Below are 55,756 nucleotides of genomic sequence, written 5' to 3'. Positions count from 1 at the left end.
AAGACGCGCAGGGGCGAGCGCATGCTGTGTTCGGTGTAGCCGCCGATCGCCAGACCCGCGCCGCGCTCGAACCGGTTGCGTGACCAGTGATCGCCGGTGAGCAGCTTCGACCACGCGCACGCCGCGAGGTACAGCGGGATGAACGGCAGGCCGCCGCACCGCTGGTACTGGAACGAGTGCCACTCCTCATGGCGCAGCAACCATTCGCGGTGCTCGAGGATCTCCGGCCACTCCTGGCGGGTGATCGCGACGCTACCCACGGTGAACGCGCCCGCGGCAGGGAATCCGAAGCGGTACCGGTCGGCGAGCCACATCCCGCGCGGCCCCCGAGTGATCCGACACCGGCCGATCCGGGCGACGAGGAGCCCGAAGGCAGTGGATCCGTTCCGCTTGTTCGCGCGGTTCTTCGCATCAATGCGACCCTGCTCGAACTCCTGCACGAAGGGGTCCGACATCAACGGATGGGTCACTGCTGCGCCTGGAACATCTGCGGGACGACGTCGATGAACTGCACCAACCACCCGCGTTGCTGGGCTGCCCAGTTGTCGGCGATCGGGTCGACCGGGAACAGGATGGATGCCTCGTCCGCGCTCACCAACGCCAGGTCACGGCCCTGGTCGTCGGTGACGATGCGCCAGTCGGCATCGGTGGTGCGGCGCAGGTGCTCGCCGAGTGCCATCCCGATCGCGGTGAGCGTCGCAGTGGGGTCGGTACGAGCATCCTCGTCGGTCGCGAGCACCTCGTCGAAGTACTTCTCGTACGCGGCCTCGATGCTGTCGGCCGACTCGACGTCGATCCCGAGACGCGCGGCGTCACCGAGCCAACCGCGCAGCACGATGCGGGACTGGGTGTCGAGTTGTTCGATCGTCGGGGCGGGCGAATCGGCGGTCATGAGGCGGTGGCGCCGTACCTCGCCTGCGCGCGGGCGCGAGCCTTGGCAGCTTCGACCTCACGGTCCTTGGGCGGCGCGGTCGTCACCAGGGCGTCCAGCAGGTGCCGGCTGGCGTGTGCGATCTGTTCCACCGCTTCGTCGAACGCTGCCTGGTTGGCGGCGGACGGCTTGGTGGTGCCGGCGATCTTGCGCACGTACTGCAGTGCAGCAGCCTGCACCTCGTCGTCGGTCGCCGGCGGCTCGAAGTTGTTCAGCGGACGGATGTTGCGGCACATGTGCCCAGGTTCCCATACCACCCGATGGTGCGAGCCCGGTCGAGCCCGCCTGCGCTCTACGCTCGTGTCATGAACCGCAGGAACCGCCCGCTCGTCAGCGTCGAACGCCTGAAGCAGGTCATGGACGAAGGATCCCTGGATCCGGTGCTGCTCGACGTCCGTTGGCAGTTGAACGCGCCGTCGCAGCGCGCGGCGTACGACGAGGCGCATCTGCCCGGCGCGCAGTGGATCGAGTTCGAGGAAGTGCTCAGTGGTGAGCCCGGCGACGACGGCCGCCACCCGATGCCCGATCACGAAACCTTCGAACGGGCGATGCGCGCGGCCGGCGTGACCGACGACCGTCCGGTCATTGCCTACGACCAGGCGAATTCGCTTGCCGCAAGCCGCGCCTGGTGGCTGCTTCAACACTTCGGCCACACCGACGTATACGTGCTGGACGGCGGTTTCGAGGCGTGGGTCGCAGCCGGTCATCCGGTGACCTCGCAGGTCGACCCGGTGGTGCCCGGCGAGTTCGTCGCCACCCCGGGCTGCACGCCGGTCCTCGACGCGGACGAGGCGGCCGACCTGGCCTACCGTTCGGTGCTGCTGGACGCTCGTCCGGCCGACCGGTTCCGCGGTGAGAACGAGACGATCGACCCGGTCGCCGGCCACATCCCGGGTGCTGTGTCGATGCCCGCGTTGGCCAACGTGGGTCACGACGGACGCTTCCTGCCCCCGGACGATCTGGCCATGCGCTTCACGGCGGCCGGGGTGCGACCCGACAGCGAGGTCGGCGTCTACTGCGGGTCCGGCGTGCAGGCGTCCCACCTGGCGCTGGCGCTGCAGGCGAGTGGTATCAATCCCCGCACCGGCGTCTACGTGGGGTCGTGGTCGCACTGGATCACCGACCCGGACCGTCCGGTCGAGACGGACTGATCCTCAGCCGCCGCTGGCGTCGATCTCGGCGGCCGCGATCGTAGCGCGCTGTTGCGGCGAGAGTTCCTGGCTGTCGAGCCAGCCGTCCGGCAGGATCACGCGCCGCTCGGACCCGGCGCGTCCACGCTGGCCCTCTGCGGCCTCGCCCGGCCACGGCTGGTCGAGGTCCATGGTTGCGATGAGGTCGTCCAGCGCGGCCAGACTGTCGACGAGCGCCAGGCTGCTGCGGATGTGCGAACCGGCCCGGAATCCCTTGAGGTACCAGGCGATGTGCTTGCGGATGTCGCGGCACGCCTTCTGCTCGGACTCGTAGAACTCGACGAGGTACTCGGTGTGCAGGCGCAGCGTCTGCGCGACCTCGCGCATGGTGGGCTCCACCCGGTGCGACGAACCGGAGAATGCGGCGGCGAGATCGGTGAACAGCCACGGCCGGCCCAGGCACCCGCGGCCGACGACGACTCCGTCGCAGCCGGTCTCGGCAACCATCCGGACCGCGTCCTCGGCCGACCATATGTCGCCGTTGCCGAGGACAGGGACCGAGGTGACCGTCTTCTTGAGTGTTCGGATCGCCGACCAGTCGGCGGTGCCGGAGTAGGCCTGTGCGGCCGTGCGCGCGTGCAGGGCCACCGCGGCGGCACCCTCGCCTTCGGCGATCCGTCCGGCTTCGAGGTAGGTGAGGTGGTCGTCGTCGATGCCCTTGCGCATCTTGACCGTCACCGGAATGTCGGCCTTGGCGGCTTCACGAACGGCGTTGCTGACGATGCCGCGGAACAGTTCGGTCTTCCACGGCAGCGCTGAGCCACCGCCCTTGCGGGTGACCTTGGGCACCGGGCAACCGAAGTTGAGATCGATGTGGTCGCAGCGGTCCTCCTCGACGAGCATCCTTACCGCAGCTGCCGTCGTGGCCGGGTCAACGCTGTACAGCTGGATCGAGCGTGGCGACTCGTCCGGGTCGTGCTCGATCAATCGCATCGTGATCGGGGTTCGCTCGACCAGTGCGCGGGAGGTGATCATCTCGCTGACGTACAGGCTGCTCGCACCACTGGCACCCGCCGCGTCCGAGCCGGCATTGCCGTATTGACGGCACAAGCGACGGAACGCGCGGTTGGTGATGCCGGCCATCGGGGCGAGCACCACCGGCGTCTCGATGCGCTGGTTGCCGATCTGCAGGGCAGGCAGCACGGGAGCGGGAACGGTCGTAGTCATGGCGTCCACCATCGTCTCAGGCCGGTGCAAATCGGCGGGTTCGTCGCACGGACAGGTCGCCGTTAGGCTCGTCGGGTGCAGGATCAGACCCCTTCCGTTTCCGTGTCGCCGTTGCGCGCGAAGATCGAACACCGCAGCAACCCGATGGTCGAGACGCTCAGCCGGACGCCGCGAGCGCTGCCGATCGTGCTGTTCGCCGTTCTGGTCGCCGCGGGCGTGCTGTTGCGGGGAGCGCTCGGCGGGATCCTCCTGGTGGTCGCGGCCGCATTCGTCGGTTGGCTGGCCTATCTCGTCTGGCCGCGGTTGTCGCTGCCCGAACGGGTGATGCGGTGCGCCGTGCTGCTCCTGGTCGCTGCGCTGGCCGTCGTCTGCTTCGCCGCCGAAGGCCTGCTGATTTGACAACGATTCTCAACTGATTGAGAATCGTTCTCATGCTTCGTCTCGCCGTCCCTCTCGTCGCCGCCGCTCTCGCCACGTCCCTCGCCGCCTGCGGCTCCGACTCGAGCACTGCGGACGGCGCCGCGAAGAAGGACGGCGCGACCCTGAACGTGGTGACGACGTTCTACCCGTTGCAGCACGCGGCCGAACGGGTCGGCGGCTCCACGGTGTCGGTGACCAATCTGACCAAGCCGGGCGCCGACGCGCACGACCTGGAACTGAAGCCGAAGGACGCCGCGTCCATCCAGCAGTCGTCGCTGCTGATCTACCTCAAGGGCTTCCAGCCGTCCGTCGACGCGAGCGCGTCCTCGGCGCCCGAGTCGTTCGACGTGTCGTCGACGGCGAACCTGTCCCTGCACGCGGACGACGTGACGAAGGTCGGCGTCGATGCTCACGACCACGGTGACGAACAGGGTGACGAACAGGGTGACGAACAGGGTGATCACGAGGGCCACGACCACGGCATCTACGACCCGCACTTCTGGCTCGACCCCGTGCGGTACGCGTCCGTGGTCGCTGCGATCGGTGAGCGCTTCTCGAAGCAGGACCCGAAGAACGCGTCCCGATACCGTTCGTCCGCAGCGACTTTCGTCAAGGAGCTCACGTCGCTCGACGGGTCGTTCTCCTCGACGCTGGCGACCTGCACCAGTCGCGAGTTGGTGACCGCACACACGGCGTTCGGCTACCTCGCCGATCGTTACAAGCTGCACCAGGTCGGGGTCACGGCGATCTCACCTGAGCAGGAGCCGACCCCCGGACGTCTCAAGGCAGTCGCCGATTACGTCCGCAAGCACAAGGTCACCACGATCTACACCGAGGTGTTGACGTCGCCGGCCGTCGCTGAAACCGTCGCCAAGCAGACCGGGGCGAAGGTCGCACTGCTCGACCCGCTGGAAGGACTCACCGACAAGTCCCCCGCCAAGGACTATGTCTCGGTGATGAAGGCCAACCTTCAGGTGCTGAAGAAGGGACAATCGTGCCGATGAGTCCCTCAGCGCTACGACTGAACGATGCGGCCTTCGGATACGGGGGCCGCGTCGTCGTCGACGGACTGACCTTCGACGTGCCGACCGGACAGGTGATGGCCGTCGTCGGGCCGAACGGATCCGGGAAGTCCACCTTCGTCAAGGGCCTGCTCGGCCTGGCCGACCAACTCGGTGGTGACGCCGCCGTTTTCGGTGATCCGCCGCGCACCCGCGAGGTGCGACGCCGCATCGGTTACGTCCCGCAGCGGCACACCCTGTCTGCGTCCGTACGCGCCACGGTCCGCGAGATCGTCGAGACCGGGCGCCTCGCCCACCGGCCCTGGTACCGACCGGCCGGCGCCGACGACCGGGCCGCCGTGGACGCAGCACTCGCTCAGGTCGGGTTGGGCGATCGGGTCGACGCCGAGGTGTCCGACCTGTCCGGCGGACAGCAACGCCGGGTACTCATCGCCCGTGCGTTGGCGGGGCGCCCGGACCTGCTGATCATGGACGAACCCACGGCGGGCGTCGACACCGCCAGCCAGACCGTGCTCGCGGAGGTGCTGCACCGGCTCGCCGACGAGGGCACCACCATGTTGATCGTCACCCATGAACTGGTCGCACTGCGCGGCATCGTCGACCGGATCGTCGAGATCACCCAAGGCGGACTGGCCTTCGACGGGACTCCCGTGGAGTGGGCGGAGCACGAGCGCGGACGCATCCTGGCGACCGCGTCCCACGACGGTCACTGCGGCCCCGGCGATCCCGAGCGGTCCACGTACGCAATCGGCCCGTGGGACGGCATCACTCCCCCGCCCGCAGTGTCACGCCGCGTAGGAGGCCGTCGTGCTTGAGATGTTCGAACTCGACTTCATGCGCCAGGCGTTCATCGCTGCTGTGCTCGTCGGCGCCGCGGCGCCCGCCGTGGGTGTCTTTCTGGTGCAACGACGGCTGTCGTTGATCGGGGACGGACTCGGTCACGTCGCACTGGCCGGCGTCGCGATCGGCGTGCTCACCGGCGCCGCGCCGACCTGGACCGCGCTGGTCGCGGCGATACTTGCTGCCTGCGTGATCGAGGCAATTCGCTTGCGCGGCAACACGAATGCGGACGTCGCTCTCGCAGTGATGTTCTACGGCGGCATCGCGCTCGGTGTCGTGCTGCTGGCAAAGGCGCCGGCCGACCAGGGTGCATCGATGACGACGTACCTGTTCGGTTCGATCCTGACCACGCAGGCGGACGAGCTCTGGCAGTTCGCGGTGTTGGCCGTGATCGCGATCGGTGCCACGACCGTCCTGCGCAAGCGGTTGTTCGCGGTGGCGAACGACGAGGAGTTCGCCCGGGCGGTCGGCCTGCCGGTCATGCGGACCAACCTGTTGCTGTCGGTGCTCACGTCGGTGACCGTCGTGTTGTCGATGCGCGTGATCGGTCTGTTGCTGATCAGTGCACTGATGATTCTGCCCAACGCCACCGGCCAGTTGCTCGGCCGAAGCTTCCGGGCGTCCACCACCTGGGCTGTCGTCGTCGGGGTGCTGTGCGGCGCTGTAGGAGTCGCGGCGTCGTACCAACTCGACACCCCGTCCGGGGGCACCGTCGTCCTCACCGCCGTCCTGATCTTCATCGTGGTGTCGCTCGTCGCCGCGGCGCGCCGAGCGATCATCCTGCGCCGTGCGCGCGCCGGCACGCACCCACACCGGCACTACGACGGCTGCGGACATGACGCAGTGCTGCACGCCGACCATGTCGATTACCTCCACGACGGGCACCACCACGCTGCGCACGACGACCACTGGGATGAACACGCGCCGACGCGTGAGACGTCCGGCAGAACCACCCACGAGGAGCACGTCTGATGAGCCGCAAACCGACCCGCCAGCAGACCGCCGTCGCCGAGCAACTCGCCTCCCGCGGCGACTTCGTATCGGCGCAGCAGTTGCATGCCGCGCTCACCGCCAGCGGCGCATCGGTCGGTCTCGCGACGGTGTACCGGACACTGCAGACGATGGCCGGCGACGGCACCGTCGACGCGCTGATCACCCCCGAGGGCGAGACCATCTACCGGCGGTGCGAGACCACCGGCCACCACCACCACCTGGTCTGCCGCCAGTGCGGCCGCACCGTCGAGGTGGAGGGCCCCGCCGTCGAGCAGTGGGCCGACCGGGTCAGCTCCGAGAACGGTTTCCGCGACGTCGAGCACACCCTCGAGATCTTCGGGGTCTGCGCCGAGCACTGAGCCTCTCTGTTTACAGCGAGGTCATGCAGGGCGCGCGCTGCCAAGCATGTGTGTCATACGGAGCGCGCCATATTCGACGCGCTCTGCATGACACTGTCGCTTGGACCAGGTCAGTTGGACGCAGCGTCGACGGCGCCACCGAAGCGGCGGTCGCGGTCGGCGTAAATCTGCACCGCTCGCCAGAGGTCCTGGCGGGTGAAGTCGGGCCACAGCGTGTCGAGGAAGACCATCTCGGCATACGCCGACTGCCACAGCAGGAAGTTGCTGGTGCGCTGCTCGCCGGAGGAGCGGACGAACAGGTCGACGTCGGGCATGTCGGGCCAGGTGAGGTTGCGGGCGATCATCTTCTCGTCGATGGACGAGGGCTTGATCCGTCCCGCCTCCACTTGCTCGGCGATGCGCTGACAGGCCTGCGCGATCTCCGCGCGTCCGCCGTAGTTGACGCACATCTGCAGCGTCATGCCGGTGTTGTTCGCGGTGAGTTCCTCGGCACGCTTGAGTTCCTTGAGCACCGACAGCCACAATCGCGGACGCTGCCCGGACCACCGGCAGCGCACGTTCCACGAGTGCAGCAGGTCGACCCTGCGGCGGATGACGTCGCGGTTGAAGCCCATCAGGAAACGCACCTCGTCCGGCGATCGCCGCCAGTTCTCGGTGGAGAACATGTACGCCGACAGGTTCGGAATGCCGAGTTCGATACACCCGGCGATCACGTCGATGAGTTGCGCCTCGCCGGCCTCGTGCCCCTTGGTGCGCGGCAGTCCCCGCTGGTTGGCCCAGCGCCCGTTGCCGTCCATGACCATTGCGACGTGCTGCGGGACGAGTTCGGCCGGGATCTTCGGCGGGTCGATCCCGGCGATGTGCAGCGGCGGGACGTCCGGGACGGTCACTGGCGAACTCCTTCGGGTACCACGGTCGGGGTGCGATCGACCAGCCGCAACGATCTCACGCCGCGCTCGAGGTGCCATTGCACGTACGCCGCGACCAGGCCGGTCGCCTCGTTGCGCACCTCGGGTGCGCTGGCGTCGGCGACGTCCCAATCGGCTGCCAGCAGCGCACCGAGCAGCAGGAAGGTGTCCGGACGCGGGGCGCCGGATCCCGGGGTACGGCACGAGGAGCACACCGCTCCCCCACTGGCGAGATTGAACGCACGGTGCGGCCCGGGGTCGCCGCAACCGGCGCACCGGTCGAAGGTCGGCGCCCAGCCGGCGATCGCAACGGCCCGCAAGAGGTAGCTGTCGAGCACAAGCCCGGACTCGTGGGCCGAACTCGCCAGTGCCGCAAGGCCGCCCGTCAGCAGGTTGAACTGCTGAATCTGCTGCTCACCGTCCTCGCACAACCGCTCGGCCGTCTCCAACATCGCGGCAGCGGCGGTGTATGCACCGTAGTCCTGCGCGATGTGATGGCCGTACGCCGCGACCAGTTCGGCCTGTGTCACGGTGTCCAGATTGCGTCCTTCGTAGCACTGCACCTGGACGATCATCGCCGGCTCGAGCCGCGACCCGAACTTCGACTTCGTGCGGCGAATCCCCTTCGCCACCGCACGCACCTTGCCGCGTCCGCGGGTCAACAGCGTGACGATCCGATCGTGCTCGCCCAGCTTGTGGGTGCGCAGCACGATCGCGACGTCGTTGTAGGTGGGCATGGTGTCGTCCATTGTCCCCCAACCCGAGCAGCCGACACCGCACCGACACCTAGGATCGGGCACATGCACAACACCACGTCGCACGACGTCGTCATCGTCGGTGGAGGGCACAACGGCCTCACTGCCGCCGCCTACCTCGCGAAGGCAGGCAAGTCGGTCCTGCTGCTGGAGCGGCAGTCCGATCTCGGCGGCGCGACTGTCTCGACGGACGCGTTCGACGGCATGGGTGCTCGGCTGTCGCGGTACTCCTACCTGGTCAGTCTGATGCCACGCCGGATCATCGACGATCTCGGCCTGAATCTGCGACTGGCCCGCCGCCGCTACTCCTCCTACACACCCGTACCCGGAGCCGCCCGCGGGCTGCTCGTCGACAACGGCGACGCGGACGCGACCAAGGCATCCTTCGACGCGATCGGCGCCGCCGCGGACTTCGAGCGGTGGAATGAGTTCTACGGCCGCACAACGGAACTCGCCCGGAAGTTGTGGCCGACGATGACCGAACCGCTGATGCGCCGGTCGCAGATGGAACAGCTGGTCGGGGACCCGACGTCGGTGCGGGACTTCATCGATCGTCCGCTCGGCGAGGTCATCGAGAACACTTTCACCGACGACCTGGTACGCGGGGTCGCGCTGACCGACGGTCTGATCTCCACGTACGCGTCCGCGCACCAGGCAGACCTGCGCCACAACATCTGCTTCCTCTACCACGTGGTCGGTGGCGGCACCGGCGACTGGGACGTGCCCATCGGCGGAATGGGCCAGGTGGCAACGCAATTGGCCGAGGTTGCACGCGCCGCAGGCGCGACGTTGACGACGGACGCAACGGTCACGGGCGTCGGGCACGGCGCCGTCAGCTGGACCGAGGCCGCCGGGGACGAACACCGTGCCACCGCAGGGACCGTCCTCTGGGCTGCCGCACCCGCCGTCCTCGATGACCTGGTCGGGGCCCGCGGCGACCGGGTCGAGGGTGCGCAGGTGAAGGTGAATCTGCTGCTGTCCCGGCTGCCGCGGCTGAAGGAGACGGACGTTGCACCGCAGGCGGCGTTCGGCGGCACCTTCCACATCAACGAGCTGTATTCACAGCTCGAATCCGCCTACAGCACAGCAGAATCCGGATCGATTCCCGACCCGATGCCCGCGGAGATCTACTGTCACTCGATCACCGATCCGAGCATCCTGTCCCCCGAGCTGCAGGCGTCCGGGGCCCAGACACTCACGGTCTTCACGCTCCAGACGCCCGACCGCCTACTGGACGACGCGGACGCCGACGTGCGGGACGACCTGCAGCGTCGGGTGCTCGATTCGCTCAGCTCGGTACTCGCCGAGCCGATCGACGACGTCGTCATGCGCGATCGTGGCGGCAACCTCTGCATCGAGACGAAGACCACGCGCGATCTGCAGGACGTACTCGCGATGCCGGGCGGCAACATCTTCCATGCACCGCTGACCTGGCCATGGGCCGAGGACGACGCCTGCCTCGAGACTGCTGCGCAGCGCTGGGGAGTCGCGACGGCGTACGACGGCATCCTGCTGGCCGGCGCCGGTTCGCAGCGCGGTGGTGGAGTCAGCGGACTCGGCGGCTACGCGGCTGCGATGGCGGTGCTCGGACGCTGATCAACGTTCGTACATATGTTCTAGACATCGGCGGTCCGATCGCCTAGCGTCGGACTATGTCCTACGCACTTCAGGGTTCGCTGCTCGACCAGGAGGAGCAGATCGGGCTGCGCAGCCTGGGTGTCGCCGTCCGACGTACTCCTTTGACTCGCGGAGCATGGGTCGACCTGCGTCCGGGCTGGCTCACCGGGGCCGACGAGTTGTTCAGCAGGCTGATGCCGGGTGGCAGCGGCGGCGTCGACTGGCGCGGCGAACGACGGATGATGTACGACCGCGAGGTGGCCACTCCCCGCCTGTTGCGGTTCTATTCCGAAGCCGAGAACTGGCCGGATCCCGTCCTGCAGCAAGCTCGTTCGGCACTCTCGTCGCACTATGCCGACGAGCTCGGAGAGCCTTTCACCACCGCGGGCATGTGCCTGTACCGCGACGGACGCGACTCGGTGGCGTGGCACGGGGACCGGGAGGGACGCGCATCTACACAGGACACGATGGTTGCGATCGTCTCCGTCGGTTCACCGAGAGCGTTGTTGATGCGACCCGCCGGCGGCGGCGAGTCGGTGCGCTTCGTCCTCGGCCACGGTGATCTCGTCGTGATGGGTGGTTCACATCAGCGCACCTGGGAACACGCCATTCCGAAAACCAGCAAGCCGGTCGGCCCGCGCATCAGCATCCAGTTCCGGCCACACGGAATCCGCTGAGGCTCGCGCCTTTCGCGACCGCAATCCCGTCACGGCCAAGACGACGATGAACAACGCGATCGCCGCCGAGACCCATCCCAGCTGGGTTGTAGCCCATCCGATCGACGATGACACCGGTGACCCCCCGCCTGCCGGAGATGTCCTCGGCCAGCAGCGCACCGACCGCCATGCCGGCGGCCATGCCGACACCGCCGAGCACCTGCGCACCCATCAGAGTGCGGACGATGCGCGGTTGGATGTCGGCGTGCGCCGCGGTGGTCGTCATCAAGCGAGCAGCGCGGCGATCACGATCACCAGGATCACCAGCACCGCGAACCCGAGTGCACCGAACATGCAACCCTTGCCCTTCGCCTTCTGCGGCTCGTGGCCGATGCTCCCGGTGGTGAACTGGTGCAACGGTCCACGGTAGAACACCGGAACCTGTTGCCCCGGAACCATGTTCAGCGGCATTTCGGCCTGCCCGTAGCGACGCAGCCATTGGCAGTAGATCGATAGGTGGTGCTGGCCGGGCGGGAGCGGGAAGGTGAAGGACCCGTAACCCGACGGCACCTGCCGCCCGTCGATCAGCACGACCGGCGGCACCATGTTCGAGGTCATCGCGCTGCCCTGAACGGTCAGGTGCAGGTATCCCGGGGGCGGTCCCTGATACGGGCTTTGCTGCGGCGGATGCTGCCCCTGCTGAGGCCCGGGGCCACCCCAGCCGGGCGGAGGCGGACCGGTAGGGCCCGGAGAGTGCCCGGGCGGCTGTCCGCTCACAGCGCGACGTCCAGCGCCTGTCGGGTGACCTGGGCCAGCTGGTTCACCTGCTCGTCGGTCATCACGAACGCCGGCGAGTACTGGACGCCGCCCGCACCGACGGCACGCGTGGCGACACCGAGTTCACGCATCTTGGCCACCACCGGGGCGGCCTTGGCGATGTCGTGCAGTTGAACTGCAGCGACGGCGGCCGTCCCGCAACGCACCTCGGCGACCGCCTCGTGCTGCTCGAGCGGCTTCAAGGCTGCGGCCAGCGAACCCTCGAGGCGAGCGGCCTCGTCCAGCAGGCCCTCGGCCTCGATGAGGTCGAGGTTGGCGTTCGCGACGGCGGCCGCGACTGCGTGCCCGGAGTAGGTGTATCCGTGGCGCAGCCAGCGTCCGGCGCCCTGTTCGAAGAACGGCTCGGCGATCTTCGGTGCGACGAACACGGCACCCATCGGGATGTAACCGGACGTCAGGCCCTTCGCCGTGGTGACGAAGTCGGGTTCGAGCCCGAACTTCGCCGAAGCGAACCATGCGCCGCCGATGCGTCCGAACCCGGTGACGACCTCGTCTGCGACGAACAGGATGTCGTGCTCGGTGCAGATCTTGCGGACCGCCATGAGGTAGTCCTCGGGCGGCGGATACACGCCGCCGGCACCCATCACCGGTTCGGCGAAGAACGCCGCGATGTTCTCCGGGCCGATGCGCTCGATCGTCGCACGCAGGTCCTCGGCGTCATCCCAGGCGACGTGCGCCTGGTCGTCGACAAGGACGCCGTAGCCTTCCGTGTTGCCCTGGATGCCACCCAATGAGGTTCCGGCGTAATGCATTCCGTGGTACGCCTTGGAGCGGCCGATGATGTACCGCTTGCTCTCACGGCCCATCTCGAACCAGTAGCGGCGCGCGATCTTGGCCGCTGTCTCCACCGAGTCGGAGCCTCCGGAGGTGAGGAAGATCTTGGATCCGGGCACCGGCGCTATCCCGGCGAGGCGCTCGGCGAGCTCGATCACCGGAGGGTTCGCGTAGTCACCGAAGGTGCTGTACGCGGCGAGGGTCTGCGCCTGCTTGGCTGCGGCGGCGGCCAACTCCTTGCGTCCGTGTCCCACGTTGGCGAACCACAGGCCCGCCGTCGCGTCGAGATACTCCTTGCCGGTGTCGTCCCAGACGTGCACACCCTCACCACGCGCGACGACGAATTCACCGTTCTCCTCGACGACCCCCATGTCCGAGAACGGATGCCACAAAGCGCCCACGGCGCACCTCCTGTTGCTATCTTCCTGGCTTCTGTTTCACCCTAGCCGCGGCCATATCACCCGGCCCGGGCCGTCCCACCAGGCACTACGGTCGACGCATGAGTCTCGACTTCCGCGCCCAACTTGAGCATCAATCGCAGCTGTTCCGCACGGCGATCGAAGCGTCCGAGCCGAGTGCGCGAGTGCCCACCTGCCCGGACTGGAACGCCGATGATCTGTTGGCGCACCTGACCGAGGTGCAGTGGTTCTGGTCGACGGTCCTCGCCACGCCGGTCCGTCACGCGTCGCAACTTGCGGATATCCACCGTCCCGAGCGAGCCGACGGCCGGGATGCGTTGTTGTCCGCGTTCGACGACGCCCACGCGAAGCTCTGCGATGCGCTCGGTTCGACGGACGTCGGTGCCGCTCGTTGGATGTGGACGCGTGACCCCGGTCTGCATACCGCCGGTTACATCGCGCGCCGTCAGGCACACGAAGCGCTCATCCACCGCGTTGACGCCGAACTGACCATTGCACAACCGATCTCGCACATCGACCCGGTGCTGGCGGCCGATGGAGTCGACGAGATCCTTCGCGTCATGCTCGGTGGTCACCCCGAGTGGACGACGTTCGCCGCGCAGGACGGCATCGTCCGATTCGAAGCCGTCGACACCGGTGACAACTGGACCGTGCATCTGGGCAGGCTCGCCGGGACGCATCCTGAGTCGGGTGAAACCGTGGACGAGACGAGCATGCTGCCGATCGACTCGGGTGAGCCGATCGCCACCATCAGCGGTCGCGCCTGGGAGCTCGACCTGTGGCTGTGGAACCGCGGCGATTTCGACATGCTGGAGCGCTCCGGCGACACCGTCGCACTCCAGCACGTCGTCGACGCGCTTGCTGAGGGTCTGAACTGAATCAGCCTGCGACAGTGTCGCGTTCGGCGCGGTTGACGGCCGACAGGATCGCGGTCAGCGATGCCTTGACGATCGATCCGTGCACGCCGACGCCCCACAGGACGCGCTCACCGATCGCGACCTCCACGTACGACGCGGCCTTCGCGTCGCCACCGGCCGACATCGCGTGCTCGGCATAGTCGAGCACGCGCAGGTCGATACCGACGGTCGACAACGCGTCCACGAACGCGGCGATCGGTCCGTTGCCCCAACCCTCGATCATGATCTCCTCGCCGCGGTCGAGCAGCTGGGCCTTGATGTGGTCGCGCCCCTCTGAACCCGACTCGATCGTGTGCCCGATCGGACGGAAGCGTCCCCAGCCGTCGGAGCTCGGATCGAGCGAGGGCAGGTACTCGTCGCTGAACAGTTGGTACAGCTGGGCCGGGCTGACCTCGCCGCCCTCACTGTCGGTGCGCTTCTGCACCACGCCGCTGAACTCGATCTGCAGACGCTTGGGCATGTCCAGGCCGTACTCCGACTTCAGGATGTACGCCGAGCCACCCTTGCCGGACTGCGAGTTCACCCGGACGACGGCCTCGTAGCTGCGGCCGATGTCGTGCGGGTCGATCGGCAGGTAGGGCACGCCCCAGACCAGTTCGTCGAGCTGCTTGCCGGACTCGGAGACCTGGCGGTCCATGTCCTCGAAGCCCTTCTTGATCGCGTCTTGGTGGGAGCCGGAGAACGCGGTGTAGACCAGGTCGCCGCCCCACGGGTGACGCTCGGGCACCTTCAACTGATTGCAGTGCTCGACGGTTCGGCGGATCTCGTCCATGTCGGAGAAGTCGATCTCGGGGTCGACGCCCTGGCTGTAGAGGTTCATGCCGAGGGTGACCAGGCAGACGTTGCCGGTGCGTTCGCCGTTGCCGAACAGGCAGCCTTCGATGCGGTCGGCGCCGGCGAGGTAGCCCAACTCGGCTGCGGCGACGCCTTCACCACGGTCGTTGTGCGGGTGCAGCGACACCACCAGCGACTCGCGCCGCTCGAGGTGCCGAATCATCCACTCGATCGAGTCGGCGTAGACGTTCGGCGTGGCCATCTCGACGGTGGCCGGCAGGTTGATGATCATCTTGTGGTCGGGCGTCGGGTCGATGACGTCGATGACCTCGTTACAGACCCGGACGGCGAACTCCAGCTCGGTGCCGGTGTACGACTCGGGCGAGTACTCGTAGAAGACCTTCGTCTCCGGGATGGTCTCCTCCAGCTTCTTGCACAGCCGCGCGCCTTGCAGGGCGATGTCGACGATGCCGTCCTGGTCGAGACCGAAGACGACCCGGCGCTGCAGCACCGAGGTGGAGTTGTAGAAGTGCACGATCGCCGTCTTGGCGCCCTTGATGGCGTCGAAGGTGCGCTCGACGAGGTGGTCGCGGCACTGGGTCAGCACCTGGATGGTGACGTCGTCGGGGATGTGGCCGCCCTCGATGAGCTCGCGGCAGAAGTCGTAGTCGGTCTGGCTGGCCGACGGGAAGCCGACCTCGATCTCCTTGTAGCCCATGCGAACCAGCAGCTTGAACATGCGCATCTTGCGCTCGGAGTTCATCGGGTCGATGAGTGCCTGGTTGCCGTCACGCAGATCGACGGCGCACCAGCGCGGTGCCTTGGTGATCAGCTTGTCGGGCCAGGTGCGGTCGGGCAGTTCGACCTTTATCTGCTGGTCGAAGGGAACGTACTTCGCGGCGGGCATTCCGGACGGCTGCTGCGGGAAGATCATCTGTCTCTCACTTGGGGTAGGAGCGGGGCTCGGCCCGGGCATCACAACCTCCGCGGCGAGGAAGGCCGATTACGAGGCCTCGCCGCGGCAGCCAAGCAGGAGGCTCATCCGCACGTGAGCAGTTTAGCCCCGGGCATTCGGGCGCGTCCTGCCCGATGGGCCGGGTGTCCGCGATACGGACGGCTGCAGGAAGGACCCGGGTCCCGCAGGGCACGGCAGGCGTTCAGCCGGCCTTCTGTCCCCGTCGGCCTCCTCGACCGGTCGAGGCCGCGCGGATCGCGTCCCCCTGGGAATAGTTGACCTGTGCAACCGAGTTGTACAGGCAGGTTTCGGTTGTCGGGACCACACGGCTGAAGGGAACACGCACATGGCACGCATCACCGTCCTCGGAGGAACCGGCTACGGCGGCAGCGCCGTCGTCCGCGAGGCCGCGCGCCGCGGACACCAAGTGCTTTCGCTCAGCCGCACCGCACCCGACTCCCCGACGCCCGGAGTCACCTACGTGACCGGTTCGGTACTGGACGCCGACGTGCTCGAGCGCGCCGTGGTCGGCGCCGACGTCGTGTTCGAGGCCCTCTCCCCTCGCGGCGACATGGCCGGTCAGGTCGAGGGCGTCTTCGACGCACTGGTCACCCTCGCCCGTCAGCACAGCGTCCGGCTCGGCGTCCTTGGTGGCGCCTCGTCCCTGCTCGTCTCTGAAGGAGGGGAGCGGCTCATCGACGTGACACCGATGCCCCCCGAGGCGCGCCCCGAAGTTGAGCTCGGCATCCACAAGCTCGAGACCCTGCAGCAGTCCGCCGACGACCTGGACTGGTTCTACGTCAGCCCGGCCGCCGAGTTCGGTGCGTGGGAGCCCAGCACCGAGACCGGGCAGTACCGGATCGCCGACGACGTCCTCCTGCGCGGCCCGGACGGCACGTCGCAGATCTCGGCCGCCGACCTCGCCCTGGCCGTTCTCGACGAGATCGACAGCCCCGCCCATCAACGGCGCCGCTTCCACGTCGCCCACTGAGCAACCCGTCCACCCGGGGTTCGACGTCGTCGAACGGCTACCGCCGGCGTCGCTGAACGGTGGAAGGCAAGTCGCGACCGGCCGCCTGCATGATCGACTTTGCCGCATGAAGACGAAGTCTTTGCCAGTTCTGGAGACTGTTTCCTGACCCAAAGGGCGCCTGATCGGACGCACGATGGAGGCATGAGCATTTCGCCGGCCCTGTGCACGATCGTCCCGCCGCACATCCTGCGCGCCCTCGCGCAGTCGTCCGACGAACGGGTGGCACGCGCGGCACAGCGCACATTGCGGGTTCGGGTGACCATCACCGGAATGCGGGAGGCGAGGGCCAACCGTCCCCGCCCTGGTCAGCCGCGTGCAGGCGGGTTGATTCCGCCCGACCTGCAGGCGCGGGTGGAGGAGACGTCGCTCAGGCGGCCGGCATCCCTCACGGCTGCCCCGAAGCGTTCGGTGCACGACGCGCAGCAGGGCACGACACTTCCGGGAACACTCGTGCGCGGCGAAGCCGACGGTCCGTCGTCCGACGAGTCGGTCAACGAGGCGTACGACGGACTGGGTGCCACTTGGTCGTTGTTGCACGATGAGTTCAGTCGCGATTCGCTCGATGACGAGGGACTCCCGTTGATTGCGACCGTGCATTACGACCGCAACTTCGACAACGCGTATTGGGACGGCGAGCAGATGGTGTTCGGCGACGGTGACGGGGTCTACTTCAGCTCGTTCACCGACAGCATCGACGTCATCGGTCACGAACTCGCGCACGGCCTCACCCAGTACACCGCCGGCCTGGTCTATGTCGGCCAGTCCGGAGCGCTCAACGAGTCGGTCTCCGACGTCATCGGCTCGATGGTCAAGCAACGTGAGCGCAATGAGACCGCGGCGCAGGCTGATTGGCTGATCGGTGAGGGACTGTTCACCGACAAGGTGCAGGGCATCGCGTTGCGATCGATGAAGGCACCGGGCACCGCGTACGACGACCCGAAGCTGGGCAAGGACCCGCAACCGGCGTCCATGGACGACTACCAGGACCTGCCGCACGACGACTCCGGCGACAACGGCGGCGTGCACATCAACTCCGGCATCCCCAACCACGCGTTCTACCGTGCCGCCGTGGCGCTCGACGGCAACAGCTGGGAGACGGTGGGGCCGGTCTGGTACGACGCGCTCACCGCCGGCAGGTTGCCCAAGGACGCCGACTTCGTGGCATTCGCCCAGGCGACAGTCAAGGCGGCATCGGCCAGGTACGGCGACGGGTCCGCGCAGGAACAGGCCGTCGATCAGGCCTGGCGAGACGTGAAGGTGTTCTGAGCGCTGCGGCGGCTCAGCGCTTGATGTCCGGCAGGCGCCGGATCGCGAAGTAGCGGTCGTTGATCTCCTCGATGCCGAACTTCCCGATCGGGATTTCGTCCAGCACCATGTCCTCGTCCAGTCCCCAGGCCGCGAGCTTGGTGGTTTCCTCCCGCACCTTCTGACCGTCACGCAGGACGACGAAGGTGTTGGTGATCTCCATCCGGTTGTCGCGTCCGGGTTGCGCCTCGAACCAGCGCTGGTACTCGTTGCGGCCCATCATCGCGGTGCTGAGGAGTTTGCGCTCGACCGACTGCTCCGGCACACCGCCGTACGACCGGCTCATCAGGATGGGTGCGCCGGGCACGAGCACATCGGCCATGCGCTGCCAGAAGCGGTCGCGGGCGCGCCCACCAAGGAAGTAGATCACGTTGAACAACAACGCTCCACCACATTGCTCGGGCAACCAGGTGGAACCGATCGTCTCGTGCAGAACCGTTGTGCGCGAACGAATTTCGGAACGTTCTGCAATGCGGGACATCAGGATCGCTCGCATCATCGGGTCGGGTTCCACCGACAGGATCTCGGCATCCGGGTACTGCTCACCGAGGGTCAGGGTGGTCAGGCCGCTTCCCGAACCGATGTCGATCATCGGGAACTGCGGCATGAACGCCGCCTTCTCCCAGGGGATGTCGCGGACGTAGTCCTTGTCGTCGATCGGCAACCGCAGGGTGTCGCCGAACTCGGCCCACGCGAGGTTCTCGTCGGTCATGGCGTACTCAGAATCCCAACTTCGACAACTGGTTCGGGTCGGTCTGCCAGTCCTTGGCGACCTTCACGTGCAGGTCGAGGAACACCCGCTGGCCGAGCAGCTTCTCGATGGCCTCGCGAGAATTGGTGCCCACCTCACGCAGGCGCGAGCCACCACGTCCGATGATGATCGCCTTCTGCGAGGGACGTTCGACGAAGACGTTGACGCGGATGTCCATCAGCGGCTTGCCTTCCGGACGGTCCTCGCGTGGAGTCATCTCCTCGACGACGACGGCCAGGCTGTGCGGCAACTCCTCCCGCACACCTTCGAGGGCGGCTTCACGCACGAGCTCGGCGATCATCACCATCTCGGGCTCGTCGGTCAGCACGTCGTCCGGGTACAGCTTCGGCGAGTTCGGCAGGTAGGACGTCAGCAGTTCCGCGACCGTGTCGACCTGGGTGCCGTCGACCGCGGAACAGGGCACGATCTCGTCCCAGTCGCCGAGTTTGTCCATCGCGAGCAGGTGCTCGGTGATCCGGTCGCGCGGTACCTTGTCGATCTTCGTGGCGATCGCGATCACCGGCTTGCGGCGTCCACGGCGCAACTCGGCAAGTTCGTTGGCGATGAACTGGTCACCCGGGCCGATCTTCTGGTCGGCCGGCAGGCAGAAGCCGATGACGTCGACGTCCATCAGCGTCTCACGGACGACGTCGTTGAGCCGCTGACCCAGCAGCGTGCGCGGCTTGTGCAGACCGGGGGTGTCGACCAGCACCAATTGCGAGTCATCGGTGTTGTGGATACCGCGGATCGTGTGCCGCGTGGTCTGCGGCTTGCTCGAGGTGATCGCGACCTTCTGGCCGACCAGGGCGTTCGTCAACGTCGACTTGCCTGCGTTCGGTCGACCGACCAAGCAGGCGAACCCTGCCTTGAACTCACTCATTCCGAACTCATTTCCAACCGATTGCGTGCTGCTCGCGTCCGTCCGGGGCGCAGTCGAAGTATGTCCGACGCTGCCGCGTCAGTCTCCCGACGGTGGGGTGATGCTCGTCGCGGCCGGCCTGCGGGCCAGGAAGGTCAGCAGCAACGTGCGCTGCAGGTCGAACATCTCCTTGCGCTCGTCCGGCTCGGCGTGGTCGAACCCGAGCAGGTGCAGGATGCCGTGCACGGTCAGCAGCAGCATCTCCTCGGCAGGTGTATGACCGGCCTCCTCGGCCTGCTTCGCCGCAACCGTGGGGCACAGCACGAGGTCGCCGAGGATGCCTTCCTCGGGATCGACCCCGTCCCGGCCGGGACGCAGCTCGTCCATGGGGAAACTCATCACGTCCGTCGGACCGGGCAGGTCCATCCACTTCACGTGCAGCACCTCCATCGCGTCCTCGTCGATGACGGTGATGGCCAGTTCGGCCTCGGGGTGCACGCGCATCTCCTGCAGCACCCACCCCGCGCACTCGCGCAGTTCCTCGAGGTCGACCTCGACGTCGGTCTCGTTGGCGACGTCGATGCTCACGCCTTCTTCCCCGCTGCTCCAGCACGACGCGGACCCTGCCCGTCACGCTTGTCAGGGGTGCGGCGGTGGGCATCGAAGCGGTCGTACGCCTCGACGATCTCGCTCACCAGGCGGTGACGGACGACGTCCTGCGCGGTGAGGTGGGCGAAGTGGACGTCGTCGACCCCCTTGAGGATGTCCTGGACGACCCGCAGCCCGGAGGTGGTGCCGCCGGGCAGGTCGACCTGGGTGACGTCACCGGTGACGACCATCTTGGAGCCGAAACCGAGGCGGGTGAGGAACATCTTCATCTGCTCGGCGGAGGTGTTCTGGGCCTCGTCCAGGATGATGAACGCTCCGTTGAGCGTGCGGCCACGCATGTAGGCCAGCGGTGCGACCTCCACCGTGCCGGACGCCATGAGCCGGGGTATCGAGTCGGGGTCGACCATGTCGTGCAGTGCGTCGTACAGCGGACGCAGATAGGGGTCGATCTTCTCGTTGAGCGACCCGGGCAGGAAGCCAAGACGCTCGCCGGCCTCGACCGCCGGACGGGTCAGGATGATCCGCTCGACCTCCTTGGCCTGCAGGGCGGCCACCGCCTTCGCCATCGCGAGGTAGGTCTTACCGGTACCGGCCGGGCCGATGCCGAACACGATCGTGTTCTCGTCGATCGCGTCGACGTACTCCTTCTGCCCCAGCGTCTTCGGGCGGACGGTGCGGCCGCGACTGCTGACAATGTTCATCGTGAGCACGTCGGCCGGGCGCTCGCGGGTCTTGCGGCGCAGCATGCCGATCGAGCGTTCCACGGCGTCACGATTGAGCGGGTGACCGGCGTCGACGATCGCGATGAGTTCGTCGAGCAGATCCTCGACCAGAGCCATGTCGCCGGGATCGCCCTGCAGCTGGATTCCATTGCCGCGGACCGCGATCACCAGCTTGGGGAACGCGCGCTCGATGGTGGTGAGCAACTCGTCGTTCGGCCCGAGCAACTGCACCATCGGCACATCCGGTGGTACTTCGACGGCGTGGGTCGCCTGGACGGTGTGCGGGGTGCTGTTGGTCGAATCTGTCATCGTGCGTCCCAGTCTACGTGCGGGTCCGATGGGTCTCATCCGAAATTCACGCCGGCTTCGAGCGGGTCAGTGGTGCGCCCAGCGGGTGCCCGACATGACGACCGCGAGAGCGGCCGGACCGGCGCTCGACGAGCGCAGTACATGCGGTCCGAGACGGACGATCCGTGCCCCGGCGTCCTCGAGCACCGACAGTTCGGCGGGGCTGATGCCGCCCTCGGGTCCGACCACGATCGCGAGTTCTTCCACTCCGGCGAGGTCGACATCGGCCAAGGCAGTCGTTGCGTCCTCGTGCAGGACGAACACGGTGCGGCCGTTCGCCAGGCCGGCGAGCCCCCTGCGATCGAGCAACGGACCGACGACCGGGACGGTGGCCCGGCGGGACTGCTTGGCCGCCGCACGAACGACCTGCTCCCACTTGCGCACAGCCTTCGCGCCGCGCTCGCCCTTCCACTGCACGATGCTGCGCTCGGCCTGCCACGGCACGACCTCGTCGACACCCAATTCCGTTGCGGCTTCGATGGCTTGGTCGTCGCGATCGCCCTTGGCGAGCGCCTGGACGAGGATCACACGCGGGAGTTGCGGAGTCTGTTGCTCGGTGCTGACGACAACCAGATCGAGCCGGTCCTTGTACGCCGCCGCCACCGTGCACTGAGCGACCGTCCCGGAACCGTCGGCGACCAACACGGTTTCCCCCGGCTCGATCCGCTTCACGGTGGCCGCGTGTCGCCCCTCCGGGCCGTCGAGCACCAGCGGGACACCGTCAGTGACACCGTCCAGGCGTCCGGCGTCGATCAGGAAGAGCGCAGCGGTCACTTGAACGCGTCGCGCAGCTTGCCGAACAGCCCCTTGTCGGCGCGCTGGAAGTTGCCCTCCGGACGCTCTTCGCCGCGGGCCGTGGCGAGCTGACGCAGCAGATCGCGCTGCTCGTCGGACAGGTTCATCGGCGTGCGGACGTTGGTGTGCACCAGCAGGTCGCCGCGCATGTTCGTGCGCAGGTGCGTGACGCCGAGGCCCTTGAGCGTGATGACATCGCCCGGCTGGGTGCCGGCCTTGATCTCCACGTCGCGCGGGCCGTCGAGGGTCTGTAGGGGCAGGTTGGCGCCGAGGGCGGCCGCGGTCATCGGGAGTTCGACCGAGCAGTGCAGATCGTCGCCCCGACGTTGGAAGGTCTCGTGCTTGCGGACCCGCACCTCGACGTAGAGATCGCCGTTCGGGCCACCACCGGGGCCCACCTCGCCCTCGCCGCTCAGTTGGATGCGGGTGCCGGTGTCGACCCCCGCGGGCACCTTGATCTTCAGCGTGCGGCGGTCACGACGGCGTCCCTCGCCGGAGCAGTCCGGGCACGGCGACTCGACGACCTCGCCGTAACCGTGACAGGCACCGCACGGACGGGTGGTCATGATCTGGCCGAGGAAGGAACGCTGCACCTGCTGCACCTGACCGGCGCCCTGGCAGACGTCGCAGGTGCGGCGTCCGGTGCCCGGGCGGGAGCCTTCACCGTCGCACGTGTCACACAGGATCGCGGTGTCGAAGACGAGGTCCTCGGTGCCACCGAAAACGGCGGTCGACAGGTCGATCTGCAGCGGGACGAGGGCGTCCTGTCCGTGCTGGACGCGAGACCTCGGGCCACCCTGCGTACCGGCCGCGCCGGCACCGAAGAAGGCGTCCATGACGTCGGTGAAGCTGAAGTTGCCGCCGAACCCTGCGTGCTGACCGCCGAACGGGTCGGCGCCCATGTCGTACTGCTGACGCTTGTTCGGGTCGGACAGCACCTCGTAGGCCTGCGAGATCTTCTTGAACTCGGCCTCGGCCTCCGGCCCCGGGTTGACGTCGGGGTGCAACTTGCGGGCCTGCTTGCGGTAGGCGCGCTTGATGTCCTCCGCCGAGGAGTCGCGGGACACGCCGAGATCGGCGTAGTAGTCGTTCAACGAAGTTCCTTACTGCTCGAGAATTTCCGAGACGTAACGGGCGACCGCGCGAACCGCGGCCATGGTGGTGGGGTAGTCCATGCGGGTCGGACCCAGCACACCGATACCACCGGCGGTGTACGGAGCGCTGACGATCGATGCCGTCCGGAATCCGTCGACGGCGTTCTCGCCGCCGATCCGGACGTAGACGTCGTCGCCTTCCATCTGCTGCAGCAAACGCAACAGAACGACGTGTTCTTCCAAGGCGTCCAGCACCGGTCCGATGGTCTCTGGGAAGTCCTGCCCGGAGCGCACCAGGTGGGAGGTGCCGGCCATGACGACGTGCTCCTCACGCTCCTCGGCCAGGAAGTCGCGGATCACGCCGACGGACGTGGGAGTGGAGTCGTCGGGGTGCGAGTCAGGCTTCGCGCCTGCGCGGCGCTGCTCGGCCCAGGCGTCCAGCCGGTCGGCGGCGTGAGCGCGGGTGCGCCCTTCGGCGGCCTGTTGACGACGTCGCGCAGGCTGAGGAGTTGGTCGGCGGTGTGGGCGATGGTCAGCACCCGCTGCTCCACCCGTCCGGTCGACATGATCAGCACGACCATGACCTTGGTGTCGGCGAGGCTGACGAGCTCGATGTGACGGACGGTGGCGGTGCCGATCGACGGGTACTGCATGACCGCGACCTGGTGGGTGAGCGACGAGAGCAGCCGGACGGTGCGGTCGACGACGTCGTCGAGGTCGACCGCCTGCTGCAGGAAGGTCTCGATGGCCACGCGCTCGGAGCGTGACAGCGGCTTCATGTGGCCGAGTTGGTCGACGAACCGGCGGTATCCGGCGTCGGTGGGGACACGTCCGGCGGAGGTGTGTGGGGCACTGATCAGCCCCTCCTCCTCCAGGGCGGCCATGTCGTTGCGGATCGTTGCGGCGCTGACGCCGAGTTGGTGACGATCCAGCAAGGCCTTGGACCCGACGGGCTCGGAGGTGGCGACGTAGTCCTGCACGATCGCGCGCAGCACGTCGAGACGGCGTTGTTCGCTCATCGGTCCTCCTCACTGGTTCGGGCTCGCTCGCGACTTTGGCACTCCGAGGGCACGAGTGCCAATTCTACGACGGGGCGCGAACCGCGCGTGTCACCCACGACGTGACCTGCGCCGCCGTCTACCGTGGCGGCCGTGACAGACCGATACGGCTCCGATGTGCTCTCCTCCGACTGGCGCGCGCCCAAGCGTGGACGATCCCAGGAGGTCGCCGCGGAGCCCGACACGGTCGTCGAGGAGGTCGACACCGGGTTCGTCGGCGCCGTCGTCCGGGTGGAGAAGGTCGGCGGGATGCACGTGGTGCACCTGGAGGACCGACGCGGCAAGGTGCGCGCGTTCCCGCTCGGCCCGGGCTTCCTCATCGACGGACGCCCGGTGATCCTGACTCCCCCACGCCCGGCGGACGCGGCCGCGCTGGCGGCCGCACGCGCCACCACCACGCGTACGGCGAGTGGGTCGGTCGCCGTGGCCGACCAGCGGGCGAAGGTCGCGCTCGGCTCACGGATCTTCGTCGAGGGCCGACATGACGCCGAACTGGTCGAGAAGGTGTGGGGCCACGACCTGCGGGTCGAGGGCGTGGTCGTCGAGATGCTGGACGGCGTGGACGACCTGTCGGCCGTGATCCGCGATTTCGGCCCCGGGCCGGGGCGGCGCATGGGCATCCTCGTCGACCACCTGGTGCGGGGCACCAAGGAGCAGCGCATCGTCGACGCCGCGCGGGCGCTGCCTCAGTCGCGCGACCATGTGCTGATCCTCGGCCACCCGTACGTCGACGTGTGGCAGAGCGTGCGTCCGCAGAAGCTGGGTTGGACCAAGTGGCCGGTGATACCGCGCGGCACCTCGTGGAAGCACGGCATCCTTGCCGAGCTCGGCTGGCCGCACGCCTCTCAGGCTGACGTCGCGCGCGGGTGGAAGCGCATTCTCGGCACGGTCGACAACTACGCCGACCTGCAGCCCGAACTCCTCGGCCGCGTCGAAGAACTCATCGACTTCGTCACGGCCCCGGCTTGAGCCCGGCCACCTTGTAGGTTCTGCGTCATGACCTCTCGCCCGGCCGCGTCGCTGCATGCCGACCTGGTGGCGGTCGTCGTCTCGGTCGGCACCTGCGCGGGCGCGCCCGATCAGGGACCGATGGTGCTCGCCGCCGGCGACCCACTGCACCTTCCGGCGGGCCCGTTGCGCACCGACCACCACTCGCTGCAGAACGGCGCGCGAGCGTTCGTTGCGGAGCAGACGGGGCACTCCCTGGGCTTCGTGGAGCAGCTCTATACGTTTGCCGACCTGGGCCGCGACGGTTCCGCCGGTCGGGCGGTGTCGATCTCCTACCTGGGGCTCACGCGGGCGGCCGCCGACGACGGCTGGCGCGACGTCTACGACCTCCTGCCGTGGGAAGACCGCCGGTCGGAGACCTCGATCGCGTTGTGCGACAAGCTGATGAGCGAGCTGCGCAGGTGGTCGACCGATGCGTCCGAACGCATCGCGCACATCTTCGGTGATGGTGAACTGCCATGGCGTCCCGAGCTGGCGCTGCAACGTTACGAGTTGCTCTGGGAGGCCGGACTGGTCGCGGATTCGCCCAACGCCGCTGACGGCGTCGACGGCCTCACCGGCCCCGCGATGCACTCCGACCACCGCCGCATCCTCGCGACGGGTCTGTCCAGGCTGCGCTCGACGATCCAATACCGCCCACTCGTGTTCGAGCTCATGCCGGAATCGTTCACCCTCGGTGAGTTGCAGGCGGTGGTCGAGGCGTTGGTAGGCGCCGGCCTGCACAAACAGAACTTCCGCCGCTCGGTCGAACAGCAGGCGCTCGTGGAGCCGACCGACGACACCTCTCGCGCCACCGGCGGACGACCGGCGCGTCTCTACCGCTTCCGTCGCGAGGCCATTGCGGCCCGTGGCCAGGTGGGCACCAAGGTGCCGATCCCCCGATCGCGCTGACCCGCGTCCGCCGCTGCGGGTACGGCCCACCCTCCGCAACCACTGCGCCTCTCACTGCAAACACAGCGCGTGCTCGCACGCGCAGTATTTGCAGTGAGCGATGTTATGCTCACTCCAAGCATTTACTCAATGTGAGCAAATAGGATGGAGCCGACGATGTCGACAGCCACGTACGAGAAGGTCCGCCACCTCATCCCCGAGGTCGAGTGGGCGGTTTTCGAGCCGGAGATCGAGGCGATCGAAGCGCTGAAGCGCGAGCACGACGCCGTGATTCTGGCGCACAACTACATGACGCCAGAGGTCTTCCACGGCGTGGCAGATATCGTCGGCGACTCCCTCGCCCTCGCCCGCGAGGCGCAGCACGTCACGGCCGGCACGATCGTGCTCGCCGGGGTGCACTTCATGGCCGAGACGGCAAAGCTGCTCAACCCGGCCAAGCGGGTGCTGCTGCCTGACCTGCGTTCGGGTTGCTCGCTGGCCGAGAGCATCACGCCGGACGACATCGCCGAGCTTCGCCGGCAACACCCGGGTGTGCCGGTGGTCACCTACGTCAACACCAGCGCAGCGGTGAAGGCCGCCAGCGACATCTGCTGCACCTCCGGCAACGCCGTCGAGATCATCGAGTCGCTGGGGGTCGACCGGGTCATCATGATCCCCGACCAGTACCTCGCCCGGAACATCGCTGCCCGCACCGGCGTCGAGGTGATCACCCACCCGGGTGCGTGCGAGGTGCACGAGCGCTTCACGCCCGCCGACATCGACGACATCCGCTCGGGCAACCCCGGCGTGACGGTCATCGCCCACCCCGAGTGCCCGCCGAATGTGGTTGCCGCATCGGACTTCTCGGGTTCGACCGCCCAGATGATCGACTTCGTCGGCCAGGTGTCCCGGGCGGGCGTGCCCGACGCCGGCGGACGCCGCAAGGTCGCCCTCATCACCGAATGCTCGATGAGCGACAACGTGGCCGCCGAGCACCCCGACGTCGACTTCGTGCGCCCGTGCAACCTGTGCCCGCACATGAAGCGCAACACGCTCACCGCGATCCGTCGCTCGCTCGAACTCGGCCAGCACGAGATCACTCTCGACCCCACCCTCGAAGCACCAGCGCGCCGCGCCATCGAGCGCATGCTCGCGGTCAAGTAGGAGCACACCATGAACAAGCCGGTCATCATCGGCTCGGGCCTCGCGGGTCTCACCGCCGCTTGGGCCCTCTCGCCCGCCGATTGCGTGCTCGTCACGCCGGGCACGCTCACCGACAACGCGGCGAGCATGTGGGCCCAGGGCGGCATCGCGGCAGCTCTCGCCGACGACGACACCCCCGAGTTGCATGCGGCCGACACGGTGCGGGCGGGCGCGTTCGTCGGCGATGCCCGCACCATCCGGCGCATCACCGACGCGGCGCCCGACGTGGTCGCACTGCTGGCCGAACTCGGCGTGCCGTTCGACCACACCGACGACGGACGGCTCGACCTCGCCCTCGAGGGCGGACACAGCCGCAGCCGCGTCGCTCACGCCGGTGACTCGTCCGGAGCTGCGATCACCCGCACGATGGCGGCTGCCGTACGCGATCTGCCGAGCGTGCACACGCTCGATCGACACACCGCACGCCGCCTGCTGACCGATTCGGACGGCGCGATCTGCGGTGTCGAGGTGCTCGACGCCTCAGGCGCGGTGCTCGTGCTCGAGACCGACGCCGTCGTGCTGGCGACCGGCGGGATGGGTGCGCTGTGGCCGTGCACCACGAACCCGGCGACCGCGCTGGGGCAGGGTGTCGCGATGGCTGCGCGGGTGGGTGCCCGCACCGACGATCTGCACCTCGTGCAGTTCCACCCCACCGCTCTCGACGTGCCGGCCTTCCCCAACCCACTGCTGACCGAAGCGCTGCGTGGCGCCGGCGCGATCCTGACCGCCGACGGCGAGCGATTCGTGCACGAACTCCAACCGCGCGACGTGGTTGCTGCCGCCGTGTGGGAACAGCTGCGGGCGGGGCGTCAGGTTCGTCTCGATTGCCGCGATATCCCTTCTGTTGTAACGCGTTTCGCTGCGGTTGCCGAGCTGTGCGGGGCGCACGGATTCGACCTCGCCGGCGACCTGCTGCCGGTGCGGCCGGCCCTGCACTACGCCATGGGTGGCGTCACAGTCGACGCCCAGGCGCGCACCTCGGTGCCCGGCCTGTGGGCCGTCGGCGAGGTGTCGCGCACCGGCCTGCACGGCGCCAACCGACTGGCGTCCAACTCGTTGCTCGAGGCGGTCGTGACCGGCCGGGCCGCGGCCGACTCGATTCGCGGCGCCGATACTCGCTGGACCCCACGCGTGCTTCCCGTCGACCCGGGCACCGTCGTGTCCGCGTCCGCCGGACCTGCTGTCGACCTCGCTGAGGTGCGCGCCGTGCTCGGCGACAGCTGCGGAGTGTTGCGCGAGGGTGACACGCTCGAGCGCGCCGTCGACCGGCTCGCCGGACTACGCCACGACGATGCCGGCTACGTCGCCTGGCTCGTCGCCCGCTCGGCGCTGTTGCACCCGCACACCGTCGGCGCGCACCGCCGCGTCGACTCCATCGAAACCGTTGCTGCACAGGAGGTTCCGGCGTGATCGACAGTCATATCAGCCTTGAGGTCGACCGCATCGTCCGCACGGCCCTGGCCGAAGACCTCGGTCAGGCCGGCGATCTCACCACTGCCGCCACGGTTTCCCCGGATGCTCAGGGCACTGCGCACCTGGTCGCGCGCGAGCCGGGCGTTCTCTCCGGCATCGTCGCGGCCCAGCACGCCTTCGACCTCGTCGACCCGACTCTCGACGTGGAATGGTTCGTGGCCGACGGTGTGGCCCTCGCGCCCGGCACGCGCATCGCAACCGTGACGGGTCGCGCGGCGTCGATCCTCACCGCCGAACGCACCGCGTTGAATCTGCTCGGTCACCTCAGCGGCATCGCCACCCGGACCGCCGGGTTCGCGCGGCTTGTCGACGGCACCTCGGCCCGCATCGCCGACACCCGCAAGACGACGCCGGGGCTGCGCGCGTTGGAGAAGCGAGCCGTCGCCGACGGCGGCGGAATCAACCACCGTTTCGGGCTGCACGACGCAATCCTGGTGAAGGACAACCACATCGGGCTCGGCGGCGGTCTCGACAAGGTGCTCGCCAGGCTAGCCGAACGCTCGGGTCACCTGGTGCGGGTCGAGGTGGAGGTCGACACTCTCGACCAGTTGCGCGAACTGCTCGCCTTCGATGCCGACCGGCTCGGACGCCGCCTCCCGCCGGTGGTGCACGGTGTGCTGCTCGACAACATGACGCCCGACCTCATCCGCGAGGCCGTCGGCCTGATCGACGACCACCCTGCATCGCTGGTCATCGAGGTCTCCGGCGGCGTCGACGAGACGACCGTGCGCGGGTTGGCCGAGGCAGGTGCGCAGATCCTCTCGATCGGTGCCCTGACTCACAGCGTCCGGACGCTCGACATCGGCCTCGACCTGTAAGCAGACCGGTTGGGTGGCGCCGGTCGTTGCCGAGTCGCCGCGCTCAGACCGGCCCCAACGCGACCGGGGCGCCGTCCGGCAGCTCGACCGTGATCGGGTCACCCGCTCGCACCATCCCACTGCGCTCTACGACCGACATCACCCCGGCTCGGCGAATGACCTGCACCGTCCGCACCTCGGGTGAGGTCGTCGACGGGGCGGGTTCGTCGGTCGGGGTCCCGTCGGCCCTGGAGAGCACCACTTTGAGCAGACCCGGCTTGAAGTCGTTGATCTGCGCGCACGGGTTGCGCAGGCCGGTGAGCCGCACGACGGCCTCGTCGCCGAGGTGCAGGCGGGTGTCGACCGGGAGCGCATGCAGGTCGACACCGCTGGTCAGCACGTTTTCGCCGAGGTCACCCGCGGCCAGGGTGTAACCCATGCGCTCGGCGGTCTCGAACACCTCGCTGGGCACGAGATGCACCTGCCGCAGGTTGGGTTGGTTCGGGTCGCGACGCACCCGGGACCGATGTTGCACAAGGGTTCCCGCGTGCGCGTCACCTCGCACCCCCAGGTCGGCGACCAACTCGATCGCCTCCACCGGCGCCTTGGAGAAGCGGTGCAGCTCGTCCCGGCTGACGGCGGCCACACGGGGCTGGTTCATGGGTCGATCCTCGCATCAACCGGTTATGGGTCAGAAGTCGAGCAGCCGACGGACGGCGGTGTCGGCGAGCAGCCGTCCACGCAGGGTGAGCACGAGTCGCCGATCGCGCAGGGCCGTCGGTCCGTCGACGAGACCGTCGCCGATCAGCCCGGCGACGGCGGTGCGCCCGGCGGGTTCGAGGTCGTCGAGGGCGAGGCCGGCGTCGCGACGGATGCCGAGGAGCACGCGCTCCTCGTATCGCTGTGTGTCCGTGAGCAATTCGCGTCCGGCGCCTGGTGAGTTGCCCTCGGCCAGCACCGAGGCGTACGCCGCAGGGTGCTTGCGATTCCACCAGCGCACCCCACCAACGTGACTGTGCGCGCCGGGCCCGATCCCCCACCAGTTGGCGTCCGACCAATACAGCTCGTTGTGCCGACAACGCAGCGCCGGGTCGGTTGCCCAGTTCGACACCTCATACCAGGAGTAACCGGCCACGGCGAGCATGGAGTCGGCAAGCTCGTACTTGTCGGCTTCGTCGTCGTCATCGGGCATCGTCACCTGGCCGCGGCGCACCTGAGCCGCGAGCTTCGTGCCCTGTTCGACTACGAGCGCGTAGGCACTGATATGCCCGGGTTCCAAGGCAATTGCCGCGTCCAGCGAGGTGCGCCAGTCGGCGAGCGACTCCCCCGGTGTGCCGTAGATGAGGTCGACACTGGTCGCCAGCCCGGCCGCCTTCGCCGCCTCGACGCTGCGCCCGACATTGGCGGGGTCGTGGGTGCGCTCGAGCGTGTGCAGCACGTGTGGCACCGCCGACTGCATCCCGAACGACACCCGTGTGAAACCGCCGTCCGCCAGCACCTCCAGCGATTCGGGAGTCACCGAGTCGGGGTTGGCTTCGGTCGTGATCTCGGCATCATCGGCAAAGCCGAACCGGTCGCGCAGGGCGCCGATCATCCGCACCAGGTCGTGCGCCGCGAGCATCGTGGGCGTGCCGCCGCCGACGAACACCGTCGAGATCGGCGGCGCCTGGTCACCCAGCACCCGTACGGCGAGGTCGATCTCCCGAATCGCGGTGTCCGCGTACGAACCCACGCTCGCGCCAGGGCCGAGCTCGGTCAGGGTGTAGGTGTTGAAGTCGCAGTAGCCGCACCGCACCCGACAGAAGGGCACGTGCAGGTAGACCCCGAAAGGCTTGTGCGGCAACGCCGCCAGCGCCGTCGCCGGCAGGTGTCCGTCGGTCGGGACAGGTTCACCATCGGGCAGCGCGCTGGGCATTGGTCCATTCTCGCCGACGTCGACCCGCACGCCGAATCGCTGCACCAACCGCCACAGGCGCTGCACCTGCGTCCAGTCACTGCTGGTGCACCACCAGTGGCCGGCGAGTAGCGCAGCGTTTGCGGGCGGGGGTCAGAGGGTGCCGGTCAGGGCCTGCATGGCCAGGCTGGTCGAGGCGACCAGCACCGACAGGATCGCCCCCAACAACAACGGCCGCAGGCCGGTGCGGCGCAGCTGCGCCGGGCGCATGGACAGCCCGATCGCGGTGAGCGCCAGGGTGATTCCGAAGGTGCCGATCCTCGACAGGCCAGGGTGCCAGACGGTCGGGATGACTCCGATCGAGTTGACCGCCGCCGCCACCACGAACCCGACGAGGAACCACGGCACCACCTGACGCAATGGAATGCGCACCGTCGACGGACGGCCGGGCGACGACGACGCGGCGCGACGCGCTGTCAGGTAAGCCAGCACGATCGTGATCGGGATGATCATCAACGACCGGGTGAGCTTCACCACGATCGCTTGGTCGCCCGCACCGTCGCCGAAACCATAGGCGGCTGCGACGACCGACGACGTGTCGTTGATCGCCGTGCCGGACCACAGGCCGAAGCTTTCGCCGGTCATCCCGAGCAGTGGCCGATCACCGGAAAGGTGAGCACTCCGATCACGTTGAAGACGAAGATCGTGCCGAGGGCGTACGCCGCATCGGCCTTCTTCGGCCGCATCACCGCCGTGCTGGCGGCGATCGCCGACGCGCCACAGACGCCGGTGCCGACTCCGATGAGCGTTCGCACATCGCGCCCGACACGCAACCAGCGCCCGATGAGGGCGGCGCCCCCGAGCGCGACCGACAGGCTGGCGAGCATCACCGGCAGCGAAGACGACCCGACCTGCGCCACCTGGCGCAGCGACAACCCAGTGCCGAGCGCCACCACGGACGCCTGCAGCACCTGCTTGGAGCAGACCTCATATCCGCCATCCAGTTGGTGCGACTGCAGCCGCGGCACAGCGACACCCGCGGCAAGGCCAAGGACGATGCCACACACCGGACCGCCGAGCACCGGCACAAACTGGCCGAAAACCGTTGCCACACAGCCGATAACAATCACCACGAGCGCACCGACAATGGCACCCCGGCGTGCAGTGCGAACAGGCGTGGCGTGCAACATGCCTCCACCATCGGGCATCAGTGCCGCCGCCGGTAGCCGGAGAATGCGCAGGAGGGCATATCCTTCGCATATGGCAGATCGCCCCGACCCGGCCGCCCTGGAGCTCCTGGTTGCCGTGTCCGACACCGGCAGCGTCGGCGCCGCCGCGCGCTCGATCGGCATGGCACAACCCAATGCCACCCGTTCGCTCGCGAGACTCGAACGCCAACTCGGCCTCGACCTCGTCGTGCGGTCAACCCGCGGATCGACCCTCACCGATGCGGGGGCGGTGCTGGTCGATCTTGCTCGCCAGGCGCTGGCTGCTATGGACGCGGTCACCGATTCGGCCGCGACCCTGCGTGGCGACTCCACGCGTCCGCTGCCGGCCGCGGCCAGTCAGACTATCGCCGAACACCTACTACCCCGATGGCTTTCGACGCTGCGCAGCCAGCAACCGAACAGCGCCGTGGCCGTGCACGTGCACAACTCCCACGATGTCGTCGATGATGTGCGGTCCGGTCGCACCGCCCTGGGGTTCGTCGAAGAGCCCACGGTGCCCGGCGACCTGCACAGCACTGTTGTCGCGCACGACGAGATGGTGCTCGTGGTCGCCCCGCATCACGTCTGGGCCGGCCGGTCGCGCGCGGTCCGCGCCGACGAACTGGCACGCACCGCACTCATCACCCGCGAACCCGGCTCCGGCACCCGCATGGCCCTCGACGAGGCGCTCGATCAGCAGGTGCGACCGCACCTGGAGCTCCCGAGCAACGCCGCGGTGCGGGTCAGCGTCGCTTCGGGCGCAGCACCCGCGGTGCTCAGCCGGCTCGCGGTCGCCGACGCCCTGTCGGCCGGCACCTTGGTGACGGTGCCGCTCGGGTTCGAACTGCATCGACCGTTGCGCGCGGTCTGGACCGGGTCGCGGCGCTTGTCCGGCCTCGCGGCCGACCTCGTCGCGATCGCCCGCGACGAAGGCGAAATCAGCTCTTCGCAGTGACCCACACCGGGATGACGCCCGAGACGACCTCACTGCCGTCATCGACATAAGCGGTGCACCGCACGTCGACCTGGAACGGCGGCTGCTTGTCCCAATCGGCGATGTCTGTGCGCGCCTCGCACCGGACGTCGGTGGGCACCTTGGCGATGTAGTCGAGCTGAATTCCCCTAGGAATCCAGCGCATTCCCTTCGGGGTGGTCGCTTCGCAGAGCAGACCCATCGCCGCTTCGAGACCGTTCGCGACGGCGATCGCGTGCACGGTGCCGATGTGGTTCTGCACGCCGCGCCGCTTGCGGATCGTGACGACGCCGTGGTGCGGCTCCATGACCTCCACTTTCGGGCGCACCGTTGCGAAGTACGGCGCCTTCAGCATGAAGGCGAGCGAGAACGCGCTCTTGCCGAGCGGCTTGCTTTCGAGCTGTCGATACATCTGGAAGGTCGAGGCCATGCCCAGATGTTACTTACAGGTAACTTCGACGCGCCACCATCCCGGGCACGCGGTCAGCGCCGGGTCACCGCAACATCGCGCACGATGCGCTCGACCCGCAGCCCCTTCTTCTCGAAGCGGGTCATCGGACGGTCCTCGAACCGCGGAGCGAATCCGCCGCGATCGCCCTCCGGGTCGACGTCCGGGTCGCCCGGGTCGGCGAGTCGCCCGGCGAACGGGTTCGTGAACTCCTCACACCCTTCGACGACGTCGCGGATCTGCCAGGCGTAGTCGGCCCAGTCGGTCGCGAGCCGCCACACACCGCCCGACTCCAGCAACTCAGCGACCTGCGTCGCGAACGCCGGCTGCACCAGACGGCGCTTGTGGTGCTTGGTCTTCGGCCACGGGTCGGGGAAGAAGGTCCAGATCTCGTGCAACGTCCCTGGTTCGAACATGAGCGGCATCGACCAGGCCGCATCGGCGATCGCGATGCGCAGGTTGGTGACGCCCGCCGAGACCGCTTTGGTGATGGTGTGCGCGACGCCCGGGCGCCATACCTCGAAGGCGAGGAAGTCAACGTCCGGGTGCAATGCCGCAGCGTGCACGACGGCGTCGCCGGCGCCCGACCCGATCTCGGCGATCAACGGCGCCGACCGCCCGAAGACCCCTTCCTTATCGAAGCGGTAGTCGGGGTCGAGCGTGGTGTCGGTGCCGTTGAGCGGCAGATCGAGCAGGTAGATCGGCCCGTGCTGCTCCATCGCGCGCTCGTGCCGGTCGGGCATGCGTCCGCCGCGGCGCGTGAACGATCGGGTGCGGGCCAACGGGCGACCGTCGGGGCTCGTCGGAACAACCGGGTCGAAGCCCGAATCACGTTGTGCCACGGCGCTATTTCTTCGCCTTCTCAGCCGAGGCGTCCTGGGAGAGCGCAGCGATGAAGGCTTCCTGCGGCACCTCGACGGAGCCGACCATCTTCATCCGCTTCTTGCCTTCCTTCTGCTTCTCCAGCAGCTTGCGCTTACGGCTGATGTCACCGCCGTAGCACTTGGCAAGGACGTCCTTGCGGATCGCGCGGATGTTCTCGCGGGCGATGACGCGGGCGCCGATCGCGGCCTGGATCGGCACCTCGAACTGCTGCCTCGGAATGAGCTCCTTGAGCTTGCCGGCCATCATCACGCCGTACGCGTACGCCTTGTCGCGGTGCACGACGGTGCTGAACGCGTCGACCTTGTCGCCCTGGAGCAGGATGTCGACCTTGACCAGTTCGGCCTGCTGCTCGCCATCGGGTTCGTAGTCGAGCGAGGCGTACCCACGGGTGCGCGACTTCAGCGAGTCGAAGAAGTCGAAGACGATCTCGGCGAGCGGCAACGTGTACCGCATCTCGACGCGGTCCTCGGACAGGTAGTCCATGCCGCGCAGCGTGCCGCGTCGACTCTGGCACAGCTCCATGATCGCGCCGATGAACTCGCTCGGCGCCAGGATCGTCGCGCGGACGACGGGCTCGGTGATCGAGTCGACCTTGCCCTCGGGGAACTCGGACGGGTTGGTCACCACGACCGTGCGGCCGTCGTCCAACTTCACGTCGTACACCACGGACGGCAGTGTCGAGATGAGGTCGAGGTCGAACTCGCGCTCGAGGCGTTCGCGCACAATCTCCAGATGCAGCATGCCGAGGAATCCGATGCGGAAGCCGAAGCCCAACGCGGCCGAGGTCTCGGGTTCGTAGACCAGCGCGGCGTCGTTGAGCTTGAGCTTGTCGAGGGCATCACGCAGCACCGGGTAGTCGGAACCGTCGATCGGGTACAGACCGGAGAAGACCATCGGCTTCGGGTCGCGGTAACCACCGAGGGCATCGGTGGCGCCGTCGCGCGCGGAGGTGATCGTGTCACCGACCCGCGACTGGCGGACGTCTTTCACTCCGGTGATGAGGTAGCCGACCTCGCCGACACCGAGCCCCTTCGCAGGCACCGGTTCCGGCGAGATGACGCCGATCTCCAGCAGTTCGTGGGTCGCCTTCGTCGACATCATCTGGATCTTCTCGCGCGGGTTCAGATTGCCGTCGACCACGCGAACGTAGGTGACGACGCCGCGGTAGGTGTCGTAGACGGAGTCGAAGATCATCGCGCGGGCGGGAGCATTCGCATCGCCCACCGGAGCCGGGAACTGCTGGACGATCTGGTCGAGCAGCGGTTCGACGCCGACGCCGGTCTTGCCCGACACCCTGAGGCAGTCCTCCGGCTCGCAGCCGATCAAGCCGGCGAGTTCCTCGGCGTACTTCTCCGGCTGCGCCGCCGGCAGGTCGATCTTGTTCAGCACCGGGATGATCGTGAGGTCGTTCTCCATCGCCAGGTACAGGTTGGCGAGCGTCTGCGCCTCGATGCCCTGCGCCGCGTCGACGAGCAGCACCGCTCCCTCACACGCGGCGAGCGACCGGGACACCTCATAGGTGAAGTCGACGTGCCCGGGCGTGTCGATCATGTTGAGGCAGAAGGTCTCCCCATCCATCTCCCACGGCATGCGCACGGCCTGGCTCTTGATCGTGATGCCGCGCTCACGCTCGATGTCCATGCGGTCGAGGTACTGCGCCCGCATCGCGCGGTCGTCGACGACGCCGGTGATCCCCAGCATGCGATCGGCGAGGGTGGACTTGCCGTGGTCGATGTGCGCGATGATGCAGAAGTTTCGGATCTGCGAAGGCGGCGTCGCGGCTGGTTGCAGCGCGGTGCGTGCCATGGGTGCCACAGATGGTTCCTTGCGTTGTTCTCGGCCGGACAGGTATTCGTCCCAGTCTCCCACGCCTGCCGAGGTGTCCCGACAACCCTTCGAGACGACGTTCTAGGCGCGAGCGGCCGCGTCCCGACGTCCGAGGGTGGCGGACACGATCGTGATGAGGATGCCACCGACGGCGAGCAGCGCGCCGATCCGGCTCGGCCATTCGTAGCCCAGACCGCGGTCCAGGACAATGCTGCCCAGCCATGCGCCGAGCGCGTTCGCCATGTTCAGGGTGGAGTGGTTGAGGGCCGCAGCGAGCGACTGACCCTCCTGCGCGACGTCCATCAGCCGGGTCTGCAGCATAGGCACGAGCATCGTGGGCAGGAAGCCGAGCAGGAAGACCGCGATCACGGCGGTGACCGGGTGGTGCGCCATGAAACCGAACACGGCCAACAGGGTCGCGATGAGCACCAGCGACCCCAGGATGCCGCGCATCAAACCGAACTGTGAGACGCGTCCGGCGACGGTCGCGCCGATCGTCATGCCGACGCCGTAGACGACGAGGATCAACGGGACGGTGCTCTCGGCGAAGCCGGCCAGGTTGGTCATCGTCGGGGTGATGTAGGAGAACGTGGCGAACATCCCGCCGAAACCGACGGTGCCGATACCGAGCGCCAACCACACCTGAGGACGGGTGAGCGCCTTGAGTTCCTTTGCGGCAGAGGCGTTCTCGTCAGCCGGCTGACGCGGCACCCAGGCGAGCACCGCGGCGACACAGGCCAGCGAGATCACTCCGACGAACACGTACGGGTATTCCCAGCCGAACCGTTGACCGAGGACGGTGGACAGCGGGACGCCGATGACATTCGCGACCGTGAGGCCGGCGAGCATCATCGAGACGGCCCAGGTGCGTCGGTGCGGAGCGACCATGGACGCGGCCACGACGGACCCGATGCCGAAGTAGGCGCCGTGCGGCAGTCCGGACAGGAAGCGGGTGATCAGCAGGGTGCCGTACGAAGCGGCGAGCGCCGAACCGATGTTGGCCAGGGCGAACGCGATCATCAGCCAGCTCAACTGAGCCTTGCGGGGTGCGCGGGCAGCCAGCGTTGCGATCAACGGGGCTCCGACGACGACGCCCAGGGCGTACGCGGACACGACGTGGCCGGCCTTCGGGATCGAGATGTCGACACCGTCCGCGATCTGCGGCAGCAGACCCATCGTGACGAATTCGGCGGTGCCGATCGCGAATCCGCCCAAGGCCAATGCGAAGAGCGCGAGGCCGACATGATGCGCGCGGGCCACCGCCTGATCGCCGTCGACGTCGATGGTCTGCGGGGCGCTGGCTCGGATCACCGATCAAGTCTCCCGGCAATCGGAAGTTGTCGGCGAATCCGCGCGCCTGGTTCGTGAGCAACATCACCCGTTGCGATGGCGACCGGCGGCGACGATTGGCGAGCACTCACCCACCCGCGCGGCGACGGTTGGCCAGCACTCACCCACCCGCAGCGTCGATGTTATTGCTAGGGTATTCCGTACAGAAGGAGCCTCATTCCGCGATGCGGAATGCCGTGTTGCATGTCAGACAGACAGAGGAGTCGCATGTCCACTTTGAACCTGCCGGATGGCGTCGAAGTCACCGGTCCGGTGAAGGACCGTTACGACGAGATCCTTTCGCCCAAGGCGCTCGAACTGGTTGCCAAGCTGCACCGTGAACTGAATGCCCGACGCCTCGAACTCCTCGCCGCGCGCGAGGACACGGTGAAGAAGGTCGCCGCCGGCGAGGACCTCGACTTCCTGTCGGAGACCAAGGACATCAGGGAGGACGACAGCTGGAAGGTCGCCCCGCTCGCGCCGGGCCTCGAGGACCGCCGCGTCGAGATGACCGGCCCGACCGACCGGAAGATGGTCATCAACGCCCTCAACTCCGGCGCCGCTGCCTGGCTGGCCGACCAGGAGGACGCGAACACCCCGATGTGGGAGAACGTGGTCGAGGGTCCGATGAATCTGATGGACGCCGTCGACGGCAACATCGACTTCACCAGCCCGGAAGGCAAGGAGTACAAGCTCGTCGCGCCGCAGAAGCAGCCGACGATCATCGTCCGCCCGCGTGGCTGGCACCTGCCGGAGAAGCACATCCTGGTCGACGGCCAGGAGACCTCGGGTTCGCTGGTCGACTTCGCGCTCTACCTCACCGCGTGCGGCCAGAAGCAGATCGACCGCGGCAAGGGTCCGTACTTCTACTGCCCGAAGATGGAAAGCCACCTCGAGGCCCGCCTCTGGAACGACGCGTTCGTCATCGGCCAGGACTTCCTCGGCATCCCGCAGGGCACCATCCGCGCCACCTGCCTGATCGAGACCTACCCGGCCGCGTTCGAGATGGAGGAGATCCTCTACGAACTGCGCGACCACTCCTCCGGCCTCAACGCCGGCCGCTGGGACTACCTGTTCTCGGTGATCAAGACCTACCGCACCCGTGGCGCCGACTTCATCGTCCCCGACCGCAACACGGTCACCATGACGGTGCCGTTCATGCGGGCCTACACCGAGCTGCTCGTGCGCACCTGCCACAAGCGCGGCGCGTCGGCGATCGGTGGCATGGCCGCGTTCATCCCGAGCAAGGACGAAGCGGTCAACAAGAACGCCTTCGAGAAGCTGACCGCCGACAAGACCCGTGAGGCGAACGACGGCTTCGACGGTTCCTGGGTCGCCCACCCGGGCATGGTGCAGGCCTGTGACGACGTGTTCTCCGCGAAGTTCGCCGAGGGCAGGACCAACCAGCTCGACAACCTGCGTGAGGACGTCCAGGTGACCGCCGCCCAGCTGCTCGACGTGAAGTCGACGCCCGGTGAGGTCACCGAGGCCGGTCTGCGCTCGAACATCGACATCGCGATGCAGTACCTGCGCTCCTGGCTGGCCGGCCGCGGCGCCGTCGGCATCCACAACCTGATGGAGGATGCCGCGACCGCGGAGATCTCCCGTTCGCAGATCTGGCAGCAGATCAAGAACGAGGTCACCACCGCCGACACGAACAAGCTCATCACCAAGGAGCTCGTGTTGGAGCTGGTCGACGAGGTCATCGCCGAACTGCCCGGCGACGCGAGCGACTACGACGACGCCAAGGCAACCTTCCTCGAGGTCGCCGTCGCCGACGACTACGCCAACTTCCTCACCCTGCCGGCTTACGAGCGGATGAAGTAGCCGATGGCCACTTCGAGCGGGTCGATCGCAGCCGTGATCGAACGGTTGCGGTCGGCCCTGCCGCGTGAGGCGGTCATCACCGACCCGGCGCGTCTGGCGACCTACGACTGTGACGGGCTGCTGGTTCACCGGGTGACCCCGGCCGTGGTCGTGCTCGCCTCGGACGCTGAGCAGGTGCGCCTCGCCGTCCGAGCATGCGCGGAAGCCGGGGTGCCCTTCGTCGCGCGCGGTTCGGGCACTGGGTTGTCCGGTGGCGCGCTCCCCCACGCCGATGGCGTCCTGATCGTGATGAGTGGGTTCCGGGAGATCAAGGAGATCTCCCGCGCCGATCAGCGTGCGGTGGTCGACCCAGGCGTCATCAATCTTTCTGTCACTCAGGCGAGTTCGCCGGAGGGTTATTACTTCGCGCCGGACCCCTCGAGCCAGCAGATCTGTACGATCGGCGGCAATGTCGCCGAGAACTCCGGCGGCGCGCATTGCCTGAAGTACGGCTTCACCAGCAACCACGTGCTGTCGGCTGAGGTGGTCATGCCCGACGGTTCGCAGGTGACGCTCGGTCAGCGAGCACCCGACGCGCCCGGCTACGACCTGCTCGGTGCGTTCGTCGGCTCGGAAGGCACCCTCGGTGTCGCGACCGAAGTGACGGTGAAACTGCTGCGCTCGACCGAATCGGTGCAGACCTTCTTGGCCGGGTTCGAATCGACCGACGCCGCCGGTGCCGCAACCTCCGCGATCATCGCGGCCGGCATCGTGCCCGCCGCGATCGAGATGATGGACGCACTCGCGATCGAGGCCGCCGAGGCGGCGGTCGCGTGCAACTACCCGGACGGCGCGGGCGCGGTGCTGGTCGTCGAGCTCGACGGACCGACGGCCGAGGTCGAGGCGGAATCGGCTGCCGCGCAACGGATGTGCCAGGAGGCGGGCGCCTTCGAGATCCGCCTCGCCGCCGATGCCGAGGAGCGGATGGCGATCTGGCGGGGCCGCAAGTCGGCATTCGCCGCGGTCGGTCGTATCTCGCCCGATTACATCGTCCAGGACGGCGTCATCCCGCGCACGAAGCTGTCGCAGGTGCTGGGCCAGATGGGTGCACTCGCTGCCGACAAGGGAGTGCGCGTCGCGAACGTGTTCCATGCGGGCGACGGGAACCTCCACCCTCTGGTGCTCTTCGACGGCAGCGTGCCCGGCGAGAGCGAACGCGCTGAGGAGGTGTCCGGAGCGATCCTCGACCTGTGCCTGGAACACGGCGGATCGATCACCGGCGAGCACGGTGTCGGCTTCGACAAGGCGAAGCACATGCCGAAGATGTTCACCGAAGTCGATCTCGACACCATGCAGCGGGTGCGCTGTGCCTTCGATCCGCACGGACTGTCGAACCCCGGCAAGATCTACCCGACGCCGCGGCTGTGCGGCGAAGTGCCGCGCAAGCGGTCGGCGAACGATCCGAACCCCTACGAGGGCAAGGCGGAAATCTTCTGATGAGCTTGCGAGAAACATTGCAGCACCGTGGAATCGATGTCGAGCAGGGCACATCGGCGACGCTGTTCGACGGACGCGCGCCGAGTTGTGTCGCTCGGCCGACGTCGACCGAAGAGGTAGCCGAAACAGTCCGAGCCGCTCGTGAGCACGGCGCGGTCGTCGCGGTGCGGGGTGCCGGCACGAAACTGACGTGGGGTTCCCCCGCCGGGCACCACGACCTGGTCCTCGACCTGTCGGCGATGAACCGGGTGCTCGAACACCAGCCCGGCGATCTCATCGTCAGCGCGGAGGCCGGTTGCCCGCTGAACGTCGTCCAGAGCACCGTCGCTCGGGCGGGCCAGCGGCTCGCGCTCGACGAAATGGTGCCGGGCACCACTGTCGGTGGGCTCATCGCAACCAATACGAGCGGGCCGCTGCGTGTGCTCGCGGGCTCCGTGCGCGACCTGCTCATCGGGGTGACGGTCGTGCTGGCCGACGGCACCGTCGCCCACGCAGGCGGCAAAGTGGTCAAGAATGTCGCTGGCTACGACCTCGGCAAGTTGATGGTCGGCTCGTACGGCACGCTCGCGATCGTCACCGAGGCGACCTTCCGGCTGCACCCGGTGCCGCAGGCGTCCGAGTGGGTCGTCGGTCAACACCCGATCGCCGAATTGCCGCACGTACTCAACGACCTTTTGCATAGTCAAGACGCACCGAGCGCGGTCGAGATCCGTTGCGAGACTGCGGATTCGGTAGTTCTCGCCGTGCTGATCGAAGGCACTGAGGGGGGCGTTTCCGCCCGCTCCGGGCGGATCCGCGCGACCGTCGCCGGCGAGACAGCGCCAGCACCCGGGTGGACCGGCACCTACCCGTGGCCCGTGGGCGAAGGCATCGGACTGAAGATCACCGCGCAACTGTCCGCTGTGCCGAATGTCGTTGCGGCAGCGGCCGAACTCGGCTGGACGATTCAGGGATCAGCCGGTGCGGGAGTGCTGTACGCATCTCCGTCCGGCGCAGCCGAACCGAATGATGTCGAGGCCGCCGCAGCACGTTTTCGTGAGGTCGCCCTCGGCGGCAGCGTGATCGTGCTCGATGCCCCGAAGGAGATGCGCGGGCAGGTCGATGTGTGGGGTCCGATCCCGGCCATCGACATAATGCGCCGTGTGAAACAGCAGTTCGATCCAGAAAACCATTTGGCCCCAGGCCGATTCGTGGGAGGAATCTGATGCCCGACCCCCGCACCGCCTCTGAACCGGCTATCACGCCAGGCGTTGACGTCAGTGTCGAACCGATGTCGCGGATCACTGGGTTCGACGAGCACAACCCACCCGACCCGAGCCTGCTGTCCGACTGTGTGCACTGTGGCTTCTGCTTGACGACCTGCCCGACGTATGTGCTGTGGGGCGAGGAAATGGACTCCCCGCGGGGACGGATCCACCTGATGAAGAACGTCACCGAGGGCGCACCGCTCGACGACACGGTTGTCGGCCACATCGACGCCTGCCTCGGCTGCATGGCCTGCGTGACGGCGTGCCCGAGTGGGGTGCAGTACGACCGCCTGCTCGAGCAGACCCGGGCCCAGGTCGAGCGCAACACGACCAGGTCCAGGTCGGAACGGGCACTTCGTGCTGCGGTCTTCAGCCTGTTCCCCTACCCCAAGCGGCTCAAGGCGTTGCGTGGACCATTGCGCCTGACGCAGAAGGTCGGCCTCGACCGCGCGATCAACAAGTCCGGCCTGCTGGAACGCATTTCGCCGTCGCTGGCGATGCTGCAGAGCCTCACCCCCGAGCTGACCAAGCCGGAAAGGCTGCCCGAACGCATCCCGGCGAAGGGCACCAAGCGGGCGACCGTCGCGATGCTCACCGGCTGCGTGCAGGACGCGTTCTTCTCCGGGGTCAACGCCGCTACCGCGCGGGTGCTGGCTGCCGAGGGCTGCGACGTGGTGGTGCCACAGGGCCAGGGTTGTTGCGGTGCGCTGTCGAGCCACTCCGGCCGTGAGCCCGAGGCGCAACACTTCGCTCGAGCGCTCATCGACACCTTCGAGCGCTACGAGGTCGACTACATCGTGGTCAACTCTGCGGGCTGTGGCAGCGCGATGAAGGAGTACGAATTCCTGCTCGCCGACGACTCAACCCACCAAGCCGACGAGCGCGTGCGGAGCTTCCGCGAGAAGGTGCGCGACGTGAGCGAGCTGCTGGCCGAACTCGGCCCGGTCGCCACCTATCACCCGCTGCCCCTCACCGTGGCTTACCACGACGCCTGCCACCTCGGTCATGCGCAGGGCATCCGCAACCAGCCGCGTGAGCTGCTGCGCGCGGTGCCGGAGCTGACCGTGAAGGAGATCAAGGACGCGTCGATCTGTTGCGGGTCGGCAGGCATCTACAACGTGCTGAACCCCGAGCCGGCCAAGCAACTCGGCGACACGAAGGCCGCCAATGTGATCGCGACGGGTGCGCAGTTGCTGGTGACGGCCAACCCGGGGTGCATCATGCAGATCGCCCAGGGTGTCGAGAGAGCGGGCGGACGCATCGGCACGGCCCACATCGTCACCGTGCTCGACCACTCGCAACGCGGACTGTCGGCGGACGAACTGCTGAAGTAGTCGCATGCGGTTCTGGGTCAACAGCGCTCTACGGGTGACCCGGCAGATCCTCGACGCCACCCGTGCGACCGCGCCGTCCGGTCGATCACGCTCGGACACTGCAACCCGGATGCCGGCCGCCCAGCCTGCTCCCGAACAACACCCTTACCCGGGCGACTTCTGCGGGATCCCCGACTTCGAGTACGCCCCGAAGCCGGACGGCAGACCCGACCCGGGCGAGATCGTGTGGACCTGGGTGCCGTACGAGGAGGACCACTCCCGCGGCAAGGACCGTCCGGTGCTGCTGGTCGGGCGGGCGGGTGAGTGGCTGCTCGCGCTGCCTCTCACCAGCAAGGATCACGATCGCGACGCCGACCAGGAGCGTCGGGCCGGCCGCGAGTGGGTCGACATCGGATCCGGTCCGTGGGACCGCCGCGGTCGGCCCAGCGAGGTACGCCTGAACCGGGTGCTGCGGGTCGACCCCAGCGCCGTCCGGCGCGAAGGAGCCGTACTCGACCAGCACCTCTTCGACGCGGTCGCCCGAGCCTTCACCGGACGCTGACAAGACCATCCTGGGAAATCGGCGTGTTTCCCGGTACGGGTGGTTTCCGGTACTTCGAGTATCAGTTTCAGTTAGGCTCGGCGCGGATGCTTTGAACGAGCGTCCGAAGACCTGCACGAGAAGCTGCACGGGAAGGCTGAGATGTCGCTGCACGGCAAGACGTCCATCGCCGATCGGGGTCAGGCGTTCGGGATGCGCCTGATCACCATGGCGGGTGGACTCGAAGCACTGAAGAACCCGGTACTGCGGGGACGAGTCGAAAAGGTCCTGTACCGCAGTGCGAAGTCGGGGTTCAAGGCACAGACGGTCGCCGGCAAAGCCTTCGCGAAGAAGTCCGGGTCGGGTTCGCCCACGCGGGCCGCATCAACCAAGCCGCGCCGGGAGTTCGACCTGAGCCCGACCGAGGATCAGCAGATGATCCAGGAGGCAGCGCGCGAACTCGCAACCGAGGTGCTACGCCCGGCGGCTGCCGGGGCCGACACCGAGCGTCGAGCTCCGGCGCAGGTGCTCGAACGGGCCGCCGCCATGGGCATGACCCTGCTGAGTGTTCCGGCGGAGCTCGGCGGAGTGGCCGAGGAGCGTTCCGCGATCACCGGCGTGCTGGTCATCGAGGAGCTGGCGCGCGGTGACATGGGGCTTGCCGTCGCCATCATGGCCAGCGGAGCAGTCGCCAATGCACTTGCGAACTATGGCGATTCGGATCAGCAGGCTACGTTCCTGCCGCCATTCACCCAGGAACAGGAACCAGCCACGGGGGCACTGGCGATCCAGGAGCCGCAACCGCTGTTCGATCCGCTCGCGCCGTCCACGACGGCGCAGCGCGATGGTGACCACCTCGTGCTCGACGGCGTGAAGTCACTCGTGCCAGGGGCCGAGAACGCCGACCTGTTCATCGTGTCGGCATTGGTCGACGACGAGCCTCGCCTGGTCATTGTCGAGCCCGGCACCGACGGGCTGTCGGTCTCCCCCGACCCGGCCATGGGTCTGCGCGCCGCACGCACGACCACGCTCGAGCTGCGCGCAGTCCGCGTGCCTGCCGGCCACCTGCTCGGCACCACCCAGGACCACCTGGACGCCGTCCGTCGCGCCCGCCTCGCCTGGGCAGCCGCCGCGGTGGGCACCGGGCAGGCCGTGCTGGACCACCTGAAGACCTACACCGTCGAGCGCAAGGCGTTCGGTGAACCGATCGCCTACCGTCAGGCCGTCGCCTTCACCGTTGCGAACATCGCGATCGAAGTGGACGCCTTGCGCCTGGTCGTGTGGCGCGCCGCCGCGCGACTGGACGAGGGCAAGGATGCGTCCGCGCTCATCGCACAGGCACGCGCGCTTGCTGCCCGGCACGGCGCCCAGATCGGCAGTGACGGCGTCCAACTGCTCGGCGGACACGGCTTCGTCAAAGAATTCGACAACGAGCGCTGGTTCCGTGACCTGCGCGCGACCGGCGTGCTCGAGGGCATGCTGCTGGTCTGAGGAGCAACCGATGATTGACCTCGAGGTCCCCCGCAAGTTCACCCCGCTGCTGAAGCAGGCCGGCGCGCTCGCCGACGAGGTGTTCCGCCCGATCAGCCGAAAGTACGACATCGCCGAGCACGAATACCCCCAGGAACTCGACCTGCTGTCGGCCCTCATCGACGGCATGAGCGACTCCGGCGCCGGACAGGGGGCGGGCGCGTCCGGCTCGGCCAAGGCCAAGACCGACGAACAGCCGAAGGGTGTGGGCTCTGGACGAAACGCCGGCAAGGCGAACCGCAACGGCACCAACCTCTCGTCCGTCCTGTCGATCATGGAGACCTGCCGCGGCGACGTCGGCCTCACCCTGTCGATCCCGCGCCAAGGACTCGGCAATGCCGCGATCGCCGCCGTCGCCAATGACGAACAGAAGGCTCGGTACGCAAACCGTTGGGCCGCAATGGCGATCACCGAGCCCGACACCGGCTCCGACTCGGGTGCGATCCGGACGACGGCCGTCAAGGACGGCGACGAATACGTGCTGAACGGGGAGAAGATATTCGTCACCGCCGGCGAGCGCGCCGATCTCGTCGTGGTGTGGGCCACGCTCGATCGCGCGCTCGGCAAGCAGGCGATCAAGTCGTTCGTCGTCGAGCGGTCGAACCCGGGCATGAAGCTGGTGCGCTTGGAGCACAAGCTCGGCATTCGCGCGTCGGACACCGCTGCGTTCAGCCTGCAGGACTGTCGAGTGCCGGCCGACGATCTCCTCGGCGACCCGGAGATCAAGATCGAAGGCGGCTTCGGCGGTGCCATGCAGACCTTCGACAACACGCGTCCGCTGGTCGCGGCGATGGCGGTCGGTCTTACCCGTGCATGCCTCGACACCGCCACCGAACTGCTGGCGAGGGCAGGTGTGACGCCGGACCCGGATCGTCCACTCGCCGGTCAGTCACTCGCTGCGGCCAAGCTGATCCAGTTCGAGGCTGAGTACCAGGCTGCCTACCTGCTCGCGTTGCGCGCAGCGTGGATGGCCGACAACGGCAAGCCGAACTCGATGGAGGCGTCCATGGCGAAGGCGAAGGCCGGTCGCACCTGCGTCGACGTCGCTCTCGGCTGCGTCGAGCTCTGTGGCGCTACGGGTTATGCAGAGACCGAGTTGCTGGAGAAGTGGGCCCGCGACTCAAAGATCCTCGACATCTTCGAGGGCACCCAGCAGATTCAGTTGCTGGTGGTGGCGCGCCGCCTGCTCGGCTTGAGTTCGGCGCAACTGAAGTAGGACCCGCACAACGCGAATGGCCCGTCACCGACTTTCGGTGGCGGGCCATTTCCGGCTGACCGGTACTTCGGGTTCCGAAGTACCGGTCAGTTGATTCCGTCCTGTTTGAGCGCTTGCTCGACGACGGCGAGGACGTCGGCGCGGGCGGGGTTCCACCGGCGCACCCGCACGACGAGCTCGCGAGCCGCTCGCTCGAGTTCCTCGGCAGCGGTGTCCTGACCGGCGCAGATGAAGGTGCCGGCCCGTCCGCGCGTGACGATCAGACCGGATCGTTCGAGTTCGGTGTAGGCCTTCGCGACCGTGCCCGGCGCGATCCGCAGGTCGGCGGCAAGACCGCGGACGGTGGGCAGCTTGCTGCCTACGACGAAGTCGCCTACCCGGACGCCCTCGGCGACCTGATCGCAAATCTGCTCGTACGTCGGCTGCGCGCTTTCCCGATCAATCGTGAACACCTTTGCATTCTCCCCCGTGACTGCAGAATTTCGCTGCGGAATGAACATTCATCAACACAATTAGGTTGCGAACAAAAAGAATACCCCCGCCCCGAATGGGCGGAGGTATCAGTACGTTCTGCGTCAGACGCGCTCGGCGGAACGCTGCCAGGCCATGATCAGGTCGTCGCGCGAGGCCGGAGTGCCGGCGTTCTCGACCGCCTTGTTGAACGCGCGGCGGGCGCGGGCGTTCTCACGGTGGCTCTTGATCGACTTCGCGAGCGAGGTCATGGCTGGTGGCTCCTTTGCCGTTGCATGAATGCTTGATGTGGTTCAGGTCTCAAAGTTCTAAGTAGAACTATTCGATACCGAAATGTTACGCCTGTCAGGACGTCCGTTCAAATCCAGCACCCGGATGGTGAGGGAACTCACAACGGCGTCGTTCCGGCGCAAAATCGAAGTGACGGATGTCCTGCGATGCAGCAAGCTTGAGCCTCGTGGGACACATCGAAGCCAACTCCGTCGATTACTTCCTGCCCGACGGCAGGCCGCTGCTCGGCGGGGTGAGTCTGCGCGTGGGCGACGGCGCGAAGGTCGCACTCGTCGGTCCGAACGGCACCGGCAAGACCACGCTGCTTCGCATCATCTCCGGCGAACTCGACGCGCACGACGGGGCGATCACCCGCAGCGGAAGGATCGGCGTGATGCCGCAGTTCATCGGCAAGGTCGGGCGCGAGGGCAAACAGGTGACCGTCCGGGATCTGCTGCTCACCGTCGCTCCCCTGCCGATCCGTGAAGCGGCCGCCACTGTCGACCGCACCGAACTGGCGATCATGGAACGCGACGACGAGTCCGATCAGATGGCGTACGCGCAGGCGTTGGCCGACTGGGCAGAGGTCGGCGGGTACGACTGGGAGACGCTCGCCGATGTGTGCACCGTTGCGGCACTGTCGATTCCGTTCGACCAGGCACAGTGGCGCGACGTCAACATCCTCAGCGGTGGCGAGCAAAAACGACTCGTGTTGGAGGCGCTGCTTCGCGGGCCGGAGGATGTCCTGTTGCTCGACGAGCCGGACAACTACCTGGACGTGCCGACCAAGCGCTGGCTCGAAGCTCAACTCAACGCGTCCCCCAAGACCGTCCTGTTCATCAGCCACGACCGGGAACTGCTGAGCACCGTCGCGACCCGGATCGCGACCCTGGAACCACAGGCGGCCGGCGCCGTGTGCTGGGTGCATCCCGGATCGTTCGACACCTATCAGCAGGCGCGTATCGACCGGAACGACCGCCTCGAGGAGTTGCGGCGCCGCTGGGACGAGGAGCACACCAAGCTGAAGACGCTCGTGCTGAACCTGAAGGTGAAATCGACCTTCAACGACGGCATGGCCTCTCGCTACCACGCTGCCCAGACCCGGTTGGCCAAGTTCGAGGCAGCGGGCCCGCCGCAGGCGATCCCCTTCGAGCAGAAGGTGACCATGCGGCTGCGCGGTGGGCGCACGGCCAAGCGCTCGGTGATCTGCGAAGGACTGGAACTCACCGGATTGATGAAGCCCTTCGACTGCGAGATCTGGTACGGCGAGCGAGTCGCCGTCCTGGGCTCGAACGGGTCGGGCAAGTCCCACTTCCTTCGGTTGTTGGCCGCCGGTGGTTCCGACCCGGACATCGAGCACCGCCCGGTGGGCGATTTCGTCCCGGACACGGTGCAGCACACCGGAATTGCCCGCCTGGGCTCGAGGGTGCGCCCGGGCTGGTTCGCACAGACGCATCAGCACGCCTCACTGACCGATCGGACGCTGCTCGACATCCTGCATCGTGGTGACGAGCACCGCGAAGGCATGCCGCGGGAGCAGGCGTCGCGGGCACTCGACCGGTACGAGTTGGCTCGCAGCGCCGAGCAGACCTTCGGGTCACTCTCCGGTGGGCAGCAGGCGCGCTTGCAGATTCTGCTGCTCGAACTCAGCGGTGCGACGCTGCTGCTGCTCGACGAACCGACCGACAACCTCGACCTGCACTCGGCCGAGTCGCTCGAGGAGGGCCTGGACGGCTTCGAAGGCACGGTCATCGCGGTGACCCACGACCGTTGGTTTGCAAAGGGATTCGACCGGTACCTCGTGTTCGGCGGCGACGGCCGGGTCTACGAGACGCCCGCACCGGTGTGGGACGAGACGCGGGTCGTCCGCGATCGCTGACCGGTCCCGGACCCGTGGGCTGGGTACGGCACACTTGTCCGGTCGGCCGCCGGTGCCGGCCCGATTGAGGAGGCGACAGGGTGACCACCGACCTCGGTGACATCGTCCGCACGGTCGACCTCATCGGCGTCGCCGTGAACGGTCTGCTGGGTGCGGAGATCGCCCGCCGCGAGCGCCTCGACCCGGTCGGATTCGCTGTGCTGGCAATCCTTTCCGGCCTCGGCGGCGGAATGATCCGCGACACCCTCCTGCAGCAGGGGACGCCGGTCGCCCTCACCGACTCCTGGTACCTCGTCGTCGCGATCGCCGCAGCCGCCGTCGGTTACACCCTGCAGTTCGAGGGACGCCTGTGGAACCGGGTCTACCCGGCGCTCGACGGTCTGGCCCTCGGCACCTGGGCGGCGGTCGGTACGCAGAAGTCACTCAGCGCGGGCCTGGGGTGGTTGCCCTCGTTGCTGCTCGGCACGATCACCGCGGTCGGCGGCGGGATGGTTCGTGATGTCGTGCTCGCCCGGCGTCCGGCCTTCCTCGGCGGCAACACCTTGTATGCCACCTGTGCGATCATCGCCAGCGGTGTCGCGATCATGCTCAACGGTCTGGTGACCGCCGAGGTGGGCGTGCTCGCCGCTACCGCCGTGGGTGCGCCGATGGTGCTCATCGCCAAGGCGAGAGGCTGGACACTCCCCGGCGAGTCGGCCCGAGTCGGAGTGCAGGCGATCAAACGCCGCTACCCGCGCCAATCCTCCTGAACCACAGCGGGTCTGCTCACCCCCGTCATGGCGGCCGGGGCGGGCAGGTCGAGCACAGTCGACCGACTGAGTCGGTGCATGAGGAAGGCTGTGCCAAGACGGGTGCGGCCGAAACCCTGCAACGGATCGAAGCCGAGGCCGGTCCTGAGCGTGTCGCAGCGGGCTTGCAGTGTGCTGTGGTGAATGTTCAGTTCACGGGCCGCTTCCCGAACCGTCTGCGTCGTCACCAGCGCCTCGACGGTCTCCAATGCCCACGGATGCTGTTGCGCGACAAGGGTGAGACTGTCGGCGTCACCATGCTGGACGTCGTCGTCGGCGTCAGCCAACAGGTCGATCAGGCCGCCGTAGTCGTCGGCCACGACCATCGGCTCACGCGCCCGATCACACAGCCGCAGCGCGACGAGCGCGCTGCGGAACGACCGGTCGAGCCCGTGCACGGAAGCGGCGATCCCGATGCCGCCCGGCGCGGCGCGGAACGGCTCGAAGATCTCCGGGACGACGACGACATGGATCGGGCCGAAGCGGGTGCCGATCACGTCCTCGGGCCCGGACGGCCGACCCTCCCAGACAGCGAACAGCGGCGCGGCGACGATGCGGTAGCGGCGCGCGGCCACCACTCCGAGCGCCCCGGCGGCGTCGAGCCGTTCCTCGACACTGCTGGTGCGCTCGGTCAGCACGCCGAGGTGGCGACGGTTGTCGATTTCGCGCTGACCGCGTCCGTGTCTGATGCGCACGGCGAGCGCGAGCCGTTCGAGGATGATCGCATCGTTGGCAAACGGCGCTTCGTCCCGCTCGAGCCAGACGAGCATGTCATCTCCCGCCCGGGCGAGGAGATCATCGCGCGGCGTGGGCGCCTGCGATCGGTCGATCTCGCCCCGCGGCGACACCCGCATGGCGGCCTGCGACCCGCTTTCACGAAACCCGGCCGTGCATCCGGCCAGCGAGGCCGCCGCGGCCAGCAGTGCTCGGGTGTTGACGTTGCCCACGATGAGCTCGTCGAAGCAGGCGATGACTCGCAGGCCGAGGCTCGAATTGGGGTCGAGGCGCGCGATGCGTCCGAGGAGTTCTTGGATCTCAGGGCTCCTGGCGAGGTCGGGTCGGCCGATCAGTCGGCAAGGGTCTTCTCCACCCAGGCGTTGCGGGTGCGGATCATCGATCGCCCCACGCTGGTGTGCGGCGCGAAGATGTCGCACGCGTGAAAGGCGCCCGACCACACGTGCAGTTCGGCATCGCCCCCTGCCGCCCAGATGCGTCCGGCATAGTCGATGGCCTCGTCGCGGAAGATCTCGGCAGCGCCGACGTCGATGAACGCCGGCGGCAGTGCGCTGAGGTCGCCCGCCCGGGCCGGTGCGGCGTAAGGCGACACGTCGTCGCCACCGCGGCGATCGCCGAGCATCGCCTGCCACGCGGTTTGATTGCTCACCCGGTCCCATACGCCGATGCCGTCGAACTGTGCGGTCGACGCGGTGATCAATCGGTCGTCGAGCATCGGGTAGTCGAGCAGTTGGCCGCAGGGCCGCGGGCCGCCGCGGTCACGTGCGGCTAGAGCGATGCCGGCCGCGAGCCCGCCACCGGCACTGGCGCCGGCGACGAGAATGCGATCGCGACGTACGCCCAGATTTCCCGCCTCGGCGGCGACCCATTCCAAGGCTGCGTACATGTCCTCCCACGGGTACGGGTCGGGAAACTCCGGCGCCAGCCGGTAGTCGACCGTGATGACGGTCGCGCCCAGATCGCTGACCCAATCGAGCACAAGGTCGAGACCGCTGAACTTGTCACCGAACATCAACCCACCCGAATGCGCGTAAAGCACCGTCGGACGCGGGCCCTGTGCGTCGCGCGGTCGGAGAACGGCGGCCGTGAGGTCGGCGCCCTGGTAGCCGGGCAGGACGACGTCCGTCACATCAATACGATGCTGCCGGAACAAGTCGGTCATCGGCGGGGACGCGTACGAGACTCGCATGAAGTCGATGAGTTCAGGGGTGATGGTCGGCGGGAACATGCCACCCACGACCGCCAATCCGGCGCGTAGCTCGGCGTCGAATCCGGGCCGCGGCACCGCGTTCACCGTCATGAGGCCTCCTTTGTGCCGACGATTCTTCGAAGTCTATTGCGGTGTCTCGCACCGCACCCCGCCATTTGGCGGGATGGGTTCCTCGATTTGCGACGCCGCGTCGGTTGTGGTCTGCGTCACACTTGGGCGAGGGTTGAGCTTCACCGAACGAGAGGAAGATCAGTGAGCGACAACTTGACTACCGCGGTCGACGCCGTCGTCCAGCGCGCTTCGCAGGGCCCGAATTCCGGGGGAGGACGAGTGCCGGGCGTCGTCGCCGGTATTACCGACCGGGACAAGGACATCTACCTCGGCGCGTCCGGCGTGCGCGACCTGTCGTCCGACGCCGAGATGACGACCGACACGTCCTTCAGCATCTGGTCGACGACGAAGGCGATCACCGCAACCGCCTGCCTCCAGCTGGTGGAGTCGGGCGACCTCGACCTGCAGGCGCCCGCCAAGGAGTACGCGCCCGCCCTCGCCGACGTCAAGGTCATCGACGGCTTCGACGCGGACGGTCAGCCGATCCTGCGTGCGCCGGCCAGCGACGTCACCACCCACCACCTGCTGACGCACACCGCGGGCTTCGGGTACGACTTCTTCAACGAGACCTACAGCCGCCTCGCCGAGGAGCACGGCCAGCCGAGCGTGGCCACCGCGGCGCGCGCCGCGTTGAACTCTCCGCTGCTGTTCGACCCTGGCACCCAGTGGGAGTACGGCAGCAGCATCGACTGGGCCGGCCAGGTGGTCGAAGGCATCACCGGCAAGCGCCTCGGCGAGGTGTTCCAGGAGCGCATTTTCACGCCTCTGGGCATGACGTCCTCAGCCTTCGCGCCGACCGAGGAGATGCTCTCGCGACAGGCTCGGCACCACCAGCGCGAGGACAACGGCACGCTCACCCCGAGCGAGTTCGCGACCCCCACCACGCCCGAGGTCGACTTCGGCGGGCACGGTCTGTTCTCGACCGTGCCCGACTATCTGAAGTTCATCCGCATGTGGCTCAACGAGGGACGCAGCGCCTCCGGCGAGCAGGTGCTGTCGCCGGCGTCTGTCGACCTCGGCTTCACCAACCAGCTTCCCGACAATCTCCAGGTCAAGCTGCTGCCGGGCGTCATCAAGTGGCTCTCGAACGACGCCGAGTTCTTCCCCGGTCTGAAGAAGACGTGGTCGTACAGCTTCCAGTACACCGAGGACCCGTTCCCGACCGGACGACCCGCCGGCGCCATCGGCTGGGCCGGCTTGGCCAACCTCTTCTACTGGATCGACCGCGACAACGGGTTCGGAGGCTACTGGGCGACGCAGATCTTCCCGTTTGGCGACGGTCCCTCGTTCACCGGGTACCTCGACTTCGAAACCGCTGCGTACCAAGCGTTTACCAAGAGCTGATCGTTCTGGCGCCCGGACGACCGGTCGACCCCGTTGGTCGATCGGTCGTCTTGGCGTACGAGTTCGTCGCAGGTTGTCTGCGAGCGCCCCCGTCGGTGCGCCGGGGGCGGTGCTGGCAGTATCCGAAGCAACAGCCGACGCCCGGAGCGCATCGACTGAAGGATCTGCGGCGCCGGGGGCCGCCTACGAAGCCGAGTGTCAGACGTTACGCGCCGTCCGCAACGCACTACTGCTGACGCTCGGGAAAGCGCGGCGGGACGGCTCATCGGCCAGGCGACGAAGGAGCCAGCCGATGAACGCCGAAGGAGCCACCCAACGACATGTGTCAGTGGTGGCACCCAAGTAACCAGAGCGACAGGCTCACGGCGGCGGGACGGCTCATCGGCCAGGCGACGAAGGAGCCAGCCGATGAACGCCGAAGGAGCCACCCAACGACATGTGTCAGTGGTGGCACCCAAGTAACCAGAGCGACAGGCTCACGGCGGCGGGACGGCTCATCGGCCAGGCGACGAAGGAGCCGGCCGATGAACGCCGAAGGAGCCGCCAGAAGAAAAAGTGGACCTACGTAGAGAGTTTGATAACTTTCGCTCCGCCGCGCGAACCGTATGTTCACGCCGGTCGCGACGGGTTTACCGGGCATCGAAGCGGCCCTCGAACCCCTGTGTTGTGGACTCCCCGGGCCAGGCTCTCGTGGTTCGCCGAGACGCCCGAAGCAGCCCTGGCCGGCCTCCGGGAACTGGCGGACGAGGTCGTCGCCGACACGGGTGAAGCTGGTGAGGGCGTGCCCGAGACCCCAAGCTGTACCTTCACGCCATGGGAAGCCAAGAATTCAGCTCTCGTGATCTGTCGAACTCGATCTTCCGGGACGTGAGCCTCAGGGACGCGGTCATGCGGGGTGTTGACGTGGACGGCCTCGACATCGACGCTCCGTGGCTGCTCGAGGAGCCGGGGCGGCTCATCGTCAACGGGGTGGATGTCGCGCCCCTGGTCGACGATGAGCTCGACCTACTGGTAGCACCGATTGTTGCTGAGTCGCGTATTCATCAGATGTCGACTGCTGTTTCGCCTTGTGGCGGAGGCTGATGCATCCGGCGATTGATCAGCCTGTGCTGTATAGTTCAGTGCATGCTGACTATTGCTTCTCGACTCGACGTCATGAACCGGCTCGGCCGGGCCATGGCGGATCCGACGCGTTCCCGGATCCTGATGACCCTGCTCGAGGGACCGAGCTACCCGGCGGTGCTCTCGCGTGAGCTGGAGCTGACTCGCTCGAACGTGTCGAACCACCTCACCTGCCTGCGCGACTGCGGCATCGTGGTCGCTGAGCCGGAGGGTCGCCAGACTAGGTATGAGATCGCTGATCCGCACCTCGCGGCCGCTCTCATCGCGCTGGTGGATGTGACTCTGGCTGTCGACGAGCACGCTCCGTGCGTGGACTCGTCGTGCACCGTTCCGGGTTGCTGCGGAGCGGGAGCAGACGCGTGAGCGCGGCATGCGGCTGCGAGCACGAGCCGACGACCACGGCAGTCGATGAGAGCGAGGAGAAGGAGCGGCCCTGGTGGAGGGACCGCGGGATCATGGTGCCGGTCTTCTCCGGTCTCGCGTTCCTCGCTGGTCTGATCCTTGAGTGGTCCGGCATGGAGATCCCGGCACTGGTGCTGTTCTGGGTCGGCTTGCTGCTGGGCGCGTCGACGTTCACGCCGGGCGCGATCCGGAAGCTGTTCAAGGGCAAGCTGGGCATCGGGCTGCTGATGACGATCAGCGCGGTCGGCGCA

Annotated in this window: 56 protein-coding genes and 2 pseudogenes (2 of these 58 only partly in view); 30 read left to right on the top strand and 28 right to left on the bottom strand. The window is 67.6% G+C overall.

The features are described 5' to 3' along the window. The 3 genes in view from MF407_RS05315 to MF407_RS05305 are tightly spaced (at most 11 nt apart) and all read right to left on the bottom strand, a layout consistent with a single transcriptional unit that may run on beyond the window. A protein-coding gene (locus tag MF407_RS05315; RefSeq protein ID WP_205744736.1) for a hypothetical protein crosses the window boundary here: on the bottom strand, positions 1 to 455 show its 5' portion. It extends 22 nt beyond the left edge of the window; 455 of the gene's 477 nt are visible here — the first part of the coding sequence; the start codon lies at positions 453 to 455; its stop codon lies off the left edge, out of view. Positions 456 to 466: 11 nt separating this feature from the next. Further along, positions 467 to 892 carry a DUF3806 domain-containing protein gene (locus tag MF407_RS05310; protein WP_129625679.1) on the bottom strand — a complete coding sequence of 142 codons (426 nt, stop codon included), beginning with the start codon at positions 890 to 892 and terminating at the stop codon, positions 467 to 469. After that, positions 889 to 1,167, bottom strand: a complete 279-nt coding sequence (locus MF407_RS05305; protein ID WP_129625678.1) for a DUF2277 domain-containing protein — start codon at positions 1,165 to 1,167, stop codon at positions 889 to 891. Before MF407_RS05305 ends, MF407_RS05310 begins: the two co-directional genes overlap by 4 nt. Positions 1,168 to 1,236: 69 nt before the next feature. Here MF407_RS05305 and MF407_RS05300 point away from each other — a divergent pair, with 69 nt between their 5' ends. After that, complete coding sequence (locus MF407_RS05300; RefSeq protein ID WP_129625677.1) at positions 1,237 to 2,082, top strand: sulfurtransferase; 846 nt, start codon at positions 1,237 to 1,239, stop codon at positions 2,080 to 2,082. A 3-nt stretch (positions 2,083 to 2,085) separates the two neighbouring features. Here the strand turns inward: MF407_RS05300 and dusB are convergent, their stop codons facing one another. Further along, positions 2,086 to 3,288, bottom strand: a complete 1,203-nt coding sequence (gene dusB, locus MF407_RS05295) for a tRNA dihydrouridine synthase DusB (protein ID WP_239701658.1) — start codon at positions 3,286 to 3,288, stop codon at positions 2,086 to 2,088. A 75-nt stretch (positions 3,289 to 3,363) separates the two neighbouring features. On the opposite strand from dusB, the gene MF407_RS05290 reads away from it, so the two are divergent. From MF407_RS05290 to MF407_RS05270, 5 genes are read left to right on the top strand one after another with little or no spacing between them, the layout of a single operon-like run. Continuing rightward, entirely contained in the window at positions 3,364 to 3,687 is a 324-nt protein-coding gene (locus MF407_RS05290) for a DUF6703 family protein (protein WP_239701656.1), read from the top strand. Positions 3,688 to 3,719: 32 nt separating this feature from the next. Next, positions 3,720 to 4,712 carry a metal ABC transporter substrate-binding protein gene (locus MF407_RS05285; RefSeq protein ID WP_239701654.1) on the top strand — a complete coding sequence of 331 codons (993 nt, stop codon included), beginning with the start codon at positions 3,720 to 3,722 and terminating at the stop codon, positions 4,710 to 4,712. Then, on the top strand, positions 4,709 to 5,545 hold the full coding sequence (locus MF407_RS05280; RefSeq protein ID WP_239701652.1) for a metal ABC transporter ATP-binding protein: 837 nt from the start codon (positions 4,709 to 4,711) through the stop codon (positions 5,543 to 5,545). Before MF407_RS05285 ends, MF407_RS05280 begins: the two co-directional genes overlap by 4 nt. Continuing rightward, entirely contained in the window at positions 5,538 to 6,542 is a 1,005-nt protein-coding gene (locus MF407_RS05275) for a metal ABC transporter permease (RefSeq protein WP_141928816.1), read from the top strand. Before MF407_RS05280 ends, MF407_RS05275 begins: the two co-directional genes overlap by 8 nt. Beyond that, complete coding sequence (locus MF407_RS05270) at positions 6,542 to 6,922, top strand: transcriptional repressor (RefSeq protein ID WP_129625672.1); 381 nt, start codon at positions 6,542 to 6,544, stop codon at positions 6,920 to 6,922. Before MF407_RS05275 ends, MF407_RS05270 begins: the two co-directional genes overlap by 1 nt. Before the next feature lie 110 nt (positions 6,923 to 7,032). On the opposite strand, the gene MF407_RS05265 is transcribed toward MF407_RS05270, so the two are convergent. Both MF407_RS05265 and recO read right to left on the bottom strand, forming a co-directional pair. Further along, complete coding sequence (locus MF407_RS05265; RefSeq protein ID WP_239701650.1) at positions 7,033 to 7,812, bottom strand: isoprenyl transferase; 780 nt, start codon at positions 7,810 to 7,812, stop codon at positions 7,033 to 7,035. Then, positions 7,809 to 8,567: a DNA repair protein RecO gene (recO, locus tag MF407_RS05260; RefSeq protein WP_239701648.1), complete on the bottom strand. Its 759-nt coding sequence runs from the start codon at positions 8,565 to 8,567 to the stop codon at positions 7,809 to 7,811. The genes MF407_RS05265 and recO overlap by 4 nt, the downstream gene beginning before the upstream one ends. Before the next feature lie 63 nt (positions 8,568 to 8,630). Here recO and MF407_RS05255 point away from each other — a divergent pair, with 63 nt between their 5' ends. Together MF407_RS05255 and MF407_RS05250 are read left to right on the top strand one after the other, a co-directional pair. Next, positions 8,631 to 10,181, top strand: a complete 1,551-nt coding sequence (locus tag MF407_RS05255) for an NAD(P)/FAD-dependent oxidoreductase (RefSeq protein WP_141928819.1) — start codon at positions 8,631 to 8,633, stop codon at positions 10,179 to 10,181. Between the two features lie 56 nt (positions 10,182 to 10,237). Next, on the top strand, positions 10,238 to 10,879 hold the full coding sequence (locus MF407_RS05250) for an alpha-ketoglutarate-dependent dioxygenase AlkB (protein ID WP_129625668.1): 642 nt from the start codon (positions 10,238 to 10,240) through the stop codon (positions 10,877 to 10,879). On the opposite strand, the gene MF407_RS05245 is transcribed toward MF407_RS05250, so the two are convergent. From MF407_RS05245 to MF407_RS05235, 3 genes are all read right to left on the bottom strand, one after another. Continuing rightward, positions 10,845 to 11,144, bottom strand: a complete 300-nt coding sequence (locus MF407_RS05245; RefSeq protein WP_141928820.1) for a hypothetical protein — start codon at positions 11,142 to 11,144, stop codon at positions 10,845 to 10,847. The genes MF407_RS05250 and MF407_RS05245 overlap by 35 nt on opposite strands. Then, positions 11,144 to 11,476, bottom strand: a complete 333-nt coding sequence (locus MF407_RS05240; RefSeq protein ID WP_168990229.1) for a hypothetical protein — start codon at positions 11,474 to 11,476, stop codon at positions 11,144 to 11,146. The genes MF407_RS05245 and MF407_RS05240 overlap by 1 nt, the downstream gene beginning before the upstream one ends. Positions 11,477 to 11,631: 155 nt before the next feature. Then, positions 11,632 to 12,870, bottom strand: coding sequence for an aminotransferase class III-fold pyridoxal phosphate-dependent enzyme (locus MF407_RS05235; protein ID WP_239701646.1), 1,239 nt, complete (start codon positions 12,868 to 12,870; stop codon positions 11,632 to 11,634). A 98-nt stretch (positions 12,871 to 12,968) separates the two neighbouring features. Between MF407_RS05235 and MF407_RS05230 the strand changes: the two genes are divergently transcribed. Continuing rightward, on the top strand, positions 12,969 to 13,766 hold the full coding sequence (locus MF407_RS05230) for a maleylpyruvate isomerase N-terminal domain-containing protein (protein ID WP_239701644.1): 798 nt from the start codon (positions 12,969 to 12,971) through the stop codon (positions 13,764 to 13,766). A gap of 1 nt (position 13,767) precedes the next feature. Here the strand turns inward: MF407_RS05230 and leuA are convergent, their stop codons facing one another. Beyond that, positions 13,768 to 15,513, bottom strand: a complete 1,746-nt coding sequence (gene leuA, locus MF407_RS05225) for a 2-isopropylmalate synthase (RefSeq protein WP_141928821.1) — start codon at positions 15,511 to 15,513, stop codon at positions 13,768 to 13,770. Between the two features lie 367 nt (positions 15,514 to 15,880). Between leuA and MF407_RS05220 the strand changes: the two genes are divergently transcribed. Beyond that, a complete protein-coding gene (locus MF407_RS05220) occupies positions 15,881 to 16,525 on the top strand; it encodes an NAD(P)H-binding protein (RefSeq protein ID WP_239701642.1) in 645 nt (214 codons plus the stop codon). A gap of 183 nt (positions 16,526 to 16,708) precedes the next feature. Then, positions 16,709 to 17,833, top strand: a complete 1,125-nt coding sequence (locus tag MF407_RS05215; protein ID WP_239701640.1) for a M4 family metallopeptidase — start codon at positions 16,709 to 16,711, stop codon at positions 17,831 to 17,833. A gap of 13 nt (positions 17,834 to 17,846) precedes the next feature. Here the strand turns inward: MF407_RS05215 and MF407_RS05210 are convergent, their stop codons facing one another. The 7 genes and pseudogenes from MF407_RS05210 to hrcA form a co-directional block, all read right to left on the bottom strand. Next, positions 17,847 to 18,584 (bottom strand): class I SAM-dependent methyltransferase, encoded by a 738-nt coding sequence (locus MF407_RS05210; protein WP_129625661.1) that lies wholly within the window; start codon positions 18,582 to 18,584, stop codon positions 17,847 to 17,849. A 7-nt stretch (positions 18,585 to 18,591) separates the two neighbouring features. Further along, positions 18,592 to 19,503 carry a GTPase Era gene (gene era / locus MF407_RS05205; protein ID WP_129625660.1) on the bottom strand — a complete coding sequence of 304 codons (912 nt, stop codon included), beginning with the start codon at positions 19,501 to 19,503 and terminating at the stop codon, positions 18,592 to 18,594. Positions 19,504 to 19,581: 78 nt separating this feature from the next. Continuing rightward, a complete protein-coding gene (gene ybeY / locus MF407_RS05200; protein ID WP_129625659.1) occupies positions 19,582 to 20,070 on the bottom strand; it encodes an rRNA maturation RNase YbeY in 489 nt (162 codons plus the stop codon). Further along, on the bottom strand, positions 20,067 to 21,122 hold the full coding sequence (locus MF407_RS05195) for a PhoH family protein (RefSeq protein WP_239701638.1): 1,056 nt from the start codon (positions 21,120 to 21,122) through the stop codon (positions 20,067 to 20,069). Before MF407_RS05195 ends, ybeY begins: the two co-directional genes overlap by 4 nt. 66 nt (positions 21,123 to 21,188) lie before the next feature. After that, positions 21,189 to 21,935: a 16S rRNA (uracil(1498)-N(3))-methyltransferase gene (locus MF407_RS05190; protein ID WP_239701636.1), complete on the bottom strand. Its 747-nt coding sequence runs from the start codon at positions 21,933 to 21,935 to the stop codon at positions 21,189 to 21,191. Continuing rightward, on the bottom strand, positions 21,932 to 23,050 hold the full coding sequence (dnaJ, locus tag MF407_RS05185) for a molecular chaperone DnaJ (protein ID WP_239701634.1): 1,119 nt from the start codon (positions 23,048 to 23,050) through the stop codon (positions 21,932 to 21,934). Before dnaJ ends, MF407_RS05190 begins: the two co-directional genes overlap by 4 nt. A gap of 9 nt (positions 23,051 to 23,059) precedes the next feature. Then, positions 23,060 to 24,069, bottom strand: a pseudogene (gene hrcA, locus MF407_RS05180) (heat-inducible transcriptional repressor HrcA). A 132-nt stretch (positions 24,070 to 24,201) separates the two neighbouring features. Here hrcA and MF407_RS05175 point away from each other — a divergent pair. From MF407_RS05175 to nadC, 5 genes are all read left to right on the top strand, one after another. Continuing rightward, on the top strand, positions 24,202 to 25,077 hold the full coding sequence (locus MF407_RS05175; RefSeq protein ID WP_239701632.1) for a DUF3097 domain-containing protein: 876 nt from the start codon (positions 24,202 to 24,204) through the stop codon (positions 25,075 to 25,077). Between the two features lie 27 nt (positions 25,078 to 25,104). Beyond that, positions 25,105 to 26,007 carry a hypothetical protein gene (locus tag MF407_RS05170; protein WP_239701630.1) on the top strand — a complete coding sequence of 301 codons (903 nt, stop codon included), beginning with the start codon at positions 25,105 to 25,107 and terminating at the stop codon, positions 26,005 to 26,007. 156 nt (positions 26,008 to 26,163) lie between these two features. Next, the gene (gene nadA / locus MF407_RS05165; RefSeq protein ID WP_239701628.1) at positions 26,164 to 27,150 is read left to right on the top strand and encodes a quinolinate synthase NadA; all 987 of its coding nucleotides are present in this window, start codon (positions 26,164 to 26,166) and stop codon (positions 27,148 to 27,150) included. Between the two features lie 9 nt (positions 27,151 to 27,159). Further along, entirely contained in the window at positions 27,160 to 28,599 is a 1,440-nt protein-coding gene (locus tag MF407_RS05160; RefSeq protein ID WP_239701626.1) for an FAD-binding protein, read from the top strand. Beyond that, complete coding sequence (gene nadC / locus MF407_RS05155) at positions 28,596 to 29,480, top strand: carboxylating nicotinate-nucleotide diphosphorylase (RefSeq protein ID WP_129625650.1); 885 nt, start codon at positions 28,596 to 28,598, stop codon at positions 29,478 to 29,480. The genes MF407_RS05160 and nadC overlap by 4 nt, the downstream gene beginning before the upstream one ends. Before the next feature lie 43 nt (positions 29,481 to 29,523). Here the strand turns inward: nadC and MF407_RS05150 are convergent, their stop codons facing one another. From MF407_RS05150 to MF407_RS05140, 3 genes and pseudogenes are all read right to left on the bottom strand, one after another. After that, complete coding sequence (locus tag MF407_RS05150) at positions 29,524 to 30,120, bottom strand: MOSC domain-containing protein (protein WP_239701623.1); 597 nt, start codon at positions 30,118 to 30,120, stop codon at positions 29,524 to 29,526. Positions 30,121 to 30,150: 30 nt separating this feature from the next. Further along, complete coding sequence (gene hemW / locus MF407_RS05145; RefSeq protein ID WP_239701621.1) at positions 30,151 to 31,374, bottom strand: radical SAM family heme chaperone HemW; 1,224 nt, start codon at positions 31,372 to 31,374, stop codon at positions 30,151 to 30,153. Positions 31,375 to 31,506: 132 nt separating this feature from the next. Continuing rightward, positions 31,507 to 32,543, bottom strand: a pseudogene (locus tag MF407_RS05140) (putative sulfate exporter family transporter). Between the two features lie 70 nt (positions 32,544 to 32,613). On the opposite strand from MF407_RS05140, the gene MF407_RS05135 reads away from it, so the two are divergent. Next, entirely contained in the window at positions 32,614 to 33,516 is a 903-nt protein-coding gene (locus MF407_RS05135; protein WP_239701618.1) for a LysR family transcriptional regulator, read from the top strand. On the opposite strand, the gene MF407_RS05130 is transcribed toward MF407_RS05135, so the two are convergent. The 4 genes from MF407_RS05130 to MF407_RS05115 all read right to left on the bottom strand — a co-directional run bounded on the left by MF407_RS05130 (position 33,500) and on the right by MF407_RS05115 (position 38,005). Beyond that, positions 33,500 to 33,964: a hotdog fold domain-containing protein gene (locus tag MF407_RS05130; protein WP_141928834.1), complete on the bottom strand. Its 465-nt coding sequence runs from the start codon at positions 33,962 to 33,964 to the stop codon at positions 33,500 to 33,502. The genes MF407_RS05135 and MF407_RS05130 overlap by 17 nt on opposite strands. A gap of 53 nt (positions 33,965 to 34,017) precedes the next feature. Continuing rightward, complete coding sequence (gene trmB / locus MF407_RS05125; RefSeq protein WP_239701615.1) at positions 34,018 to 34,824, bottom strand: tRNA (guanosine(46)-N7)-methyltransferase TrmB; 807 nt, start codon at positions 34,822 to 34,824, stop codon at positions 34,018 to 34,020. A gap of 4 nt (positions 34,825 to 34,828) precedes the next feature. After that, positions 34,829 to 36,673 carry a translation elongation factor 4 gene (gene lepA / locus MF407_RS05120; protein ID WP_239702852.1) on the bottom strand — a complete coding sequence of 615 codons (1,845 nt, stop codon included), beginning with the start codon at positions 36,671 to 36,673 and terminating at the stop codon, positions 34,829 to 34,831. A 102-nt stretch (positions 36,674 to 36,775) separates the two neighbouring features. Next, a complete protein-coding gene (locus tag MF407_RS05115) occupies positions 36,776 to 38,005 on the bottom strand; it encodes an MFS transporter (RefSeq protein WP_239701613.1) in 1,230 nt (409 codons plus the stop codon). Between the two features lie 246 nt (positions 38,006 to 38,251). Here MF407_RS05115 and aceB point away from each other — a divergent pair, with 246 nt between their 5' ends. From aceB to MF407_RS05080, 7 genes are all read left to right on the top strand, one after another. Next, entirely contained in the window at positions 38,252 to 39,850 is a 1,599-nt protein-coding gene (aceB, locus tag MF407_RS05110; protein ID WP_239701611.1) for a malate synthase A, read from the top strand. Between the two features lie 3 nt (positions 39,851 to 39,853). Then, a complete protein-coding gene (locus MF407_RS05105; protein WP_239701607.1) occupies positions 39,854 to 41,326 on the top strand; it encodes an FAD-linked oxidase C-terminal domain-containing protein in 1,473 nt (490 codons plus the stop codon). Beyond that, positions 41,326 to 42,531: an FAD-binding oxidoreductase gene (locus tag MF407_RS05100; RefSeq protein ID WP_239701605.1), complete on the top strand. Its 1,206-nt coding sequence runs from the start codon at positions 41,326 to 41,328 to the stop codon at positions 42,529 to 42,531. The genes MF407_RS05105 and MF407_RS05100 overlap by 1 nt, the downstream gene beginning before the upstream one ends. Positions 42,532 to 42,596: 65 nt before the next feature. Beyond that, the gene (locus MF407_RS05095) at positions 42,597 to 43,907 is read left to right on the top strand and encodes a heterodisulfide reductase-related iron-sulfur binding cluster (RefSeq protein WP_129625640.1); all 1,311 of its coding nucleotides are present in this window, start codon (positions 42,597 to 42,599) and stop codon (positions 43,905 to 43,907) included. A gap of 4 nt (positions 43,908 to 43,911) precedes the next feature. Beyond that, the gene (locus MF407_RS05090) at positions 43,912 to 44,448 is read left to right on the top strand and encodes a type II toxin-antitoxin system PemK/MazF family toxin (protein WP_239701603.1); all 537 of its coding nucleotides are present in this window, start codon (positions 43,912 to 43,914) and stop codon (positions 44,446 to 44,448) included. A 141-nt stretch (positions 44,449 to 44,589) separates the two neighbouring features. Continuing rightward, complete coding sequence (locus MF407_RS05085) at positions 44,590 to 45,918, top strand: acyl-CoA dehydrogenase family protein (RefSeq protein ID WP_239701600.1); 1,329 nt, start codon at positions 44,590 to 44,592, stop codon at positions 45,916 to 45,918. Positions 45,919 to 45,928: 10 nt separating this feature from the next. Further along, entirely contained in the window at positions 45,929 to 47,173 is a 1,245-nt protein-coding gene (locus MF407_RS05080) for an acyl-CoA dehydrogenase family protein (RefSeq protein ID WP_239701598.1), read from the top strand. A gap of 86 nt (positions 47,174 to 47,259) precedes the next feature. Here MF407_RS05080 and MF407_RS05075 read toward each other — a convergent pair whose 3' ends face one another. After that, a complete protein-coding gene (locus MF407_RS05075; protein WP_168990228.1) occupies positions 47,260 to 47,625 on the bottom strand; it encodes a GntR family transcriptional regulator in 366 nt (121 codons plus the stop codon). Between the two features lie 123 nt (positions 47,626 to 47,748). Continuing rightward, positions 47,749 to 47,895, bottom strand: coding sequence for a hypothetical protein (locus tag MF407_RS05070; protein WP_168990227.1), 147 nt, complete (start codon positions 47,893 to 47,895; stop codon positions 47,749 to 47,751). Between the two features lie 206 nt (positions 47,896 to 48,101). On the opposite strand from MF407_RS05070, the gene MF407_RS05065 reads away from it, so the two are divergent. Then, positions 48,102 to 49,793, top strand: coding sequence for an ATP-binding cassette domain-containing protein (locus MF407_RS05065; protein WP_239701595.1), 1,692 nt, complete (start codon positions 48,102 to 48,104; stop codon positions 49,791 to 49,793). Between the two features lie 80 nt (positions 49,794 to 49,873). Continuing rightward, positions 49,874 to 50,542 (top strand): TRIC cation channel family protein, encoded by a 669-nt coding sequence (locus tag MF407_RS15810; RefSeq protein ID WP_141928844.1) that lies wholly within the window; start codon positions 49,874 to 49,876, stop codon positions 50,540 to 50,542. On the opposite strand, the gene MF407_RS05055 is transcribed toward MF407_RS15810, so the two are convergent. Together MF407_RS05055 and MF407_RS05050 are read right to left on the bottom strand one after the other, a co-directional pair. Further along, positions 50,521 to 51,528 (bottom strand): helix-turn-helix domain-containing protein, encoded by a 1,008-nt coding sequence (locus MF407_RS05055; RefSeq protein WP_239701593.1) that lies wholly within the window; start codon positions 51,526 to 51,528, stop codon positions 50,521 to 50,523. The genes MF407_RS15810 and MF407_RS05055 overlap by 22 nt on opposite strands. Before the next feature lie 119 nt (positions 51,529 to 51,647). After that, positions 51,648 to 52,616 (bottom strand): alpha/beta hydrolase, encoded by a 969-nt coding sequence (locus MF407_RS05050; RefSeq protein ID WP_239701591.1) that lies wholly within the window; start codon positions 52,614 to 52,616, stop codon positions 51,648 to 51,650. Positions 52,617 to 52,778: 162 nt separating this feature from the next. Between MF407_RS05050 and MF407_RS05045 the strand changes: the two genes are divergently transcribed. The 4 genes from MF407_RS05045 to MF407_RS05030 all read left to right on the top strand — a co-directional run. Beyond that, on the top strand, positions 52,779 to 53,981 hold the full coding sequence (locus MF407_RS05045; RefSeq protein WP_239701589.1) for a serine hydrolase domain-containing protein: 1,203 nt from the start codon (positions 52,779 to 52,781) through the stop codon (positions 53,979 to 53,981). Positions 53,982 to 54,794: 813 nt separating this feature from the next. Next, a complete protein-coding gene (locus MF407_RS15805) occupies positions 54,795 to 55,064 on the top strand; it encodes a hypothetical protein (RefSeq protein ID WP_211345193.1) in 270 nt (89 codons plus the stop codon). A 42-nt stretch (positions 55,065 to 55,106) separates the two neighbouring features. Continuing rightward, positions 55,107 to 55,466 carry a metalloregulator ArsR/SmtB family transcription factor gene (locus tag MF407_RS05035; protein ID WP_026936347.1) on the top strand — a complete coding sequence of 120 codons (360 nt, stop codon included), beginning with the start codon at positions 55,107 to 55,109 and terminating at the stop codon, positions 55,464 to 55,466. Further along, on the top strand, positions 55,463 to 55,756 hold the 5' end (the start) of the coding sequence (locus MF407_RS05030; protein WP_239701587.1) for a cation-translocating P-type ATPase. 1,623 nt of this gene lie beyond the right edge of the window; 294 of the gene's 1,917 nt are visible here — the first part of the coding sequence; its start codon is at positions 55,463 to 55,465; its stop codon lies off the right edge, out of view. The genes MF407_RS05035 and MF407_RS05030 overlap by 4 nt, the downstream gene beginning before the upstream one ends.

Source organism: Yimella sp. NH-Cas1, assembly GCF_022359705.1.
In the GTDB taxonomy this organism is placed as follows: Bacteria; Actinomycetota; Actinomycetes; order Actinomycetales; family Dermatophilaceae; genus Yimella; species Yimella lutea.
The sequence above is the reverse complement of the archived record's forward strand: the minus strand, read 5'-3'. Positions and strand labels throughout refer to the sequence as shown.

Excerpts from the sequence above, each read along its gene's own strand:
- MF407_RS05310 (WP_129625679.1), bottom strand. The coding sequence starts at position 892 with ATGACCGCCGATTCGCCCGCCCCGACGATCGAACAACTCGACACCCAG.
- MF407_RS05305 (WP_129625678.1), bottom strand. The coding sequence starts at position 1,167 with ATGTGCCGCAACATCCGTCCGCTGAACAACTTCGAGCCGCCGGCGACC.
- MF407_RS05300 (WP_129625677.1), top strand. The coding sequence starts at position 1,237 with ATGAACCGCAGGAACCGCCCGCTCGTCAGCGTCGAACGCCTGAAGCAG.
- dusB (WP_239701658.1), bottom strand. The coding sequence starts at position 3,288 with ATGACTACGACCGTTCCCGCTCCCGTGCTGCCTGCCCTGCAGATCGGC.
- MF407_RS05285 (WP_239701654.1), top strand. The coding sequence starts at position 3,720 with ATGCTTCGTCTCGCCGTCCCTCTCGTCGCCGCCGCTCTCGCCACGTCC.
- MF407_RS05280 (WP_239701652.1), top strand. The coding sequence starts at position 4,709 with ATGAGTCCCTCAGCGCTACGACTGAACGATGCGGCCTTCGGATACGGG.
- MF407_RS05270 (WP_129625672.1), top strand. The coding sequence starts at position 6,542 with ATGAGCCGCAAACCGACCCGCCAGCAGACCGCCGTCGCCGAGCAACTC.
- recO (WP_239701648.1), bottom strand. The coding sequence starts at position 8,567 with ATGCCCACCTACAACGACGTCGCGATCGTGCTGCGCACCCACAAGCTG.
- MF407_RS05255 (WP_141928819.1), top strand. The coding sequence starts at position 8,631 with ATGCACAACACCACGTCGCACGACGTCGTCATCGTCGGTGGAGGGCAC.
- MF407_RS05250 (WP_129625668.1), top strand. The coding sequence starts at position 10,238 with ATGTCCTACGCACTTCAGGGTTCGCTGCTCGACCAGGAGGAGCAGATC.
- MF407_RS05245 (WP_141928820.1), bottom strand. The coding sequence starts at position 11,144 with ATGACGACCACCGCGGCGCACGCCGACATCCAACCGCGCATCGTCCGC.
- MF407_RS05240 (WP_168990229.1), bottom strand. The coding sequence starts at position 11,476 with ATGACCTCGAACATGGTGCCGCCGGTCGTGCTGATCGACGGGCGGCAG.
- MF407_RS05230 (WP_239701644.1), top strand. The coding sequence starts at position 12,969 with ATGAGTCTCGACTTCCGCGCCCAACTTGAGCATCAATCGCAGCTGTTC.
- leuA (WP_141928821.1), bottom strand. The coding sequence starts at position 15,513 with ATGATCTTCCCGCAGCAGCCGTCCGGAATGCCCGCCGCGAAGTACGTT.
- MF407_RS05220 (WP_239701642.1), top strand. The coding sequence starts at position 15,881 with ATGGCACGCATCACCGTCCTCGGAGGAACCGGCTACGGCGGCAGCGCC.
- MF407_RS05215 (WP_239701640.1), top strand. The coding sequence starts at position 16,709 with ATGAGCATTTCGCCGGCCCTGTGCACGATCGTCCCGCCGCACATCCTG.
- MF407_RS05210 (WP_129625661.1), bottom strand. The coding sequence starts at position 18,584 with ATGACCGACGAGAACCTCGCGTGGGCCGAGTTCGGCGACACCCTGCGG.
- era (WP_129625660.1), bottom strand. The coding sequence starts at position 19,503 with ATGAGTGAGTTCAAGGCAGGGTTCGCCTGCTTGGTCGGTCGACCGAAC.
- MF407_RS05195 (WP_239701638.1), bottom strand. The coding sequence starts at position 21,122 with ATGACAGATTCGACCAACAGCACCCCGCACACCGTCCAGGCGACCCAC.
- MF407_RS05170 (WP_239701630.1), top strand. The coding sequence starts at position 25,105 with ATGACCTCTCGCCCGGCCGCGTCGCTGCATGCCGACCTGGTGGCGGTC.
- nadA (WP_239701628.1), top strand. The coding sequence starts at position 26,164 with ATGTCGACAGCCACGTACGAGAAGGTCCGCCACCTCATCCCCGAGGTC.
- MF407_RS05160 (WP_239701626.1), top strand. The coding sequence starts at position 27,160 with ATGAACAAGCCGGTCATCATCGGCTCGGGCCTCGCGGGTCTCACCGCC.
- MF407_RS05150 (WP_239701623.1), bottom strand. The coding sequence starts at position 30,120 with ATGAACCAGCCCCGTGTGGCCGCCGTCAGCCGGGACGAGCTGCACCGC.
- hemW (WP_239701621.1), bottom strand. The coding sequence starts at position 31,374 with ATGCCCAGCGCGCTGCCCGATGGTGAACCTGTCCCGACCGACGGACAC.
- MF407_RS05135 (WP_239701618.1), top strand. The coding sequence starts at position 32,614 with ATGGCAGATCGCCCCGACCCGGCCGCCCTGGAGCTCCTGGTTGCCGTG.
- MF407_RS05130 (WP_141928834.1), bottom strand. The coding sequence starts at position 33,964 with ATGGCCTCGACCTTCCAGATGTATCGACAGCTCGAAAGCAAGCCGCTC.
- lepA (WP_239702852.1), bottom strand. The coding sequence starts at position 36,673 with ATGGCACGCACCGCGCTGCAACCAGCCGCGACGCCGCCTTCGCAGATC.
- aceB (WP_239701611.1), top strand. The coding sequence starts at position 38,252 with ATGTCCACTTTGAACCTGCCGGATGGCGTCGAAGTCACCGGTCCGGTG.
- MF407_RS05105 (WP_239701607.1), top strand. The coding sequence starts at position 39,854 with ATGGCCACTTCGAGCGGGTCGATCGCAGCCGTGATCGAACGGTTGCGG.
- MF407_RS05100 (WP_239701605.1), top strand. The coding sequence starts at position 41,326 with ATGAGCTTGCGAGAAACATTGCAGCACCGTGGAATCGATGTCGAGCAG.
- MF407_RS05095 (WP_129625640.1), top strand. The coding sequence starts at position 42,597 with ATGTCGCGGATCACTGGGTTCGACGAGCACAACCCACCCGACCCGAGC.
- MF407_RS05090 (WP_239701603.1), top strand. The coding sequence starts at position 43,912 with ATGCGGTTCTGGGTCAACAGCGCTCTACGGGTGACCCGGCAGATCCTC.
- MF407_RS05085 (WP_239701600.1), top strand. The coding sequence starts at position 44,590 with ATGTCGCTGCACGGCAAGACGTCCATCGCCGATCGGGGTCAGGCGTTC.
- MF407_RS05080 (WP_239701598.1), top strand. The coding sequence starts at position 45,929 with ATGATTGACCTCGAGGTCCCCCGCAAGTTCACCCCGCTGCTGAAGCAG.
- MF407_RS05070 (WP_168990227.1), bottom strand. The coding sequence starts at position 47,895 with ATGACCTCGCTCGCGAAGTCGATCAAGAGCCACCGTGAGAACGCCCGC.
- MF407_RS05050 (WP_239701591.1), bottom strand. The coding sequence starts at position 52,616 with ATGACGGTGAACGCGGTGCCGCGGCCCGGATTCGACGCCGAGCTACGC.
- MF407_RS15805 (WP_211345193.1), top strand. The coding sequence starts at position 54,795 with ATGGGAAGCCAAGAATTCAGCTCTCGTGATCTGTCGAACTCGATCTTC.
- MF407_RS05035 (WP_026936347.1), top strand. The coding sequence starts at position 55,107 with ATGCTGACTATTGCTTCTCGACTCGACGTCATGAACCGGCTCGGCCGG.